Origin of the sequence: Leeuwenhoekiella sp. CH_XMU1409-2 (assembly GCF_037029365.1) — a bacterium.
Lineage (GTDB): Bacteria > Bacteroidota > Bacteroidia > Flavobacteriales > Flavobacteriaceae > Leeuwenhoekiella > Leeuwenhoekiella blandensis.
Genome location: NZ_JAYMEI010000019.1, coordinates 1 through 57,671 on the forward strand (window position 1 = coordinate 1; position 57,671 = coordinate 57,671).

The window sequence follows — 57,671 nt, forward strand, 5'->3', positions numbered from 1 at the left end:
GAAAGTTCACCCATCCTTTTCTTTTGGAAAATTAATTCAAAATCATTTTACAAACCTAAGAGCCGACAAAGGCAGGCCTCGGCATATTTAACCCTTAGGGGTGCCAATAAAAAGCCTTGAGACATCGTGCTCAAGGCTTTTTCATAAGTAGGATCAAGTATATACTATCCAGAGCTGATTTAATCGCTGAGTAATCCGCGAGAAATCACAATTTTTTGAATTTCTGAAGTTCCTTCATAAATCTGTGTGATCTTGGCATCACGCATAAGACGTTCTACGTGATACTCTTTTACAAAACCATTGCCGCCGTGAACCTGTACTGCTTCGACAGTGACATCCATTGCTACTTTTGAGGCGTGTAGCTTTGCCATGGCGCTCGAAATATCGTAGTTATTTCCTTGATCTTTATCCCAGGCTGCTTTCATCACCATATGACGGGCCGCTTCGATCTCAACCTGCATATCGGCCAACTTGAATGCGATAGCTTGGTGATTACAAATTTCGGTACCAAAAGCTTTACGCACTTTTGAATAGTCACGGGCAAGCTCAAAAGCGCCTGCTGCGATCCCAAGTGCCTGAGCCGCAATACCAATGCGTCCACCGCTTAGCGTTTTCATAGCAAATTTAAAACCGAAGCCATCTTCCCCAATTCTATTTTCTTTAGGTACTTTTACGTCGTTAAAGATGAGGGAATGTGTGTCGCTTCCACGAATTCCTAATTTTTGTTCTTTAGGTCCTATCTCAAAACCTTCCCAACCCTTTTCAACGATAAATGCGTTGATGCCGCGGTGTTTCTTTTCTTTATCGGTTTGTGCGATCACAAGATAATAATCTGCAGAGCCGCCATTGGTAATCCAGTTTTTGGTTCCGTTAAGAATATAATGATCGCCTTGATCTATGGCAGTGGTTTTTTGAGAAGTAGCATCACTACCGGCTTCGGGCTCACTCAAACAGAAAGCTCCTAGTTTTTCACCTGTAGTTAATTTGGAAAGGTATTTTTCTTTTTGAGCTTGAGAGCCATAAGTGGCTAAACCATAATTTACGAGACTGTTATTTACCGAAACGATTACCGATGCTGAGGCGTCTATCTTCGATAATTCTTCCATTACCAAAACATACGAGATCGTGTCCATGCCACCGCCGCCAAACTCGGTAGGAGCCATCATGCCTAAAAAGCCCATATCTCCCATCTTTTTGATCAATTCTTTTGGGAAATGTTGCTTCTCATCGCGCTCTATAACGCCCGGTAACAGTTCATTTTGAGCAAACTCACGAGCGGCGTCGCGTATCATTATATGCTCTTCGCTTAAACTAAAGTCCATATTAACTTGTGCTTTTAAATTGTACTATATCGTTTTCTTAACTTATCGGCTTTTTTGAATAAAATAAGATAGTAACAAGCAATTTACTATGCTTGCATAATATTTGGTAAAATAAACGAATTTATTTATAGAAAATTCAAAAAGTAATGATAAATATGCTGTAATTTAAATAATCTTTATAATTACAGCTAGTTTTTAAGGATAACCGCAATTAATTTTATGAATTCAACTACATATTTGATGCTCGGTGTTATGAGTGGGACCTCTCTCGACGGGGTTGATCTGGCTTATGTGCGTTTCACTAAAACGCAAAACTGGGAGTATGAGTTGCTTGCTTGTGAGACTGTGGCCTATGATGAGGATTGGGTAGCGCGTTTGCGGGATGCAGTAGCATTTTCTAAAGATGAGCTGGTTGATTTAGATAGGGAATACACCGCATATTTAGCGCAATTGATCCAAGACTTTAGCGCTAGAAATCCGTTAAAGCACATAGATGCGATCGCTTCTCACGGTCATACCATTCTGCATCAGCCGGCAAAGAGGCTTACCTATCAAATAGGTAATCGTTCGGAGCTGGCAAGGCTTTGCGAGAAACTTGTGGTTTGTGATTTTAGAGTAGAAGATGTTGCTTTAGGTGGTCAAGGTGCGCCCTTGGTACCTATTGGAGACCAACTTTTATTTCATAAATACGATGCGTGTTTAAATATTGGTGGTTTCGCTAATTTATCTTTTCAGAATGGGGAAGAGCGTATCGCTTTTGATATTTGTCCGGCGAATATTGTGCTCAATCAGTTAACGCGTGAACTCGGAGAACCTTTTGATCGTGATGGCGCTATTGCGCGTAAGGGAACCGTGAGTCCAGAACTGCTGGCTGCACTTAACGAACTACCTTTTTATAAAGAAGCCGCTCCAAAATCTTTAGGCCTAGAATGGGTTAAGGCCGAAATTTTTCCTATACTTCAAACCTATGAGATTTCGGTAGAAGATAAGATTGCGACGTTTACAGCGCATATAAGTGTGCAGCTGGCTGAAGCTTTTAAGCAGTTGACTTCCAAGAAAAATGGAATATTAGTTACCGGTGGCGGTGCCTACAATACCTATTTGATAGAAAGTACTCAAAAGTTGATGCAAAACACACTTTTTATTCCAAAAGCGAAGCTTATAGAATTTAAAGAAGCACTCATTTTTGCGTTTATGGGAGTCTTGCGCTTGCGCAATACTAATAATGTATTAAAGTGTGTGACAGGTGCTTCAAAAGATCATTGTGCAGGTTTACTGTATTCACCTTAAATTAATATGAAAACGATAGGGAAAACCACCTAAGTCGTTATATTTGCTAACCCTCTAGATTATTTGATGAAAGATTTACTAAAACGTTACGAGAATAAAGAGCCTGAAATTGTATTTCACTGGAACGATCCCGAGACCGAAGCCGAAGGCTGGACGGTGATTAATTCGCTTAGAGGCGGAGCAGCCGGTGGAGGAACGCGTATGCGTGTGGGACTTGATCGAAACGAAGTTTTATCACTTGCCAAAACGATGGAGGTGAAGTTTACCGTGTCTGGCCCGGCGATTGGCGGAGCTAAGAGCGGAATTAATTTCGATCCTTCAGACCCCAGAAAAAAAGGAGTGCTTGAGCGCTGGTATGCAGCTGTTTCTCCTTTGCTGAAAAGTTACTACGGAACCGGGGGAGATCTCAATGTAGATGAAATTCACGAAGTGATTCCGATTACCGAAGAAAGCGGAGTGTGGCATCCACAAGAAGGAGTCTTCAACGGGCATTTTAAACCTACCGAAGCCGATAAGATCAATCGCATAGGTCAGCTGCGTCAAGGCGTGATTAAGGTGCTTGAAAATTCAGCATTTTCTCCAGATGTTTCCAGAAAGTATACCGTTGCAGATATGATCACCGGTTATGGGGTTGCTGAAGCTGCACGTCATTTTTATGATATTTACGGAGGAAATTTAGAAGGGAAGCGTGCCGTAATCCAGGGTTTTGGTAATGTAGGTTCTGCAGCAGCGTACTATTTGGCGCAACAAGGAGCGAAGATCGTTGGGATCATTGATGCCGGTGGCGGACTTATAAATGAAGAAGGTTTTTCTTTTGAGGAAATAAAAGATTTGTTCTTGAATAAAAAGGGCAATAAATTGGTAGCCGAGAATCTCATTTCTTTTGAAGAGGTAAATAAGCGCATTTGGGAAATTAAAACAGAGATTTTTGCTCCCTGTGCAGCTTCAAGATTAGTGACTCAGGCACAAATCGATACGATGATCGAAGCAGGATTAGAAGTCATTTCTTGCGGAGCAAATGTACCCTTTGCAGATAAAGAGATTTTCTTTGGCCCCATAATGGAGCATACCGATTCAAAAGTTTCGGTGATTCCTGATTTTATATCAAACTGTGGGATGGCTCGCGTTTTTGCTTATTTTATGGAGCGTCGTGTACAAATGACCGATGAGGCTATTTTCAACGATACGTCCCTGACGATAAAGAATGCAATAGAAAAAACATATAAACACAACAGCAGTAAGCAAAATTTGAGTAAAACTGCTTTTGAGCTTGCGTTACAGCAGCTCGTTTAATTTTAATAGAAATAATTAACCAACAAACAAATACAAATGTTAAAGTACTTTTTGGGTAGTAGCCCACGCTGGTTTAAGATGGCAATGATTGCTTTCTTGATATTTAATGTCATCTCTTACTATGTTTTAGGACCTATGGTAACCGCTTGGCTTTTTATAGGTGAATTTATTTTTACCCTGGCAATGGCCTTAAAATGCTATCCTTTACAATCTGGAGGTATCTTAGCTTTAGAAGCCTTGATCCTTGGGCTTACCAGTCCTGAAGCAGCGTATGAAGAAGTAGATCAAAACCTAGAAGTGGTGTTATTACTGGTATTTATGGTTGCCGGTATCTACTTTATGAAGCCTATGCTGATGTACATCTTCTCCAAGGTGTTTACTAAAATTAAGTCTAAGGTAGTGTTATCTATGCTGTTTGTTTTTCTTGCAGCAGTGCTTTCAGCCTTTTTAGATGCATTAACCGTAACCGCAGTTTTGATTAGTGTTGCAGTTGGATTCTATGGTGTATATCATAAAATTCACTCAATGGAAAACGCCGACTATGACGCCGACAGCATACCTGATAGGGAAGCGCTGAGTGGGGAAACGCTCGAGCAGTTTAGAGGTTTCTTACGTAGTTTGATTATGCACGGTGTTGTAGGTACTGCTCTTGGTGGTGTGTGTACACTGGTAGGAGAACCGCAAAACTTATTGATCGGTGAAAAAATGGGCTGGGAATTCATTGAGTTTTTTGAGCGTATGGCGCCAATTACAATTCCTGTTTTAGTGTGTGGTTTGCTTACAACCTTTATTCTTGAAAAGACTAAACTATTTGGTTTTGGAGATAAGCTTCCTGATGTAGCCCGTACTATTATAGAAAACTATACCGCTGAAGTTGATGAGAAAAGAACACCAAAGGAATCCTTCGGTCTTTGGATTCAAGGTATTTCAGCAATTCTTTTAATTCTTAGTTTGGCATTACACTTAGCTCCGGTAGGATTTATCGGTTTATTCTTAATTGTAGTTCAAACGGCATTTATGGGTATTACAGACGAGCACAGTTTAGGTAAGGCTTTTGAAGAAGCGCTTCCGTTTACGGCACTTTTAGTAGTATTCTTTGTAGTGGTTGCGATGATTCACGACCAACATTTGTTTACTCCGATTATTGAGTATGTACTTGAGATGGATCCTGATAGCCAGCCTTCTATGTTCTACTTAGCAAACGGAATTTTATCTATGATCAGTGATAACGTATTTGTGGCTACCGTATATATCAATGAAGTTGAATTAGCCTTTGATGCGGGGAATATCACCCGTGAGCAATTCAATCACTTAGCGGTAGCGATCAATACAGGTACTAACCTTCCTAGTGTGGCAACGCCTAACGGTCAGGCAGCATTTTTATTCTTATTAACTTCCTCATTGGCTCCGTTAATCAATCTTTCTTACGGAAGAATGGTAAAAATGGCACTTCCGTATACTATTGTATTAGGAGGTGTAGGATTGCTTGGAGTGTATATGTTCTTATAGAATTTTATAAAACGAATATTCAGGCATATAATTTAAAACGCTTTTGCACGTTAACTTCATAACTAATTAAGAAAACTATGCTTACACTCTTGTTGCAAGAAGGTGCTGAAAACTTACCATCACTTGCTGCCGAAGAAGAACCGGTAGAAAAGACGTTATCGCTTTTTGATCTATTGATGAGCGGTGGATTACCGGGGCAGATTATTATACTCGTGCTTTTTGTGCTGCTTTTTGTAGCGATCTATATCTATTTTGAACGTTTATTTGCGATTAAAGCTGCATCCGGAATGGATAGCAACTTTATGAATCAAATTAAAGACAACGTCGCTAACGGTAAGATCGAAGCAGCAAAAGTGCTTTGTGCACAGCAAAACAGTCCGGTTTCAAGATTAACCGCAAAAGGCATCAGCCGAATCGGGAGTCCGTTAGAAGATATCAATACAGCAATCGAGAACTCAGGACGTCTTGAAGTCTATCGTCTGGAGAAAAACGTAAGTGTATTGGCTACAATTGCCGGTGCTGCGCCTATGATTGGATTTTTAGGAACGGTGATCGGGATGGTACTTGCTTTTCATCAATTGGCAACCAGCAGCGGTCAGGCAGAAATGGGTAACCTTGCAGAAGGTATTTATACAGCGATGACGACAACCGTTGCAGGTCTTATCGTAGGTATTATCGCCTATATTGGATACAATCACTTGGTCGTGCGCACAGACAAAGTGGTGCATCAGATGGAAGCTACAGCGGTTGATTTCTTAGATATGTTAAACGAACCGGTTTAGTATGAACCTACGCGGAAGAAATAAAGTAAGTCCGGAATTTAGTATGAGTTCCATGACAGATATTGTATTTCTGTTGTTGGTATTCTTTCTGCTAACTTCTCCTGCCATTACACCAGATGCGCTTGACCTTATTTTGCCAAAGGCGAAAGGAAAAACGAGTAACCAGCAAAATCTTTCAGTAAGTATTACTAAGGATCTGGATATTTATGTGAATAAAGAACGCGTTTTGCCTAACAACTTAGAATCGTTTATCAAAAGTGAACTTTCAGGGGTTGAAGAGCCTACCATTATTTTAAGAGCAGAAGAAGGTGTTCCTATTGAAGAAGCTGTTTCGGTAATGGATATTGCCAATCGCAATAAATATAAAATCGTTCTGGCTGTAAGGCCTAACTAATACAAAACCGAATCAAATACATCATTTGGTTCGGTTTTTGAATTTCAGTATTCCTAAAACTATGGCGTCTTGAGCTTTTTAGATACAAAACATAAACGCAAATCATTTACATTAACAAGCATCATCTATGCCTTGTTTTTGATTTTGTTGTTTTTTGCCGGACTCACTTATCTAGACCCACCGCCAGAAAGTGGAATTGCTATAAATTTTGGAACTTCAGATGTAGGTTCAGGTAATATTCAGCCGCAAGCTGCAGTTGAATCTGCTCCGCGAAACACCACGCCAGAACCACCTCAAGTAGAAAAAGCACCTGAAGTGAAAGAGGAGGTAGTGACGCAAGAAACCGAAGAAGCGCCGGTTATCAAAGAAGAGCCTAAAAAGGAAGAGAAAAAGCCGGTTGAAGAGCAGCCTAAGAAAACCGAAACCAAACCGGTTGAGGCAAAAAAACCTGACCCTAAACCAGATAAATCTACTACAGATGCTTTGTCTAGTATTTTAAACGGACCCAAAAGCTCGGGAACAGAACGAGGAGGTGAAGGTAATGACAATCAGGCCGGAGATAAAGGAGACCCTAACGGCGATCCTAATGCTTCAAGTTATTACGGTAACGGTAAAGGTCTTGATGGCGACGGAAACTATCAACTCGGCGGTCGTAAGGCTTTGAGTAAACCAAAACGCGTTCAAGATTGTAATGAAGCCGGAATCGTGGTCGTGAGTATTGAGGTAGATCGTAACGGAAATGTGATCAAAGCAACGCCAGGAGTGCGTGGAACAACCAACAACAGCCGGTGTTTGCTTGATCCTGCAAAAGCTGCTGCATTGGCTACCAAATTCAATCCGGACTCTGATGCACCTTCACGACAAATCGGTAAGATCGTATATAAGTTTAGTCTTTCAGAATAATGAACTATCAGCAGACGCTGCAGTATATGTTTGAGCGCTTGCCTATGTTTCAGCGACAGGGCGCTTCGGCATTCAAAAAAGATTTAGGTAACATTACCAAGCTATGCAATTATCTAAATAATCCACAAAACACCTTTAAATCAATTCACGTAGGCGGAACCAACGGTAAAGGCTCAACGAGTCATATGCTGGCTTCTGTGCTGCAAGAAGCAGGTTACAAGACGGGATTACATACGTCACCGCATTTAAAAGACTTTAGAGAGCGTATACGCGTCAACGGGAAGATGGCGGAGGAAAACTTCGTTGTTGAGTTTGTTGAAGCGCATAAGTCTTTTATAGAAGCCAATCAGCTTTCTTTTTTTGAACTTACCGTCGGGATGGCTTTTGAATACTTTAAAAGGCAACAAGTGGATGTAGCAATTATTGAAGTAGGCCTCGGCGGAAGGTTAGATTCAACAAATATCATCACGCCAGAATTATCGGTGATTACTAACATTGGTTTAGATCACACCGCTTTTCTAGGAGATACCTTAAATGCAATTGCAGGAGAAAAAGCCGGAATAATTAAACCGAATATTCCAGTGGTGATCGGTGAACGTCAAGAGGAAACTACAGCCGTTTTTGACACTGCTGCAGAGAAAAGCAATGCACCTATAGTTTATGCTTCAGATTATGAGTTTACTAACTTAGAAAGCGAACTCAAAGGCGCATATCAACAAAAAAATAAAGCAACTGTGCAACAGGCAGTGGCGGTTTTAAATGAAAGAACGGCGTTCACGGTTTGTAATCGAGCCTTGGTTGTCGGGATAAAGAATGTGGTAAGCAATACCGGTTTGTTGGGACGCTGGCAAATTATACAGGAATCCAATCCTAAGATAGTTTGCGATACCGGGCACAACAAAGAAGGCCTGACTTATGTGATGCGTCAACTGGAAGAAGAGCCTTATAAGCACTTGCATATCGTTTTAGGAGTGGTTTCAGATAAAGATTTAGGGAGCATTCTACCATTATTCCCAAAAGAAGCGACGTATTATTTCAGCAAACCGGATGTGCCGAGAGGACTTTCTGAAGAAGATTTGCAGCAAAAAGCAGCTGCATTTGATCTACACGGAAAAAATTTCAAAAAAATTTCAGAGGCTTTGGAAGCTGCTAAAAACGCGTCAAATACTGAGGATCTGGTGTTTGTGGGAGGGAGCACTTTTGTGGTTGCAGAAATAATTTAATTTTTTTCAAAAAAGGCTTTGCGAACTTAAAAATTGGTTTATATTTGCATCCGCTAACAGCAAGGGCGCGTAGCTCAGTTGGTTCAGAGCACTTGGTTTACACCCAAGGGGTCAGGGGTTCGAATCCCTTCGCGCCCACAAAGGCTTCCAGAAATGGAAGCCTTTTTTGGTTTTATACCTTTCCTGTAAACATTCTTGTTAAATGTTAAAATGATTAACATTTATACGATTTTCTCAAATCCCTAGTTACTAAATAAAGCTTCCTGTCCTAAGTTATGCGCAATGAGTGGGTTGAGACCTTTGGAGGCTGATAAATTTGTGTTTTTCTTAAAAAAATATTAAAATTGAATCCCTGAATTTCAAGACTCTGAATTTAAATGATCGTAAGAAAATCTCTCGTAGTAGGTACTTTTCTAGTTCTTATTGCTGTTTTTGCATTTACTAGACCGCAGTTCCATTCTCAAACAATCTCAGAAACATCAGAAGCTCACGCTTTGAGTCCGTTAGCCGTTCTTAAGCAAAAAGAAGAGGCGCATGCCTATAAACTGCGCAAGAAAGCTTTAGAAGAAGCGGTTGATTCTTATTTTAAAGATGCGATTAGAAAGCGTTTGATCATAGGCGCCGGAGTGAGTATTGTTAGTGGTGATTCGATTATTTTAGAATCTGGATTTGGTAAACGAAATGTTTATAAAAAAGATTCGGTAAACGCAGAAACCGTTTTTAGACTGGGCTCGCTTTCAAAAGGTTTTACAGGTGTTTTAGCCGGAATCGAAGTTCAGGAAGGGAATTTAAACTGGGATGACAAGCTTATAGATGCGGTGCCTAACTTCAGTTTAAAAGATAAAAACAACGCCCAAGCGATCACACTATCCAATGTGCTATCACATACGAGCGGTGTTCCGTATCATTGTTATACCAATCTGGTAGAAGATGGCTTGTCACTACAAAAAATCGCGGCGCGCTTTAATGTGATCAATACGTATACGAGACCTGGACTAGTATATAGTTATCAGAATGCGATGTTTGCGATGAGCGGTCAAATGATGCAAGCTGCCACAGGGCAAACCTTACAAGAATTACTTCAGAATAAAATTTTCACACCGCTGAATATGACTACCGCTTCAACCGACTATGAAGCGATGGTAGGGACAAATAATTTTGCATTTCCACATAAAAGCACGTGGAAGGGTTGGCGTCGTCTACCGGTGAACAAGAAGTATTTTAATGCCGTAGCCGCAGGTGGTGTAAACGCCAGTGCAGACGATATGGGTAAATGGATGCGTTTTTTGCTGGGACATAACAAGTATATCGCAGATTCTACAACATTGTCAGAAGTGTTTAAGCCGGAAATCGAAATTCCTGATGCCGGTAAATACTATCAGCGCTGGAAAGGACACTTGAGATCGTCATACGCTTATGGATGGCGTGTGCACGAGTTTATTGATGCTGAAACCGGTGCCGAATCTAAAATGATTCACCACGGAGGGAGTGTAAGTGACTTTAGAAATGAGATCGCTATCTTCCCTGAAGAAGATCTAGGTATTTGTGTATTGTTTAATAGTTTGACGCCTTTAGCAAGTTCAGTAATTCCTGAGCTTCATAAGATCGTTGAAGAAATTATGAATGCGCCAATTGAAGGACTTGAGACCGATAGATTGGCTGTAAATTTGTAATACGATACTGTTAAAATAGTTAAAATAAAAGCTACTCCCTAGAGTGGCTTTTTTTATGGATTTGACAATTAGTTTGAAGCTATTTTTTAAGAATTTAATTTATAGGCCGGTTTACTAAACTATTGCATCAAAAAAAGGACGATTCTTGGCGATTGTAGTCCGTTACTTTTAGGATCGTCCAGTATTAAATAACGTTAAGAGCAATTTACACTTCATCAGGTTGCAGTAACTTAGGTTTAAAATACTTTGTTTAATTTAAGGAACGATAAAACCAACCAAAATGCAAAAACCTAATGAACGACTCAAAAATCAAACAGCAATTGTCACCGGCTCAAGTACGGGTATAGGAGCGTCTGTAGCACTCGCTCTGGGAAGAGATGGAGCCAATGTTGTGGTGAACTATAATTCTTCTGAAAAGGAAGCGCAAGAGGTTGCAGATCAAATCAACGCTGACGACACCTGTGGTGAAGCAATCATATTTCAATGTGATGTAAGCAAAGAAGATGATGTGAAAGCGATGTTCAAAAAAACTATTGAAAAATTCGGGACTGTTGATATTCTGGTCGCCAATAGTGGTTTGCAAAAAGACGCTGCACTGCACGAGATGACCTTAAAGGACTGGCAACTGGTAATTGACGTAAATTTAACCGGACAGTTTTTATGCGCCAGAGAAGCTATTAAAGAGTTTATGCGTCGAGGAATGCGAGAGGGCGTTTCAAAGTCTTTGGGGAAAATCATTCATATGAGTTCTGTACACCAAATTGTGCCTTGGGCAGGTCACGCCAATTATGCGGCTTCCAAAGGAGCGATTAATATGTTGATGGAAAGTATCTGTCAAGAGTATGCGCCACTAAAAGTGCGCTGCAATAGCATTGCTCCGGGATTTATCAAAACAGACATCAACAAGGATGCTTGGGATAGTGAGAATGCGACAGATAAATTATTCAAGCTTATCCCGTATAAGCGATTAGGTGTGCCGGAGGATGTGGGGAGTACTGCAGCGTGGTTGGCTTCAGACGAATCAGAATATATTAATGGTACGACCCTTTTTGTAGATGGGGGGATGACGTGCTATCCAGGATTTACAACAAATGGATAAAAAAAATACAGAAGAACAGAAACGGCTTGATGCACATTATTCCAATCAGGAAGATTGGTTGCAATGGGGGCCTTATTTAAGTGAAAGACAGTGGGGTACGGTGCGCGAAGATTATAGTCCGCAAGGAGATGCTTGGGGCTATTTTCCGCACGATCACGCCCGTAGTCGCGTATATCGTTGGGGAGAAGATGGTTTAGCCGGTTTTACAGATAAGTATTGCAACGTATGCTTTGGATTAGCGCTATGGAATGGTAACGACGCGATTTTAAAAGAGCGCTTGTTTGGTCTTACCGGCCCTGAAGGGAATCACGGCGAAGATGTGAAGGAGCAGTATTACTATTTAGAAAATACGCCTACGCATTCGTACATGAAGCATCTGTATAAATATCCGCAGGCAAAGTTTCCTTACGGAGATTTAGTGCGTGAAAATCAAAAACGCGATCGCAAAGCAGAAGAATACGAACTTATAGACACGGGTGTCTTTGACAATAACGCGTATTTTGATGTAGTTACAGAATATGCAAAAGCCGGTCCTAAGGATATTTGTGTGAAGATCTCTGTGACGAACCGCAATACTAAAAAAGCAAAACTGCACGTACTTCCTCAGCTCTGGATACGCAATTTTTGGAGTTTTAGAGATATGCCGTTTAAACCTTCGATCACAAAGAATGAAGATGATAAAAATTCGATACATGTAAAGCATCCGTATACGGGGGATTACAATTTCTACTTTGAGACGCCAGATCATCTGTTATTTACAGAAAACGAAACCAATGACGAGCGACTTTATCTTCAGCCTAATGATCATCCTTATAAGAAAGATTTTTTCCATACGGCGGTCATCAATAAAGATTTTCGCCTTGCGAAAAAGAAACAGGAAGGAACCAAGTTTGCCCCGCATTATAAGCGTAAATTAAAAGGAGGAGAGACCGTAGTCTTTAAATTAAGGCTAACCACCGAAACCTTGACTAATGCTTTTTCAGCAGATTTTGATACGCTTTTTACGCAGCGTTATCAGGAATGTGTCGATTTTTATGAGGGCGTGAATCAAATTAAAGATGTGGAGGCAAAAGGGATCCAGCGCCAGGCTTTTGCCGGTCTTTTATGGTCAAAGCAATATTATAACTACGAAGTGGAGCAATGGCTTAAGGGTGATCCCAAAGTGTCTACCCCGCCTGAAGCACGCAAATCAGGTAGAAATAGTAACTGGAAAACGCTACGCAACCACGACATTCATCTTATGCCCGATAAGTGGGAATATCCTTGGTATGCTGCTTGGGATAGCGCTTTTCATTGCATCACTATGGCGTATGTAGATCCCGAGTTTGCAAAAAAGCAATTGTTGCTTTTTACAAAAGAGTGGTATATGGCGCCCAATGGGCAAATTCCGGCTTATGAATGGAATTTTAGCGATGTGAATCCGCCCACACAGGCATTTGCAGCGCTTCAGATTTATAAGATTGAGCGGGATACGATAGGCAAACAGGATATTGACTTCCTTAAACGTATCTTCAACAAGTTGTCACTCAATTTTACGTGGTGGGTGAATCAAGAAGATCGAAGACAAAATAATGTGTTTCAAGGTGGATTCTTGGGCCTTGATAATATCGGAGTGTTTGATCGCAGTAGCGGAATTCCCGGTAATGCACATTTAGAGCAAGTTGACGGTACCTCGTGGATGGCGTTGTATTGCCTGAATATGCTCGAGATAAGTATCAAAATTGCTTTTGAAGATCCTTCATATGAGGAGATGGCGACCAAATTTTTTGGCCATTTTATTTTTATTGCTGAAGCTTTAAATAAGCTGAATGAAGATTACGAAGGTACGTGGGATGAAGAGGAAGGCTTTTTCTATGATAAACTGGTTTTTGAAGACGGAAGTTTTCAGCCGATCAAAGTACGCTCTATCGTTGGGATTATGTCGCTTATCGCCGTGCTGCATATCAGTAAAGAAACGTTAGACCGCCTGCCCAATTTTAAATACAGTGTAAACTGGTTTAGAAAATACAGAAAGGCAAACCTAAAATATCAGGTTATTCAGGAGTTTTCAGAAGAATCTGATTTGCTTCTGGCGCTTGTGCCTAAAGAGCGCGTGGAGATTATGTTGAAGGCAGTTTTTGATAAAGACGAATTTTTAAGTGATCACGGGCTACGTTCCTTGTCAAAAATTCACGAGGAAACCTATAAAATAGACATCAACGGCACTAATTACGAGATTAAATACGAGCCGGCAGAGTCTGAGTCTTCTATGTTTGGAGGTAATTCCAATTGGCGTGGTCCTGTCTGGATGCCGTTTAATTACTTATTTGTAACAGCGATTAAAGAATTTAGAGATTACTACGGAAAAAATCTTGAAGTCGAGTACCCTACCGGCAGCGGCAACATCTTAGGCTTAAATGAGATTCGCAATGACTTGATGAAGCGCTTACTCACACTTTTTCAAACCGATGAAAACGGAGATCGTCCTGTAAATGCACAGCACAGCGAGATTTACAAGGATCCTCACTTTAAAGATTTAGTCATGTTTTATGAGTATTTTCACGGAGATACCGGTCGAGGTATTGGAGCATCTCATCAAACGGGATGGACTGCTTTGATCGCTAATATGATTAATGAAATTTATTAGTTTTATGTCTAAAGGTTTTTTGATAAAATCAACGATACTTCTCGTTCTAGCACTTGTTACAATGAATACTACAACCGCTCAAAATTTTAAGTTTACTAAAGATCACGATGCTTTGCTGGTTAAAGACCTTGATAAATCAGCAAAGTTTTATAGCAGCATTCTAGGGCTGCCTGAAATTTATAATGCTGGGCTGGGGCCTAAATTCAGATGGTTTGCGCTAGATAATAAAGTGCAAATTCATCTTATAGAAAGTGAGGAAGATTTTACGCCGCACAAAGGTGTGCATCTGGCATTGAATGTAGATGATCTGGATGCTTTTATGACTTTCTTGAAAGAACACAATGTTCCTTTTGAAAATTGGCCGGGCGAAGCAAATACGACCAATACCAGGCCAGACGGCGTAAGACAAATCTACTTAACAGATCCTGATGGGTATTGGATAGAAGTGAACACTAATAAATTATAACGTACAGGATGGATTTTTACCTCATAACCGCAATTTTGGTTGGTCTTGCTGCGGCATTTGGCTACATTAATTTACGCTTTCTAAAACTCCCTAACACCATAGGAATTATGCTCATTACCCTCTTGTTTACACTTGGGGTTTTAGGATTGAGTTATTATGATGATACCCTGTTAGAGGCAGAAAAGGAGATCATAAACAGTATAGATTTTGAAAAAGTACTGCTAGACGGAATGCTTAGTTTTCTGCTTTTTGCGGGAGCTTTACATACCAATTTTGAGCAACTCCGCTTACAGCGCTGGCCGGTTATGGTGTTTGCCACAGTTGGTGTTCTCACCTCGACCTTTTTGGTAGGAGGGGCGATGTATTATGTGTTGATGCTTTTAGGTTTTGAAGTCGCTTTCATCTATTGTTTACTCTTTGGTGCGTTAATTTCGCCTACCGATCCTATTGCAGTTTTAGGGATTTTGAAAAAAGCAGGAGCGCCCAAAAAGTTAGAAACAAAAATTGTTGGAGAGTCTCTCTTTAATGATGGTGTAGGCGTTGTTGTTTTTCTTACGCTTTTCAAAATAGCCGGTTCAACCGAAGCGGTGACTCCGGTAGATATTTTGGAGCTTTTTGGTTTGGAGGTTTTAGGAGGAATTGGTTTAGGACTTGCAATAGGCTGGATAGCATACAAACTTCTCAAATCTATAGATGATTATGATATTGAAGTGATCATCACACTTGCGGCGGTGATGGGAGGTACGGTGATCGCACAGCGATTGCATTTATCTGCGCCTCTGGCCATGGTCACTGCCGGTTTGGTGGTAGGTAATGATACAGTGCGTAAGACGACAATGTCTCAACTTACCGAAACCTATGTAGATAAATTTTGGGAGTTGGTAGATATACTTCTAAATACCATTCTCTTTGTACTCATCGGGATGGAACTCTTGGTGCTGAGTTTTGAATTAAGTGCGGTGATTGCTGGTTTAATAGCGATTCCTGTGGTGCTTTTGTGTAGATATATTTCTTTACTCTTACCTATAAATTTCTTTGAAAAACACCTCGATTTTGTACCGCGTACTGATGTTATCATGACTTGGGGAGGTTTGCGCGGAGGTATTTCTATAGCTTTAGCGCTTAGTCTTACACAAGAAATGCATCGGGATTTATTTCTAGTAATTACCTATGTTATAGTGGTGTTCTCTATTTTGGTTCAAGGGCTTTCTGTAGGTACGATCATTAAAAAGTTAGGGGTAAGTCAGGTTTCAGAATCTTCAAGTCACTAAATACTTCCTAGATTGTAAAAAATGCATCTTTTAAAAGTAAAAGATGCATTTTTTATTTCCGTAGATATTAAAAATCATTTTTAGCAGATTTAAAATAATTTTTAATAATAATTATTTTATTTTTGTACAAGTACTTAAGGTGCTAGCCCCTGAATATGATTTTGCCAGATTGGGTTTAGGGACTCGTTCATATTGAACATTTGATCTGGTATTGGCCTCCGCAAGGAGGCTTTTTCTTTTTTAAGAGCCTCAGTTAGGTCGTTTACTCTGCACGCTCTAAACCTTCGTCAATGCGCTCTTCAACTTCTTGTTCTACTTCCTGTTCCACTTCTGGAGTTTCAATAGGTTTCCCGTTTTCTAACCAGAAGGTAAAAAACATCGGGTAATGGTCAGAACCAATATTTGGAAGGCGCTGCATCGTGTCTACCGTAACATTGGTAGAATGAAATAAATGATCTATTGGGAATCTGAGATACCAATAATCGGCGTGAAACGTAGGAAATAATCCCCGCCCAATACGTGGGTCTATGAGTCCGGTTACTTTAGCAAAAAGCCTACTTACTCTAGACCAAACCACATCGTTCAAATCCCCGCAAACAATAATAGGATGGTTATCTTCTAGAACACGCACAGCTTTGCCCACGATCAATAATTCTGCATCGCGTTCTTCTGAAGTTTCATTTTCAGTTGGACTCGGAGGTGCAGGATGTACGCAGATCAATTCTACGGGAGTCGCGCCGCCATGATGCACTTTGGTAAAAATTGACGGTACATCTTTTTCAACCAAATAATTTACTTGGGTTTCAGAGAGTTCATACTTGCTGTACAAATGCATTCCGTAGAAATTATCAAGAGGAACACGCACTACATTAGGATAATCTTCTTCAAGTTCTTTTAAGCCATTTTCCCAGCCTTTGTCAGTTTCCATAACCAGTAAAAGGTCGGGTTGGTGTAGGTTAACCTGCTCGATAAGTTTATGGTATTCCCGGTTTGTTTGTAAAACGTTAGCGCTTAACAGACTTATCTTATTAAGCATTTCGGCATTATCTGGCTTTTTATGCTTCCGCGGAAAAAAGCTGGTATACGGAAAAACTACATACAGCTGAAAACCGAGCGTAATGATCAGACTGATGAACACAACATACTGCCAAGGGCTCTGTGGAAATTCCAGTCCTAGGATCAAGCCAAGGATCACAATTTGTAAGACCGATGTTTGTACGCGAATAAAATCCCAGCCTCTAATGATCCAATGCGTACCCTGCGTTAAGGGAAGAAGGGCAATGACAATTAAAAAGAGGGCAAAGGCATATAAAACCATGGGGAGTTAGTTTGTGAGTTGCTGAAAAAGCTGTTCAAGCGAAGTATTCTTTTTATTAAGCTGGAGAATTTTTAAGCCGTTATCGTGAGCAAAATCAAAAATAGCCGGGCGCATATCTTGCGAGGTATCAAAGGTCATTTCGTATACAAAACCAATGGTATTGGTTACTTCTGCTACACGATCTAGTTGCTGCAATAATTCGATCTCTATGCGGTAATCAAATTCTACGACAATGATTTGCTCTGTACTGGTATTGAGTTCTTCCAGTTTTTTATCTGCTACGATTTTTCCTTTATTGATGATTATTACACGATCACACACGGCTTCTACTTCTTGCATGATATGCGTAGAAAGTAAGACCGTTTTTGATTTGCCTACAGTTCTTATGAGCGCGCGTATTTCCCGCAGCTGATTAGGGTCTAGTCCGGTTGTGGGTTCGTCTAAAATAAGTACTTCAGGATCGTGGATCAATGCTGCGGCCAAACCTACGCGTTGTTTATATCCTTTACTTAGCTGTTTTATTCTCTTAGAAATCTCGGGTTGTAATCCGGTGAGTTCGATTACAGTTTCAATACGCTCCTTAGGCGCTTTGTTCAAGTCAGCGTGTAATTTTAAATACTCTCTGATGTACATTTCAGGATACAGCGGATTATTTTCAGCTAAATATCCCACACTGCGTCTCACGGCTAAAGCTTCTTCCTGGGTTGAAAAGTTATTTACGCTGGTCGTTCCTGATGAAGCTTTGAGATACGTGGTCAAGATTTTCATCATCGTACTCTTTCCTGCGCCGTTTGGTCCCAAGAAACCGGTGACTTCGCCTTTGTTTACAGTAAAAGAGACTTCATCCAGTGCCTTTTGGTCGTTGTAAAATTTAGATACCTGAGATACCTTAATAGACATAGTATGTAGAATTGGAGCAGGTTTAAAGTCTAAAATTACACATTTAGCCTTCAGCCTACTGTTTTTAAAACCTTAAAATTACTTATGTCGTAGTATGCGCAGCGCAAGATGAATGTCTTTGTAGAAAATCTTCTAATAAAGAACCTTAATCTTTGGGTTATATTCTGTTTTATTTAATCATTGGGCGATAATGATTGGATATCTGTAAAAATAGAAGGCTTTTAAAGCTGTTCTTAATTAATTAGTTACTTTAGCAGCATAATAAAAGAAACACATGTCTAACGTACTTTATTTTTATAACCGCTATTACTTCTTTTTCTTCTGGAAAGAGATGGGGCCGCTATAGAGTAACGTATAGTATTACAATATCATATAGGGTCCCGATTTAAAAAATCGGGATTTTTTTTGTTATAAACCGAAGCTAAACAGTTGAAACACAAAGTAGCCATACAAGGAATTAAAGGGTCTTTTCACCATAAAGTCGCTCAGGATTTTTTTAGTGAAGATGTTGAAGTGATTGATTGCAATAGCTTTCAAGAGTTGGTGAATAGACTTATAAGGGGAGAGGCGACCGATGCGGTAATGGCGATTGAAAATTCTATTGCAGGAAGCATTATCCCCAATTATGCTTTACTCGATCATCATAATTTAAATATTGAAGGAGAGCGCTACTTAGCCATAAGTCAAAATTTAATGGTGATGCCGGGCCAGAAGCTTGAAGATATTCACGAAGTGTGGTCGCATCCTATGGCGCTTTTGCAGTGTAAAGAATTCTTTAAGGATAAAGAACACATTAGGCTGGTAGAAGATGATGATACTGCAGGTGCTGCAAAGCGAATTGCTGATGGAAACTTGAAAGGAATAGGGGCTATTGCCGGAACTACAGCGGCCTCAATTTATGGGTTAGATGTCATCGCTCACGATATTCAGACCATTAAAGACAATTCAACACGCTTTTTTGTGCTGAATACTAACGGACGTACAGAGGCAGATGTTCCCGATAAAGCTTCGGTTAAATTTTTGACCGATCACAAACGCGGAAGCCTCGCTGCGGTTTTAAATGTAATGAGTGATTGCAGGCTCAATCTGACCAAGATTCAGTCGCTCCCAGTCATTGAAACGCCTTGGAAATATTCGTTTTTCGTAGATGTAACCTTTGAGGATTATGCAGATTTTGAAAAGGCTAAAAAACTATTAGATATTATGGCTCAGGAATTTAAAATTCTTGGTGAATATAAAAACAGAAAATCATGATTATAGCATCGGCTAACAGGCTTAACCAAACTTCTGAGTACTACTTTTCGCGTAAGCTAAAAGAAGTGCGTGCTCTTGCAGCTGCCGGGAAACCTATAATCAATATGGGTATTGGTAGTCCCGATCTGGCTCCGCCGCCACACGTCATTAAAGCTTTGACAAGTTCGCTGGTAGATGGGCCTGCACATCAATACCAGAGTTACAAAGGACTTCCTCAGCTTACTGAGGCTATGGCAGATTTTTATCAAAAGCGATATGCGGTAACGCTAAATCCTGAAGACGAAATTTTACCCTTGATGGGATCAAAGGAAGGCATAATGCACATCAGCATGGCTTTCCTGAATCCGGGAGACGAGGTGTTGATTCCGAATCCAGGGTATCCAACCTATACTTCGGTAACGCGTTTGGTTGAAGCTGAGCCGGTTTATTACAATCTGGACGCTTCAAATAATTGGATGCCTGATTATTCAGCTCTGGAAAAAAGAGATTTGAGTAAGGTGAAATTGATGTGGGTAAACTATCCGCATATGCCTACAGGAGCAAAAGCGACTACTGCCGACTTTGAGAAGCTTGTGGCGTTTGCAAAAGCAAATGAGATTCTTTTAGTAAACGACAATCCATACAGTTTCATTCTTAATGAAAATCCGCAGAGCATTTTAAGCGTTTCGGGAGCAAAAGAAGTAGCTATTGAGTTGAACTCTTTGAGTAAGTCTTTCAATATGAGCGGATGGCGTGTTGGGATGTTGCTTGGTGCTGCAGACTATGTAAGCACGGTGCTTACTGTAAAAAGTAATATGGATAGCGGAATGTTCTACGGAATTCAAAAAGGAGCCGCTGCCGTACTGACTGAAGGAGAAGCCTGGTTCAACGGCTTGAATGAAATTTATGAAAAACGCCGCGAGCAAGTTTGGAAGCTGGCTGATTTGCTGGGATGCACTTATGATAAAAATGCAGCCGGAATGTTTGTTTGGGCAAAACTGCCCGAAGGAGCAGGAGATGCCGAAGCCTTTATCGATGATATTTTGATCAATAAAAGCGTGTTTATCACGCCGGGAAGTATTTTTGGTTCGCAAGGAGCCGGGTACATTCGCTTTTCACTTTGTGTAACCGAAGATAAAATTAAAGAAGCCATTGGAAGATTTTAAAAACATATTCGTTCTGGGTATCGGACTCATAGGTGGTTCGTTGGCGCGTGATTTAAAACGGGTGTTGCCGGGGAGTACGATCTATGGTGTTGATAGCAACGACGATCATCTGGATGAAGCCGTTGGTCTGGGCGTGATTGATCATTCGGCGCGCTTTGAAGCGATAAACCAAGCCGATTTAGTGATCTTGGCGATTCCGGTAGATCAGGCCAATTTGTTTTTACCACCGGTTTTAGATGCGATTGCACCTAACGCTTTGGTGATGGACGTAGGTTCAACTAAAGGCAGTGTGTGTGATGCGGTTCAAAATCATCCTAAGCGCGATCAGTTTTTGGCAGCGCACCCGATTGCAGGAACCGAATTTTCAGGACCATCGGCAGCGATCGAAAATTTGTATAAAAACAAGACTATGATTCTATGCGAGGTTGAAAAAACCCGTGAAGATCTATTGGCAAAAGCTATGCAGATTTTTGAGGCATTGCCTATGCAAATTCGGTATATGAATCCGCATTCGCATGATAAGCATATTGCTTACGTGTCGCATTTATCGCACATCAGCAGCTTTATGCTGGGGAAAACCGTAATCGAAAAAGAGAAAAACGAAAAGGATATTTTTGATATGGCAGGCAGTGGATTTGCTTCTACAGTACGTCTGGCAAAAAGTAATCCGGCAACCTGGACGCCTATTTTTAAAGAAAATAAGGCTAACGTGCTGGAAAGCTTAACCGAATACATCAATAATTTAACGCATTTCAAAAATGTTCTAGAAGCCGAAAATTATGAAGAGGTTTTTAATGAAATGCACAATACAAACCACATAAAATCAATACTTAAAGGATTATCGTAATCAGCTAAAAGCTGTAAATTTGTTGAATATGGAAAATAAGAAAGAACTTAGAAACTGGTTAGACGCTTTCAATCTGGATCATCCGCTTGTAATCGCAGGTCCTTGTAGCGCAGAAACTGAAGAGCAAGTATTAAAAATTGCTCACGAGCTAAAAGACACAGATGCTACTGTTTTTAGAGCAGGAATCTGGAAACCACGTACCCGCCCGGGAATGTTTGAAGGTGTGGGAGCGCTAGGTTTAAAATGGCTTCAGAAAGCTAAAGAGGAAACCGGGATGCTTACGACTACCGAGGTTGCAAATCCTAATCACGTAGAGCTTGCGTTAAAACACGATGTAGATATTCTATGGATTGGTGCGCGTACCACCGTTTCTCCTTTCAATATTCAAGAAATTGCAGAAGCGCTTAAAGGAACAGATAAAACAGTTCTTATCAAAAACCCGGTGAATCCTGATCTGGCTTTATGGTTAGGGGCTGTGGAGCGTTTTTATACGCAAGATGTTAAAAATCTTGGTGTGATTCACAGAGGTTTTTCAACGTATGAGAAAACCCGTTACCGAAATAATCCAGAATGGCAAGTTGCTGTAGACTTACAAAACCAGTTTCCGGACCTTCCATTAATTTTAGATCCATCACATATCGCCGGGCGTCGTGATATTATTTTTGATCTATGCCAGACTGGTCTTGATCTTAATTACGACGGAATTATGGTGGAGACCCACTACGATCCAGACAATGCGTGGAGTGATGCTAAACAGCAAATCACACCGTCTACTTTGGTACAGATTATGAAAGATCTAAAAATTCGTAAAGAAGAAGGTACCGCTGCAGAATTTAATAATAAATTGAATACGCTGCGTACACAGATCGATGTAGTTGATCATCAATTGATAGAAAGCTTAGGAAAGCGTATGAAAATCGCTGATGCTATAGGTGAACTTAAAACTGAAAATAACGTTGCGATCCTTCAGTCTAAACGTTGGAATGAAATTTTAGGCGCAATGATCTTAGAAGGTGAAAAGCACAACTTGAGCGAAGAGTTTATTCTACGTGTTTTTAAAGCGATTCACCAAGAGTCTATCAATCACCAGAAGAAAATTTCTAGAATGGAAGAAGCTTAGGCTCTTGCATAAATTTTAAATAGAAACGGCGCTCATTGAGCGCCGTTTTTTTTTGAACCGCCTACAGGTGAAATACTCCCGATTCTTACATTTCGGTGTTTTTCTTATCCCTGCTTAGGTCTTTTAAAAATATAGCGGGTTACATAAATCCCGTTTTCATCATCTTTTCCACCATAACTTTCAACACCGCTGTTGACGAAAGCAAGTTCCCAGCCTTCTTCGGCCATAGCGTTGATTTTTGACGTCACTACTGCATCATTTGCAGCAATATTTTGAAACCGTATTCCGCCTAAATTAAAAAAGTTGAGCAGTTTAGTTTCCTCAAAATTCTTTACGCGAATGTCACCACGATCAGCTTTATTCCGGGAATTATCTTCTTCAGAGCGTTCACTGGTAAATTCTTTGTAATCGCGTTCAGCTTCGGTTGAGATCATTCTTGAACGGCCAATTCCGTTAGGGATGATAGATTCAATAACGGTTACGGTTTGGTATTCCATCACTTGCGCGCACAGCGGAATGCTCAACAAGCCAAAGAAAAGGAGCAGCGTAGTTTTAAATTTCATAATGTAGGATTTTAAGCGTTAACGATTTTAGTTACTTTAAAATAAAGTAGTTTTACATGTTGAAATTAGTAAAAAGATTTGTTGAAAGGAATAGTTTATAAATCGACCGGAAGCTGGTACAGTGTAAAAGATGATTCGGGCAATTTTTACGATTGCCGCATCAAAGGTCGTTTTAGGATTCAGGGTATCAAAAGCACCAATCCTGTTGCGGTAGGTGACCGCGTTGTTTTTGAACTTGAAGAAACCGGCGATGCAGTTACCGGAGTGATCAAGGCGATTGAGGATCGTGATAATTACATCATTAGAAAATCGGTTAACCTTTCAAAACAAACGCATATTATTGCGGCTAATATAGATCGCTGTTTTTTAATTATCACACTAAACAATCCGCCTACTTTTACAGCTTTTATTGATCGGTTTTTGGTGACCTGTGAAGCTTATGGCATTGAAGCGGTTTTGCTTTTCAATAAAGTAGATACACTTTCGGCAGAAGAATTTGGCGAAGTAAAATACCTTGCAGAAATGTATCGAGAAATCGGTTATACCTGCATTGGAATTTCGGCAAAAACGGGTAAAAATGTAGATCAGGTTAAAGCCTTAATGACCGGAACTACGAGTATGTTCTCGGGACATAGCGGTGTGGGAAAATCTACCTTGGTCAACGCTATTGAGCCGGCGCTTGATTTAAAAACTAAGGCTATTAGTGATCAACATATGCAAGGTCAGCATACCACTACTTTTGCTGAAATGTTCGACTTAAGTTTTGATGCTAGAATTATAGATACACCGGGTATTAAGGGCTTTGGAGTGGTTGACATTGAAAAGGAAGAATTAGGAGATTATTTTCCGGAATTCTTTGCGCTAAAAGAGCATTGTAAGTTTAATAATTGCTTGCATCTAGAAGAGCCTAAATGTGCTGTGAAAGAAGCTCTGGGGCGGGATGAGCTGCACTGGTCACGATATGAAAGTTATAAGCAGATCATTGAAGGTGATGAGGAGAATTACCGCCGTAATATTTATGATCAAAACCCCTAAAAACTATTAAATGCGAGTAGTTATACAACGCGTGAGCGAAGCTTCGGTCACTATCGAAAATGTCATTAAAAGCAAAATAGGAATTGGTTTTGTAGTGCTTTTAGGGATCACTTCAGAGGATACTGAAGAGGATATAGAATGGTTGACTTCAAAGATTTGTGGATTACGTGTTTTTGGCGATGCCGAAGGTTTAATGAATGAAAGCATTCTTGATAAAAACGGAGAGATTTTATTGATTAGTCAGTTTACTTTGTATGCCTCTACCAGAAAAGGAAACCGCCCTTCTTTTATAAAAGCCGCGAAGCCTGATCAGGCGATTCCTTTATATGAAAAATTCATTGGGGAACTTTCAAAAAAGTTACAGCGTCAAGTACAAACTGGTGAGTTTGGTGCAGATATGAAAGTAGCTTTGGTTAACGATGGCCCTGTAACCATCAGTATTGATTCCAAGAATAAAGAATAATTTAAGATTATATTAAGATTTTACTATATTGCCGTACAATCTATTGAATGGCAAAAAAACTACTTCTATTACTATTTGTTGCATCTTCTGTAGCTTTTAGTCAAGACTTAAAACTTTCTGCGCTTACTGTAAACCCCGAACTTTCTGAGGGTGCAGATAGTGTGTTTCGCAACGAAGAAATTACGTTAGATCTTTCTCGGGAAGGTAAATTAAAGACGCTTATTTCTCGAGTAGTAACCGTTTATAATAAAGCTGGTTTAGGTGATGTTGCGGCATACGTGGGTTACGACAACAACACCAAGGTGAATAGCATCGAGGCGTATATTTACGATCTTTCAGGTAAAGAGCGCGAGCATTTTAAAGAACGTGATTTTAAAGATGTAAGCGCAGTTGATGGTGGTACGCTGTATGCTGATAGCAGGGTGCTTTACTTAGATTATACGCCAACAACTTATCCATTTACGGTACATTTTATATCAGAAACCACTTCAGAAACTACCGCCTTCTTAAGACCTTGGATGCCCTTATCGCGCTATAAAAGCGGCACCGAATTTTCAAAATTTACAGTTATTTATCCGCCGAAGCAAACGCTTCACGTCAAAGAAACGCATCTTGATGGATATACTATTGAAAAGGAAGAATTAGCAGACAGAACAATTTGGACGGCCAAGGACCTTGCACCGGTTACTTGGGAGTATAGTGCCCCTGATCTTGATCAACGAGTGCCTCGAGTGAAATGCTTTTTTGACACCTTTTATTTATCAGGCGTTCCGGGTATTGCTAAAACCTGGAAAGACTTTGGCCGTTGGATGTATACTGATTTAGTGAAAGACACGCAAGATCTGGATCAAGCCACAATCACCGAAGCGCAAGCCTTAGTTGCCGGTTTAGAAACTGACGAGGAAAAAGCCCGCGCCATATATCAATATGTGCAAGATAAAGTGCGCTATATCAGCGTGCAGGTAGAGATTGGCGGCTGGAAACCTATGAACGCTTCAGATGTGCATCGTTTGGGATACGGTGATTGTAAAGCCTTGAGCAATTATACCCAGAGTTTGTTAAAAGCTGTGGGGGTTAAATCGTATTACACGGTATTGTATGGGAAATCTGATAAGGAATCTCTAGATACAGATGTGGTCGCTATGCAAGGAAATCACGCGATTTTGGGTGTGCAATTGGGAGATGAAATCCAATTTTTAGAGTGTACCAGTCAGGAAACACCTTTTGGGTACATGGGTTCGTTTACTGATGATCGCGAGGTTTTACTCTTAACTGAGGACGGCGGTAAACTTGCAAGAACAACAAAATATGAGCAGGATGAAAACCGGGTAGCGCTTGAAGCCGCTTTTAAATTTGATGCTTCAGGTGGTCTTGAAGGCACGATAACTCGAGCATCTTCGGGGATTTTTTATGCTAACCGTATGTCTTTAGCACGCTTAGATCAGAAAGATTTGTCTGATTATTATTATAAAGCCTTTGATGCTATAAACGGACTTTCAGTAAGTAATATTCAGCTGAATAATGATCGGATGAATGTGGTGTATACGGAGTCGCTTGATGCACGTGCCACAAATTACGGTAGTAAAGTAGGCGCTAATTTTCTCTTGCGTCTTAATGCTTTTGCTTTAGGAAGAGATGCTATTCCACCTAAATATGCTCATCGAAAATCTGAGCTAATCATCCTGCGCGGCACAACTCAAGAAGATAAAATTGCGATAATTCTTCCCGAAGGTTATGAGGTAGGAGCTTTGCCTGAAGATGTGGTTATTGAAGAGCAATTTGGTAGTTATCACACTACTTTTCGCAGAGAGGGAATACAACTTTACTACACCCGAACCCTTAAATTCAATGAAGGAAATTATCCTGTAGCTCAGTATGAAAACTATCGGGATTTTTATAAAGCTGTCGTGCGCAACGACAGTCAGAAAGTATTAATACAAAAAATATAATATGCGTAAAATTACTTGGTTTGCTTTTTTACTAGTGACTTCATTTGGGGTTGCTCAGGCCCAAAAAATAAAACTAGATAAAGTAACTAAAGACGAGTTGGAGCTAAAGGTGTATGCTGAAGATTCGACCGCTGCGGCTATCTACCTTGGCAAGGTGAGAGAGACCTACTTTGATTACAAAACCTCAAGCGGCTTTTTGATCATCAACGAATTTAAAGAGCGTATAAAAATCTTATCAAAGGAGGGTCTGGACTACGCAACAAAAAAGATTTTAAGCTATAAAAATGATAGTGATAAAGAACGCGTAGATGACATAGAGGGAGTGACGTATAATCTTGTTGATGGTAAAATTGAAGAAATCGAACTCAAAAAAGATGGGATTTTTGAAAATGAGCGCTCTGAGCATTGGGACGAAACCTCGATTACGATGCCGGCAGTACAGGTTGGGAGTATCGTAGAATGGAGTTACACCACCATATCGCCGTTTTACAAAATCGATGATTTGATCTTGCAAGAAGACCTTCCTATTGTTGAATACTATGCAAAGATCAGAACTCCGGGAATGTTTACTTTCCGGAGATTAAAAAAAGGATATTTTGATATTACTCCTAAAGAGTCTATCGCTGATGGTGGGGTGAATTTTGAGAATGCTTATGGTCAATCTAATTATGCTAGTTATAAGGAGTTGGTTGCAGAATATACGCAAAACGACGTTCCGGCATTAAAGGAAGAAGTGTTTTTGATAAATCCTGATAATTACCGAAGAAGCATCGTATATGAGTTGATATCTACTGAATTTACTGAAGGAAATAAAAAAGAATATGCAACGACTTGGGAAGAAGTTGCTAAGACAATTTTTAAGCAAAGAGAATTTGGCGGACAGATGAGTCCGTCTCTACCCTTAAAAAAAGTTGCTGCTCGTATGGTAGCTGATCATAAAACCCAAGCCGAGAAAATTGAAGCCGCTTTGCGCTATGTCAAGTCTAAAATAAAGTGGAATGGCAACTACGGGAAATATACAGAGGACGGCATAGATGAGGCGCTAAAGCGTGGCTCTGGTGATGTGGCAGAAATAAACCTTTTGCTTACGGTTTTGCTGAGGGAGTGTGGAGTTCAAGCAAATCCTGTGTTGATAGGCACCAAGCAACACGGTATTCCGTCTTTTCCAACGCTAGAAGGTTATAACTATGTGGTTGTTGGTGTGAGAGACGGTCTTAAAACCATTCTTCTTGATGCTACTGATAAGTTTAGCGCGCCTAATATTTTGCCTACACGCGTCTATAATTGGTATGGTAGAATGGTAAATAAAGAAGGTGTTTCTCAGGAGATCGATTTGTATGAAACCATTAGTCCGCAGAAAGATCGTTACGTGATGGCAGACTTAAATGAGGATGGAAGCATCAATGGTGTGCTCAAGCAACGCTATAAAAGTCTTGAAGCTTTTGAGCTTAGGCATAAGGTTGATGAGGAAAGCTTAGAAACATATACTCAAGAACGAGCAGTTGATCTGGGAGTTGATGAAGTTACTAATCTCAAATTAGAAGGTATTGAAGAATTAAGCGCACCAATAACAGAATCCTTAGAATTCAAAATTATTCAAGGAGTAGATCAGGTTCCCGGCCAGATTTATCTCAACCCACTATTGTTTTTTACAATGGGCGATAATCCTTTTAAGTCTGATGTGCGTAATTCGCCAGTTGAATTTAATTATCCATTTTTTCATAACACCAATGTCACTCTAAAGCTGCCGGAAGGTTACGAAGTGCAACAATTGCCAGAACCTATAAAGATCGCGCTACCCGGCGAATTGGGTAGCTTTGTTTATTCAATTACGCATATGGGGCAGACCTTGCAGGTGATGACTAAGTTTAATCTAACCGGAACATTTGTTCCTTATGATTATTATCAAAGCCTTAAAGAGTTTTTTAATCGCAGGGTGGCAAAAGAGACCGAGAAGGTGATTCTTCAGAAAAGTATTTAATAAGACGTGTGAGTTTGCACTCATTTTTTTGCTTTACCTTAATTTAGCATCTTCATAAAGATTATATACCTATGAAAATTGATGATGCTCAAAAAGCAGTTGATGAATGGATCAATAATCACGGCGTTCGCTACTTTAACGAATTGACCAATATGGCGCAACTTACCGAAGAAGTAGGTGAGGTTGCGCGCATTATCGCACGCCGCTACGGGGAGCAAAGCGAGAAGGAAAGCGACAAAAATAAAGATCTGGGAGAAGAACTTGCCGATGTTCTTTTTGTGGTGTTGTGTTTAGCCAATCAAACCGGAATTGACCTTCAAGATGCTTTTGATAAAAAGCTTGACCTTAAAACCAAAAGGGATCACGATAGGCATCACAATAATCAAAAGTTGCAGTAATCCACAACGAACAATCAACCAAAAACCACGCATTTTGAAACTGAAACTCCACCAAAAAGAACCGTATTTAGACGGAGACATAGCAATTACAGGATCTAAAAGTGAGAGCAACAGATTGCTTTTGCTTCAGGCTTTATTCGGGAATTTTAAGATCAAGAATCTGTCTAACAGCCACGACAGTCAGGTGATGCAAAAAGCATTAGCTTCAAAAGAAAAGACGGTTGATATACATCACGCAGGTACTGCTATGCGTTTTTTAACGGCGTATTTTGCAGCTTTTGAAGATAGAGAAACCATCCTCACGGGAAGTTCTCGTATGCAAGAGCGTCCTATAGGTTTGCTGGTTGATGCCCTGAGAGAATTAGGAGCAGACATTACCTATAAAAATAATGAGGGTTACGCACCGCTTTTGATCAAAGGGAAAAAGCTTACTAAGAGTACGGTTTCACTCGCTGCAAATGTGAGCAGTCAGTATATTTCTGCGTTGATGATGATGGGCGCTTCGTTACCAGACGGAATTGAAATTAATCTCATAGGTCAGATCACTTCAGTGCCTTATATAGAAATGACTCGCTCGCTCCTTACGCAGTTAGGAATCGAAAGTAGTTTTGAAGGACAGCAAATAAAAATTAAACCAGCCGGTGCGATCAACGTTTCAGAAATGGTCGTAGAATCAGACTGGAGTAGCGCATCGTATTACTACAGTCTGGCAGCGCTTTGTGATAAAGCAAAGCTGAAAATTTCAAGCTATAAAGAAAACAGCTTACAGGGAGATTCTGTATTGGCAGAATTGTATCAGAAATTGGGTGTTGAAACTACTTTTGAAGCAAACGCTGTAACGCTTGAGAAAGTTGAAAAACCAAAACCCAGACGTGTAGAGTTTGATCTGGCAAACAGTCCAGATATTGCACAGACGATCGCAGTGACCTGTTACGGCTTGGGCGTTGGTTGTGATCTTTATGGCCTACACACGTTAAAAATAAAAGAGACCGACAGGCTTGAAGCGCTTAAAGCCGAATTGACAAAATTAGGCGCGCATATTTCAGTGACTGATAAATCCTTGCATTTAGAAGGAGAAACCAATTTTCAGTCAGACGTGACCATAAAAACCTATCAGGATCATCGTATGGCTATGGCGTTTGCGCCTTTCGCTTTGCGAGCTCCAATTCTTTTTGAAGATGCCGAAGTGGTCAATAAATCGTATCCTGATTTCTGGGAAGACCTACACGCTTTAGGCTTTAAGATTTCAGAAGTTTAGCACATCTTTTCGCTTGTAAATTCAGGCAGTCCGCGAGGTGATCAAATTAATCATCGATTTACTTGACAACCCCTACCTTGAGGTTGTATATTTGCACGCTATTTTAAATACCTAAAAAACAGAGGTCCCATGGGAATGAAACTTTCACATTTTAACTTTGATTTGCCTAAAGAACTACTTGCTGAGTATCCTGCAGAAAACAGAGATGAGGCACGTTTAATGGTTCTTAACCGCAAGACACAAACTATAGAGCACAAGTTGTTCAAAGATTTGATCGACTATTTTGAGCCAAATGATGTGATGGTATTGAACAATACCAAAGTATTCCCTGCGCGTCTTTATGGTAATAAAGAAAAAACCGGAGCGCGTATTGAGGTGTTTTTACTACGTGAATTAAATTCAGAAACACGCCTTTGGGATGTGCTTGTAGATCCTGCACGTAAAATACGTATTGGTAACAAACTTTATTTTGGTGATGATGAAAGTCTAGTTGCTGAAGTAATTGACAATACTACCTCTAGAGGAAGAACCTTACGTTTCTTATATGACGGTTCGTATCAAGAATTCAGAAATAAATTGACTGAACTTGGTGAAACGCCACTTCCTAAATACATCAAGCGTGATGTTGAACCGGAAGATGCAGAACGTTACCAGACGATTTTTGCTAAAAATGAAGGTGCGGTTGCTGCTCCTACTGCTGGTTTGCACTTTAGTAAGCACTTGTTGAAGCGTTTAGAGATCAAAGGATTGAACTTTGCAGAAGTAACACTTCACGTAGGTTTAGGGACGTTTAGCCCGGTTGAGGTTGAAGATCTTTCTAAGCATAAGATGGACAGCGAGGAAGCGTATATCGACAGTACTGCGACTTCTACCATTAATAAAGCTATTGGGGAGAATCGTAAAGTTTGTGCGGTAGGAACAACTGTGATGCGTGCTTTAGAAAGTTCGGTAAGCTCTAACAGAACTCTTAACGAATTCAGCGGGTGGACCAATAAATTTATTTTCCCTCCATACGATTTCAGTATTGCAAACTGTATGATTACAAACTTCCATACGCCAAAATCAACCTTGATGATGATGGTTTCTGCATTTGCAGGACACGACTTTATGAAAGAGGCTTATGAGCAAGCAGTAAAAGAAAAATATAAGTTTTACAGCTACGGTGATGCGATGTTGATCATCTAATCACTTTTATATTCAGTACAAAAATCCCCGCGCAAACGGGGATTTTTTTATAATCAAAATTCCGGTCTTAGAGAGCGACTTAATTGATAACTTTGCAAGGTGAAAAATACACAGAAAGACATACGAGCACTATCGCGAGAAGAACTGCGTGATTTCTTCGTTTCACAAGGCGAAAAAGCCTTCCGTGGAAATCAGGTGTATGAGTGGCTTTGGGTAAAAGGTGCCCATTCTTTTGATGATATGACCAATATTTCAAAAGAAACTCGTGCTTTTCTCGATGAGCATTTTGTGATCAATCATATCAAAGTTGATCAAATGCAGCGCAGTTCAGACGGTACGATCAAAAATGCGGTAAAACTTCACGACAATCTTACGGTAGAATCGGTTTTGATACCTACGGCGTCGCGCACTACGGCTTGTGTTTCTTCTCAAGTGGGTTGTAGTTTAAATTGTAAGTTTTGTGCAACTGCCCGGTTGAAACGTATGCGCAATCTTAACCCGGACGAAATTTTTGATCAGGTGGTGGCGATCGATCAGCAAAGTAGGTTGTATCACAACAGGCCGTTGTCTAACATTGTTTTTATGGGAATGGGCGAGCCGCTTATGAACTATAAAAACGTGGTAAAGTCTATTGAAAAAATTACAGATCCTGAAGGTTTAGGCATGTCTCCGAAGCGTATTACGGTTTCAACTTCCGGCGTGCCAAAGATCATCAAGAAGATGGCAGATGATGAGGTGAAATTCAATCTTGCGGTTTCACTCCACTCGGCGTTAGATGATGTGCGAACCGATATTATGCCATTCAATGAGCAAATGCCGCTTCAGGAATTGAAAGAAGCTTTACAGTATTGGTATGTGAAGACCAAAAAACGCATCACCTATGAATATGTAGTTTGGCGCGGTATAAACGACCAGGATAAAGATATTGAGGCTTTGATAGATTTCTGTCTGGCAGTTCCTAGTAAAGTCAATTTGATAGAGTACAATCCTATCGATGACGGACAGTTTCAACAGGCAGATCCGTTAGCGATCGATCGCTATGTGGCTAAACTCGAGGATCGCGGAATCACAGTAACCGTACGTCGCTCGCGCGGAAAAGATATCGATGCGGCTTGCGGGCAACTTGCAAACAAAAATGCATAGCGTATAAGCGCTATTTTTGCTAATATTGAATAGGTTTTAAATCAACATAACTGCACTAAAACGAGAACTTGAAAGTAGTCGAACAAATTAAGCAGCCTATTGCTCACGAAATGGAACTTTTTGAGCAGAAGTTCTCGCTTTCGATGAAATCTAAAGTTCCGCTCCTCAACCGAATCACACATTATATCGTAAACCGCAAGGGAAAGCAAATGCGACCGATGTTTGTGTTTCTTGTGGCCAAAATGTTAGGAGACGAGCGCCTTAACGATCGTACCTATCGTGGTGCTTCGGTTATAGAGCTTATACATACCGCAACTTTAGTGCACGATGACGTGGTTGATGACAGCTACCGTCGTCGCGGTTTCTTCAGCTTAAATGCACTATGGAAAAATAAAATTGCCGTCCTCGTGGGTGATTTTTTACTCTCAAAAGGACTTCTACTTTCTATTGATAACGAAGATTTTGATTTACTGCAGATCATTTCGGTAGCCGTTAGAGAGATGAGTGAGGGTGAATTACTTCAAATTGAAAAAGCCCGAGATCTCGATATTACCGAAGAAGTCTATTTTGAGATCATTCGGCAAAAGACAGCAACGCTTATCGCTGCCTGTTGTGCGATGGGTGCCTGCGCCATTCACGCCAGCAAAAAGGATGTGGAGGCGATGCGTAAGTTTGGCGAACTCATAGGTCTTGCCTTTCAGATTAAGGATGACCTTTTTGATTACGGTTCGCAGAAAATCGGAAAGCCTACCGGGATAGATATCAAAGAGCAAAAGATGACGCTTCCGCTTATATATGCAGTGAACAACAGCGACGACAAGCAACGCAAGTGGCTCATCAATTCCGTCAAAAATCACAATAAAGATAAGAAGCGGGTGAATGAGGTGATTGCTTACGTGAAAGAATCTGGCGGACTAGATTACGCAGTGGCAAAAATGAAAGCATTACAGCAAGAGGCATTAAAAATTCTCGATAAATATCCTGAATCTAAGTACAAAGAGGCACTTGTGCTTATGGTGAATTACGTAATTGAGCGAAAAAAATAAATTTTTAAAGTACTGACATTCATTGTTTTAAAAACTTATTTCAAATTATTTTATCTTCCGGGCAACCATTTTAAACTTTTCTGCGTCTTTATTAATGAAGACAGTTTTAAACAGGATTTGTGAAAGTCATTACATTCTTTAACAGCGAGAAACAACTCATAAAGAAAGCCGCGCAGGGCAATCGTGAAGCGCAGCGCAAGCTTTATGATACGCACGCACCTAAAATGCTGGGAGTTTGTCGCCGTTATTTAAATGATGTGATGCAAGCTGAAGAAGCGATGTGTAACGGGTTTTTAAAGGTGTTTAAAAATCTGGATCGCTTTAGAGATGAAGGTAGTTTTGAAGGTTGGGTGCGACGCATTATGGTTAATGAGTCGATCTCTTACTTAAGAAAGGAGCAGAAAATCACGTTTACAGATTATGAGCATCAGGCGGACGATGCAACCTATAATCCTGTGGATAGCGAACTCGATGCTGAAGAAATTCAATTGTTGATAGATCAGCTTCCGGAAGGTTATCGCGCCGTGTTTGTGATGTATGCGGTAGAAGGCTATAAGCATCAGGAGATCGCAAAAATGCTTGATATTTCTGAAAATACTTCTAAATCTCAGCTTTTTAAAGCGCGTAAACTGCTTCAGCAAAAGTTAAACGAACTCAATACCTATCAGTATGGCACCGATAAAGTTTGAAGATAATATTAGAGCGCGCCTGGAGCAACGGGAGATCAAACCTTCTGCTGAAGCTTGGGAGAAGCTAGAGGCTGCGCTTGATCAAGAAGCTAAACCTGCAAAAAGCAGAAAAGGCTACGGTTGGGTTTTGATCGCAGCTAGTTTTATCGGAATTCTAATTCTAGCTGGGCGTTATGTTTTTCAAGATGAGATGGATAAAAACCCTGTAAATCAATTGGTGGAAATTCCGGTTGAAAATAAAGAAGAGCAAAAAACTGAACCTGTAGAAACTCTTCAGCAAAAGCAACAAGAGATCGTACCACAAGAAGAAACAACTGTGGCAGTTCAAGAAGAAAAGCAAGTTGCTGAACCAGAAAAACAATCTTTAGCGCTTCCGGTTCTTAAAAAGTATGAAAATGCAGTAGCTGTAGAGGAATCGCAAGAGCAACCTACTGACGAGAAATTAGATAAAACGACGCAAAGTCAAATAGATGCCGAAGTAAATGATTTGATCAGTAAAGTGCAGGAGCAGCAAAATACTGGAGTTGCCTATTCTGATGCTGAGATTGATAAACTTTTACGAGACGCACAGCGGGATATTATTTCAGAAAAAATGTTTGACCGCGAGCGTAATACGATAAGTGCAGAAGCTTTGCTTTATGAGGTTGAAGAAGAACTGGATCCTTCTTTTAGAGACCGCATTTTTGAAGCGCTTAAAGACGGCTTTATGAAAGCCCGCGAAGCCATTGTTTCTCGCAATAATTAAATAAACTAGCTTGGGGTTACTCTATCCTTTGCCGGTACTAATAAAAATTCATTCATCAATCTAAAGGAAGTTGGTCTTCCCGTCTCGGCGGGACGGGAAGCTGCAACCTTTACTTAAATCAAAAATTATGAGATTCTTACTATTACTTTTAATCACGTTATTAAGTGTTTTGCCGCAAGAAACTTTTGCGCAGCAGACCGAAAAAGAAGAGACGATCGCTACTTTAAACGCTAAAAAAGAAGAAGTGGTACGCGCAGAAAAAGAAGCACTAGAAATCGAAGTGCTTGCCATAAACAAGCGTTTTGAAAATGGAGAATTAACCGAAGAAGAAGCTACTATTTTAAAGAAGGAAGCTGCAAAAAAACACGCTAGAAATATTGAAGATAAACTCGCCATTTTAGAAAGTAAAATAGATTTACTAGAGCGCAACGAGACCGATCTTGATGATGATTCTATCTTTGGGATTTTTATTGGTAGAGATAAATTAACGCTAGGTAAAACCGATGAAAGAGAGGTGGTGTACGACCGCCGTACAACTTCTGATCTCGTGCTGGGAATAGGTTTTAATAATGCGATCATTGATGGCCAATCGCTTAATGACTCGCCTTATAAAATAGGAGGAAGCCGCTTTTTTGAATTGGGAGTCGCCTGGAAAACCCGCGTGTTTACAAATACCAATTTTTTACGCCTGAAGTACGGGTTTAGCTTTCAGTTTAATGGGTTGAAAATGGATAACAATCAATATTTGGTAGACCAAGGTGATCAGACCGTATTAGAAACTTATCCGCTAGATCTGGATAAATCAAAATTTAGAATGGATCATCTGGTATTTCCTGTACATTTTGAAATAGGTCCTTCAACAAAAAAAGTACACGATGATTACTTTAGATATTCTACGCACAATCAGTTTAAGTTAGGATTTGGTGGGTATGCGGGATTCAATTTGCTCACGATTCAGAAATTAAAATATGAAGAAAATGGCGATGATCGCAAGGATAAATTCAAGCAGAATTATAATACAAACAATTTTATTTACGGCTTGAGCGGCTATATCGCTTTTGGAGATACTGCGCTGTATGTGAAGTATGATCTAAACCCAATATTTAAGAATAATCCGGTAGAACAACGCAACTTTTCAGTAGGTCTGCGCTTTGATATGGACTAGGCGTTGGCGGCCCTAGTAAAGTATTTAGAATACCTGTACGATTAAATCTGTACAGGTATTTTTTATTAGTAAATTTGCGACCACCTTTTCATATTGTTAACTGAAGAAATTCTCATTTTTTGATTTCAAAAACTACCATAGATGCCGTATTTGAGACTGCTCGCGTTGAGGAGGTGATTGGTGATTTTGTTCAGCTGAAGAAGTCAGGATCCAATTTTAAAGGTTTGAGTCCGTTCTCAGATGAGCGCACACCCAGTTTTATGGTGTCACCGGTTAAACAAATTTGGAAAGATTTCTCTAGTGGAAAAGGAGGTAATGCGGTTGCTTTCCTGATGGAACACGAGCATTTTACCTATCCCGAAGCGATCAAATATCTCGCAAAAAAGTACAACATTGAGGTTGAAGAAACAGAGCAAACCGATGAGCAAAAGGAGCAGGCCAACGAGCGCGAGAGTATGTATGTGGTTTCAGAGTTTGCAAAAGACTACTTTCATAAAACCCTTATCAATTCTGAACAGGGAAAAGCGATTGGGCTTTCTTATTTTAAAGAACGCGGATTTACCGAAGAAACGATTGAAAAGTTTCAGTTGGGATATTCTCCAGATGTTTGGGACGCTTTTACTTCAGAAGCCATTCGCAAAGGCTACAAGCTGGAATTCTTAGAAAAAACCGGACTTACCATTGTCAAGGAAGAGAAGCAGTTTGACCGCTTTAAAGGCCGGGTGATGTTTCCTATTCATTCATTGAGCGGACGTGTTTTAGGTTTTGGAGGCCGAATTCTTACTAACGAGAAAAAAGCGGCAAAGTATCTAAATAGTCCGGAAAGTGAGATTTACCACAAATCAAAAGTGCTTTATGGTATTTATTATGCCAAGCAAGCGATCGCCAAAGAAGATAATTGCTACTTGGTTGAAGGGTATACCGATGTGATTCAATTGCATCAGTTGGGGGTCGAAAATGTGGTTTCTTCTTCTGGGACTGCTTTGACTCCAGAGCAAATACGTTTGATCAACAGGCTTACGCCAAATATTACCGTGCTTTTTGATGGAGATGCGGCTGGACAGCGTGCTTCGTTACGCGGAATCGATTTGATCCTGGAGCAAGGCATGAACGTGAAGGTGTGTAGTTTTCCTGAAGGAGAAGATCCTGATAGTTTTTCAAAAGCGCATACGCTCACCGAAGTTGAAGATTTTTTAAAGGAAAATGCTAAGGATTTTATTCAGTATAAAGCTTCGTTGTTAGTAAAGGAAGCTCAGGGTGATCCGATCAAGAAGGCAGGTTTGGTGCGTGATATGGTAGAGAGTATTGCTAAAATACCTGATGTCATCAAGCGGGAAATCTATGTGCAAGAATGTGCACGCATTATGGATATCAAGGAGGATGTACTTTTTAATACGCTTGCTCAAATACGCAATAAAGGGAAGAAAGAAGTAGCAAAGCCCGCGGAAAAAAGACCTTCTGGAGGCGAGATGGTACCGCTTAAGAATGAAGAGAAAATCAAGTTTGAGCGGCAGTACGAGTTGGAGCAGAACATTATAAAATTACTCATCACCTTTGCTAAAGAGCCCGTAGAATTTGTAGATCTTGTTTATGATGAAGACGAAGAAGGCAAACTCATTGAGCGCGAAGAAAAGCGCGAGCTAATCATCTACGAGAAAATTTATCTCGATCTACAGGAAGATGAAGTCGAGTTTGCAAATGATGATTTTAAAAAGATCTATCCATTACTTATAGAGCACTTAACGCAGGAAGAGGGTGAGATCAAACTCGATAAGTTGGGCGAATTACTCGAGGCTGCCCAAATGGAAAAAATTTCATCGATCGCTTTTGAGCCTGAAAAACATGAGCTGCACGCCTGGGATCGCCACGAGATTTATGTAAAGACTTTAAAAGACAATGCAGGGTTAGAAACCGTACAAACCTTACTGAATCTAAGACACTTCCTCATTCAGCGTAAAATGGCTGAATTTGGTGAGCAGCTAAAAACCGGAGAATTACCGGAAAATGCTCAAGAGTTTATGGAAGACTTTAAGGACTATAAAACCTTAGAGGTGCTCATCGCAAAAAAACGCAATCTGGTGATTATGCCTTTTATGCGTTAAAGGTCTGAAGTTTGAAGCAAACGTGCTTGCTGTATCAATTCTGCAAGGCTGCCTGCATCAAGTTTCTTAAGAAGTCTGGTCTTGTAGGTGCTTACGGTTTTCTCGTTAATATCTAGTGACTCAGCGATATCTTTATTCCTTTTTCCTGAAGAAAGCATATTCAAAACTTCGGTCTCCCGAGTAGATAATTTCTTATAGCGGTATGCTAATGAGTTGTTTTGCGCCGAATCAGTATTTGAAAGCATTTCAACCAAATTATTGTTGAGGTAAATACCGCCTCGAGCAACTTGTACAACCGCTTTATGCACGGTTTGCGTTTCGGCTATTTTGCCAATATATCCCATCGCTCCTGCTTTAATTGCACTTAATGCATACATGCCTTCAGGATGCGTACTAAACACCATGATTTTAATTCCGGGAAAGAGCTTACGCAATTCTTTGATCGCAGATAATCCTTGAAGGTTAGGCATATCAATTTCCATAATGACAAGGTCAGGAACTTGCTCTTCAAGCGATGGAATTAGATCTTTTCCGTCAGAAACCACATCGATAATTTCGTGTGGCGTGTCTTTAAGAATATGAGTTAATCCATCTACAATTATAGGGTGATGATCTGCAACGGTTATGGTAATCATGTTGGAATTTAAGGTTTATGCCAACTAAATTATAACCATTATTTGTAAATGAAAATGCTTTTCGCTGTAAGAATTAATTTACAGGATGAACGAATGCTTTATTTTAATTCGTTAGGAATTTCACACACAGGAATAGGTTCCATCTTATGTTTGTTGGCATTATTAAAGCCTTTATAGATCGAAAAGACTTTTTGCTCTCTACCTTCAAAATCATCAACGGTTTTACCTTTTTCATCTTGGTACATCGCCCATTCAAGTTCGTCGTAGGTAGCGCCAATTTGATCTTCATCACTGCGATCATCTCCCCAGAGTCCGTCTGTAGGTTTTGCCACCTGAATGCTTTCAGGAACACCAAGTTCTTTGGCTAGCGCATAAACTTCACTTTTCATAAGATCAGCAATCGGGCTTAAATCAACACCGCCATCACCGTATTTCGTATAGAAACCTACTCCAAAATCCTCCACTTTATTGCCGGTGCCGGCAACAAGATAACCGTGTAAACCAGCAAAATAATAAAGCGTACTCATACGTAATCGTGCACGTGTATTTGCCAAGCTAAGCTCTAACCCCGGGTTGGTCTCCGTTTCAGCGGCGGGTAAAGCAGTTTTAAAAGTTTCAAAAGTTTGGGTAAGATCAACACGCACATCAGATACATTTGCAAAGCGTTTTTTGAGTTGTGCGATATGCTCTTGAGCACGCGTCACGTGACTTTCAGGCTGATGAATAGGCATTTCTACACAAAGCACGCGTAATCCTGTTTTTGCACAAAGACTAGAGGTGGTGGCACTGTCAATTCCACCGCTAATGCCTACAACAAAGCCTTGTATGTTTGCGTTTGTAGCGTAGGTTTTTAGCCAATTAACAATATGATCGATTACTTTTTCGGTTTGCATAAGAAACAGGATTTATAGTTTGTAAATACTACCTTTGCGCAGCAATTTATGATGGTGAATTTACTAAAATTTCAAATGTTTAAAAGGGTGTCGCGCTTGTTAAGTGTACGATTTAGCTTTTTTTTAGGGCTTCTTGTGTTTTTGGTCGTGGGATGTGGTGATGACGTAAAAATCCCTGATGAAATTTCGCAGATTCCAATCGAATTGGAGTTGGATCGATTTGATCAAAAATTCGCAAAAACCGATTCTTCAGGATTAAAAGATTTGATGCGTTCTTATCCTTATTTGTTTCCTGAACAATATACCTATGATTTTTGGGTGACCAAAGTGCAAGACACAATTCAGCTGGAGTTGAATAAGGAAGTTACCGCTGCATTTCCTGATTTTAATGAGGAGTTGGTTGCGCTCGACAATCTTTTTAAGCATATAAAATATTACTACCCTAAAACACCTGTACCTAAGGTGGTGACCATAACTTCTGACGTAGCTTATAGAACTCCGGTGATTTTGACAGATAGTTTACTGGTAATAGGCTTAGATAACTACCTGGGCGAGGAGCATCATTTCTATAACGGGATTCAGCGTTTTTACACGCAAAATTTTAGAAAAGAGCAGATCGATGTTGATGTGGCTGATGCTTTTGTGCAAAAGCGTGTACGTAAAATGGGAAACCGACGCTTTTTAGATGAAATGATTTATCACGGGAAGCGACTGTATATGATGCAGCAACTCTTAACGCTGGAAGCTGAAAATGAAATTATAGGCTATACGCCAGAACAACTCGATTGGGCTGAAGCAAATGAGGTAGACATCTGGACCTATTTTATAGAAAATGAGGTGTTGTTTGATACCGATAGTAAGCTCCTCAGCCGCTTTATCAATCCGGCGCCATTCTCAAAGTTTTACTTGGAGTTCGATAATGAGAGTCCGCCGCGATTAGGGCGTTATATCGGCTGGCAAATGGTCAAGGCCTATATGCAACGCAATAACATACCTTTGCAATTATTGCCAGAAAAGAGCAGTGAAGAGATTTTTAAACAAGCAAATTACAAACCCCGCAAATAAACGGTTGATGAAAACAGAAATAAAACTAAGTGTAGAATTAGACGAAAACAGAGTGCCAGAAAAAATCTCTTGGAATGCGCCTGATGGTGGTGTTTCGCACGAGCCGGCAAAGGCGTTAATGCTTTCACTTTGGGATCATAATAAACAAGAAGCTGCGCGTATAGATTTATGGACCAAAGATATGCCTGTAGATGAGATGAAAGTGTTTTTTCATCAAACTTTGGTGAGTATGGCTAATACCTTTAAGCGTGCTACAGATGATGATAAGATGTCTGCTACGATGATGGATTTCTGTGATTATTTTGCTGAAAAGTTAGAGTTGAAAAAGTAATTGAATTTTTCCGGAAGGTGATGCAGCTCTTGTTTGTCTATAATGCACGTTCCGGAAAATTGAATGCGTTTTTTGATAGTGTTCATAAAATTATGAGTCCGTCTACGTATTCCTGTAGGTTGTGCACGCTTACGCACGACGCATTTCAAGAGCGAAGTCTTTGGAAAGATTTTAGAGAAAATAGCGGTATTGAAATGCTTTTTTTTCACCGAGACGAGTTTCTTCAGAAATACGGTGAAGTTTTAGAAGCGAAATTCAGCTATCCGGTGATCTTGAGGAAAACCGAAGAAAGGCTTGAGGTTTTTATGACTAAGGAAGAATTAAATGCGCTTTCTTCTGAAACTGAACTTATAAAGCGAATAAACGCTAGAATTAAGACTCTTTGAGCTGCGCGTTTATAGCATCAATATAATCGAGAATTTCATCTTTGCCGGTGCTGTTTGTAGCGCTACTTATAAAATAATTGGGCATTTCGGCCCAGGCCCCGGCTAGTAATTCCTGTTTGTAATTTTCGATATTGCGTTCTAAGGCTTTTGGTTTCAGTTTATCTGCTTTGGTGAAAATTATAGAAAACGGAATCTGTTTTTCGCCTAAATATTGCATAAACTCCCGGTCAATAGGTTGCGGCTCGTGTCTACAGTCAATAAGCACAAAAGCAGAAACCAGCTGTTCACGCTCCTCAAAATACTGCGTGATGAATTTTTGAAATTCTTTCTTTACCTTTTTAGAAACACGCGCATAACCATATCCCGGTAAATCAACAAGATACCATGTTTGGTTGATCACAAAGTGATTGATGAGCTGTGTTTTTCCCGGGCGTCCTGATGTTTTAGCCAGATTTTTACGATCGGTAAGCATATTGATCAAGCTCGACTTTCCCACATTAGATCGACCTATAAATGCATATTCCGGCATCTTATTTTTAGGGCACTTGGCAACATTAGAATTACTTACGAGAAATTCTGCAGATTTAATATGCATGGGAAAAAGGTTTTAGATGTTTCGGTCTTTAAGCCATCCTGAAAGAATCTCATTAAATTCTTCAGGGCGTTCCATCATAGCTGCATGTCCACATTTATCAATCCAGAAAAGATCAGAATCGGGTAACAGCTTGTTGAAGTCTTCAGCAACTTCTGGAGGAGTGACATTGTCATTGCGGCCCCAGATGATGCATGTAGAGGTTTTCATGTGAGGTAGGTCCTGAGCCATGTTGTGGCGTATGGCACTTTTGGCAATCGCTAAAGTCTTGATAAGCTTGTTGCGATCGTTTACGGTCTCGTATACTTCGTCTACAATCTCTTTGGTAGCAACCGCGGGATCATAAAAGACGTCTTCTGCTTTTTTCTTGATATACTCATAATCCCCGCGCTTTGGATAGCTTTCGCCCATCGCGCTTTCATAAAGACCAGAGCTTCCGGTAATCACTAATGCTTTCATCACATCCGGATATAATTTGGTGTGATAAAGTGCGATATGTCCGCCAAGAGAGTTGCCTAATAAAATCACTTCCTTAAACCCTTTCATAACTATAAAGTCATTAAGGTATTTAGCAAAGGTTTTTACCCCTGTTTTAATAAGAGGCATAGAATATAATGGTAACTCGGGGATTACAATTTTGTATCCGCTTTCAGAAAAATGATCGGTTACTGCGTCAAAATTACTCAGGCCGCCCATCAGTCCGTGAAGAATTACTATAGGAGTTCCTTCACCAACTTCTAAGTAGGTGAATTTTCCCTCGGTTTTTAATTGGTGCTTCATAATTAATTAGGTCGGCAAGCGGCTTTGCCACAAATATAGACATTTAGACCAAATTGAAAATCTAAAAATACAGTTGTCTGCAAAGCTACAGCCAGTCTGCGATAACAAGAGGTTTTGACACAGGCTACTAGCTTAATGTTAAGGTTTTCAGAATAATTAACAAGTGGGAGAATTTATCAACAAAGTGGTAGAATGTGGGAGAATGTGGTATAAAATTCTATATATTTGAATTTATTATACCTAAAACCTACTGTATTCTTGCTCAGCCTTATAGGAACATATGAGTGTAAAGTTGACGCAAAAGGAAGGCTCATGATGCCGTCTGCGTTGAAAAAACAACTTGCAAAAGAGTTGCAGGAGGGCTTTGTGGTGAAGCGATCGGTTTTTAATTCTTGTCTTGAATTGTGGCCGATGTCTGAGTGGGAGGTGATGATGAAAAAATTAAACGGACTCAATCGCTTTGTTAAAAAGAATGTTGATTTCATTAGGAAGTTTACGGCAGGTGTAAAGTTAGTTGAAGCTGATGCTTCCGGGAGGCTTTTGATACCTAAAGATTTGATCGCGTTCGCGTCAATCACTAAAGATATCGTACTGACTTCCGGGGGGAATATCATTGAGATTTGGGATGCTGTAGGTTATGAAGAAGCGGTAAGCAATGAGGATGGAGATTTTGCTGCGTTAGCAGAAGAAGTAATGGGAGATCAAAACGACGTGCCAGATGGATTATCATAACCCAGTTTTATTGAAAGAGACTGTTGATGGTTTGGCGATCAAACCTGAAGGCGTTTACGTAGATGTGACTTTTGGAGGTGGTGGTCATTCCCGGGAGATCTTAAAACGTCTTGGCGATCAGGGTAAACTGTTTGCTTTTGATCAGGATAAGGATGCGCTCGATAATGCGCTTGAGGACCCACGATTTACGTTGATCAATGAGAATTTTCGCTTTGCGAAACGCTTTTTGAGATTTTACGGGGCGGCAAAAGTTGATGGTATTTTAGGAGATTTTGGGGTTTCGTCGCATCAGTTTGATGTTGCAGAACGTGGATTCTCGACACGTTTTGATGCGAAACTTGATATGCGCATGAATCAAGATGATAAGCTTTCTGCATATCACGTGGTGAATGAATATTCTGAAGAAGATCTGGGGCGTGTGCTTTTGCAATATGGAGAATTGAGAAGTGCTCCTAAGTTGGCGAGAACTTTAGTTTCTGTGCGAAAGGATAAAGCTATAGAGACTACCGAAGACTTAAAGCAAGCGCTTCAGTCGTATCTGCCAAAGGGGCGCGAGCATAAATTGTTGGCGCAGATCTATCAGGCGATTCGTATAGAAGTGAATCAAGAGTTAGAGGTGTTGAAGGAGTTTCTTCAGCAAACCGAAGAAATGTTGAAACCGGGCGGGCGCTTGAGCTTGATCTCATATCACTCGCTTGAAGATAGATTGGTAAAGCGTTATATGCGTAATGGTCTTTTTGAGGGAGAGCCTGAGAAAGACATTTTTGGAAATTTCACCGTGCCTTTTAAAAAGGTTGGCGGTTTGATTGTTCCATCTAAAGAAGAGATAAAACAAAACAATAGAGCGCGCAGTGCAAAATTGCGTGTTGCTGAAAAGTTATAACGGAGTTGAAAGAAGGAGTTTATAACATACTCAAAGGAAGATTCCTGTTTAGCGATGATGCGGTCAAAAACTGGCGTATGATCATCTTTTTGTCGGTTTTGGCAATAGTGATGATCGGGAGTTCGCATCGCGCAGATAAAAAAGTGCACCTGATCTCGCAGTTAAATGCTGAAGTGAAAGAGTTGCATAGTGAATTTGTAGATACCCGGCTTGAAGCACGCCGGTTAAAAATGGAAACCGTAGTAACGCGGCAAGTGGCAGAACAAGGTTTGGCGCCTTCGTTAACCCCGCCCAAAAAAATTAAAGTAACAAAAACACCTTAAGTTCAAAATGGCTACCAGCGAAAAGAACATATTGAACCGGATGTATTTAGTGGCAGGAGGTATGTTTCTCTTCGCCCTTTTTGTTGCGTTTAAACTTTGCAACATTCAGTTGGCTGAAGGTGATAAATACAAAGAGCTTGCAGAAGCGCGTACCGAGCGTATGTTTACGATTCCGGCGAATCGCGGTAATCTCTATGCGGGTGACGGTAGCTTGCTGGCTACTTCAGTGCCTAAGTATGATATTCGTTTTGATGCTTTGGCTCCAAAGCAAGCTGATTTTGAAGAAAATATTCAAGGGCTTTCAAAGGGACTTTCAGAGCAATTAGGTAAATCGCAGTCTTATTATATAGATCTACTGCGCAAGGCTCGTGTAAATAAAAACCGCTATTTGTTGCTAGCGCGCAACTTGGGGTATTCAAAATATTTAGCGATCAAAAGTCTTCCGCTATTCAACAAAGGTCCTTATAAAGGTGGGATCATCACCGAGCAGCGTACGGTGCGTGAGCATCCACTGGATAAAATTGCAGAGCGAACCATTGGTTACGATCGCCTTACTGAGTATGGTCGTTACAGTGAAGCAGGTTTGGAAGGTGCATTTGGTCCTTATTTAAGAGGTAAGGAAGGACGACGTCTTAAGCAGCGCATTGCAAAAGGACAATGGAAGCCCATTGGCGATGATAATATTGTAGAGCCTCAAGATGGCTATGATGTGATCTCGACCATCGATGTGAATATTCAGGACATTGCACATCACGCATTGTTAGCTTCGTTAGAAAAGTTTGAAGCAGACCACGGTTGTGTGGTGGTGATGGAAACGAAAACCGGTGAGATCAAAGCGATCTCAAATTTAGGTCGTACCGAAGATGGTGATGGTTATTATGAAGATCGAAATTATGCCGTTTATGAGTCGGCTGAACCGGGTTCTACCTTTAAGTTGATGGCTATGGTCGCAGCGCTTGAAGACCGGGTCATCGATACGAGTGATGTAGTAGATACCGAAAACGGTCGTGTGCGTTTTTACAACAGAACAGTGTACGACTCGCATTGGGGTGGTTACGGTAAAATTTCGGCGGCGCGTGCATTCGAACTTTCATCAAACACGGCTTTTGCAAAAATCATAAATGAAGGGTATAAAGATGATCCTAAGCGTTTTTTAAAACGCCTTTATAATATGGGGCTTAACGACAAGTTAGGGCTCGAGATCAAAGGAGAAGGAAGTCCTAAGTTTCCGTATCCCGGAGATTCTAATTGGTACGGAACTACTTTGCCATGGATGGCTTTTGGTTATGGAGTTTCGCTTACACCATTACAAACCTTGACATTTTATAATGCTATCGCAAATGATGGGGAAATGGTAAAGCCGCGTTTCATTAAAGAGGTGAAAAAGTGGGATGTCTCCATTGAAAAATTTGATAAAGAAGTGATCAATCCGGCGATTTGTTCGCAAGCGACCATAGACAAAGCGCAGGAGATGATGAAAAACGTGGTAGAACGCGGAACAGGAAAAGATATTTATTCCAAAAACTTTTCAATGGCCGGTAAAACAGGAACCTGTCAGACCGAATATTGGAAGGAAGAGGGTAAGTATATCGCTTCTTTTGCGGGGTATTTTCCGGCAGACAATCCGGAGTATTCGTGCATTGTCGTGATTCATAAACCGAATAAAAAGATTGGTTATTACGGAGGTGTTGTGGCGGCTCCAGTCTTTAGAAAAATCGCACAAAAGATATATAGTGACACGCCTATAATTGATGAGGTTAAACTTGCCGAAGCCAATACTGCTTCGGTTGAGAAGGACTTTGAGAATTATTTTGAAAAGGCACAGAAGGCCTCAGCGACCATTCCTAATGTAAGAGGAATGAGCGGGATGGATGCGGTTTCCTTATTAGAGAATTTAGGCTTGAAAGTAGAATTTTCAGGAAGCGGAAAAGTTAAAAGTCAGTCGCTTAAAGCGGGACAAAAACTGAGTAAAAATCAAAAAATCATTTTGCAACTGTCGTGATTCTTTTAAAAGACATATTGTATAAAGTGACGTTAGAGTCTGTTACCGGCAATCCCAATGTGCCGGTAAACGCGATTCACTTTGATTCGCGTAAAGTAGGACTTAATGATGTTTTTGTCGCGATAAGCGGTACGCAAAGTGACGGCCATAATTTTATAAAAAAGGCTGAAGAGCAAGGGGCGATCGCGATCATTTGTGAGCAAATGCCTGAGAATTTTGTAAACGGGATCACCTACGTACAAACTTCAGATACGGCACAGGCGCTGGCGATGATGGCTTCTAATTATTATGAGAATCCTTCAGAGAATCTAAAATTGGTGGGTATTACCGGTACCAACGGTAAAACAACCATTGCAACCTTATTGCATCAGTTGTTTACTAAAGCTGGTTTTAAAGCCGGATTGCTTTCTACGGTTAAAGTTTTGGTGGGAGATGAAGAATTTCCGGCGACACATACCACGCCAGATTCACTTACGATCAATAAATACCTGGCGATGATGAATGAAGCCGGTGTTGAATATTGCTTTATGGAAGTAAGCTCGCACGGGATTCATCAAAAACGTACCGAAGGCTTACACTTTGAAGGTGGAATTTTTACTAATCTAAGCCACGATCACTTGGATTATCACAAAACCTTTGCAGAGTACCGCGATGTGAAGAAATCTTTCTTTGATAACCTGCCGAAGACGGCATTTGCATTATCAAATATTGATGATAAAAACGGCCAGGTAATGTTGCAAAATACACGGGCTAAAAAAGTGACCTATGCGTTAAAGTCTTTTGCCGATTATCGCGCGCAGATCTTAGAAAATCAATTCACCGGCTTGTTGCTTAAAGTGAACGATCAGGAAGTTTGGGTGAAGTTGATAGGTTCTTTTAACGCCTACAATGTTTTGGCGATTTATGCTGCTGCAGAATTGCTAGGCTTGAGTCAGCTTGAAGCGCTTCAGTATTTGTCAGAATTAACGAGTGTAAGCGGCAGATTTCAGTATATGATTTCGGCTAAAAAGATCACGGCGATTGTGGATTATGCACATACTCCTGATGCACTTAAAAATGTACTGGAAACCATAAATGACATCCGTACTAAAAACGAAGAATTGATCACGGTGGTAGGATGTGGTGGTGATCGGGATCGAACCAAAAGACCAAAAATGGGGAAAATCGCTGCGGCGCTAAGTACCAAAGTGGTTTTTACGAGTGACAATCCGCGTAGCGAAGACCCGGATACGATTATTGAAGAGATAGAAGCGGGTGTGGAGCCTGTAGATTATAAAAAGACTGTAGCAATTACTTCTCGTAAGCAAGCGATCAAAGCAGCCTGCCAAATGGCAGAAGAAAATGACATCATTTTAATCGCAGGAAAAGGACACGAAACCTACCAAGAGGTAAAGGGAGAGCGTACCGATTTTGATGATTTTAAAATTGTAAAAGAACTATTAACCGAGCTGAATAAATAAGCAAAAGCCAAAGGCGAAAAAGAATTTTAAATGCTGTATTACCTTTTTGAATATTTAGAGCGTGCATACAACTTCCCCGGGGCAAGTTTATTTGGCTTTATCACGTTTCGCGCGGCAATAGCGATCATCATGTCGCTGGCGATTTCTACCATTTGGGGAAAGCGCATCATCTTGTATTTACAGAAAAAACAATTGGGCGAATCTATACGTGACTTAGGGTTAGAAGGTCAGGTAGAGAAAGCAGGAACCCCAACAATGGGTGGATTAATCATCATTTTGGCCACATTGATTCCGGTGTTTTTGTTAGCTAAGCTCGAAAATATTTATGTCATCCTTCTTATTGTGACCACGTTGTGGATGGGTGCCATAGGTTTTATGGATGATTTCTTGAAAATCAGAAAGAAGAACAAAGAAGGACTTCAGGGCAAGTTTAAGATATTTGGTCAGGTTGGTTTAGGAATTATTGTGGGTGCAACCATTTTCTTCCATCCGGGTGTGACTGTAAAAGACGAGATCGCAAATAAACCGGCGCAACAAGAAGAATTGGTTGACAGTTCTACGACCGAATTTTCTTCGGAAGAAAAAGCTTTGACGACCACCATTCCTTTTGTGAAAAATAATGAGATCGATTATAGCATTCTAGTGAGTTGGTTGGGCGAGGACTATGTAAAATATGCTTGGTTATTATTTATTCCTATTGTCATATTTATTGTTACTGCAGTGTCTAATGGGGCCAACCTTACGGACGGAATTGACGGCTTGGCTGCCGGCTCTTCAGCGATCATCGTGCTCACTTTGGGGATTTTTGCGTGGGTGTCTGGTAACATCATCTTTAGTGATTATCTCGATGTGATGTATATCCCGCGTTCGGGAGAGATGGTAATTTTTATTACTGCATTTGTGGGAGCTCTAGTAGGGTTTTTATGGTACAACACGTATCCCGCCCAAATTTTTATGGGAGATACGGGGAGTTTAACCATAGGCGGAATCATCGCCGTGATCGCCATCGCTATTCGTAAAGAATTACTCATTCCATTACTATGCGGGATTTTCTTTATGGAAACCCTTTCGGTAATGCTGCAAGTAAGTTGGTTTAAATACACCAAGAAAAAAACAGGTGAAGGCCGTCGCATTTTTTTAATGTCGCCGTTGCATCACCATTACCAGAAAAAGGGCCTTCACGAGAGTAAGATCGTGACGCGCTTTTGGATTATAGGCATTTTACTCGCGATCATCACCATTGTCACTTTAAAAGTTAGATAGATGAAGCGGCTAGTGATCTTGGGTGGTGGTGAAAGCGGAATTGGCACAGCCATTTTGGGTAAAAAAGAAGGTTTTGAAGTTTTTGTCTCAGACTTTGGGAAGATTAAACCAAAATACCTTGACGTTCTTAAAAACAATGAAATTGAATGGGAAGACGGTGGTCACACCGAAGCAAAAATTCTCAATGCAGACCTCGTGATGAAGAGTCCGGGAATTCCTGATAAAGCACCACTCATTAAAAAGTTGGTTGAAGCAGGTATTTCTGTGATCTCAGAAATTGAGTTTGCAGCACGCTATACTAAGGCAACTTTGGTGGGGATTACCGGTAGTAACGGTAAAACCACCACCACTATGCTTATGGCGCACCTGCTTAAGCAAGCCGGATTGAAAAGTGTGGCTGCGGGAAATATTGGTGACAGTTTTGCAAAATGGGTGGCGCTTGATGATCAGGATTTTTATGCTTTAGAAATTAGCAGTTTCCAGCTGGATGGTATTGAAGATTTTGCGCCTCATATCGCGATTTTGACCAGCATCACACCAGACCATTTGGATCGCTACGAGTATAAGTTTGAAAATTATATCAAGTCTAAATTCCGCATAGCGGAAAACCAGACCGAAAAGGATTACTTGATTTATGATGCAGACGATCCTGTGATTACAGACTGGTTAGCAAAACATCCCGTGCGATCACAGTGTGTACCTTTTTCAATTTCAAAACAACTAAAAAAAGGAGCGTATTACGCTCAAGAAGAAATAAACATTTTAATTGACGATACAACAATGACTATGTCAACAAAAAACTTAACTATTAAAGGGGCGCATAACACTAAGAATGCGATGGCTGCGGCAACTGCTGCACGTTTATTAAGCATTCGTAAAGCGACCATTAGAGAATCTTTAGAGGGTTTTCAAGGGGTTGAACATCGCTTAGAGCAGGTGCTTAAGATCAATCACGTGTCTTACATCAATGATTCAAAAGCGACCAATGTGAACGCTACATTTTATGCCTTAGATAGTATGAGTGCTCCAACGGTTTGGATTGTTGGCGGTGTAGATAAAGGAAATGACTATACTGATTTGTTTCCTTTGGTGAATGAAAAAGTAAAAGGAATCATCTGCCTAGGTGTTGATAATGCAAAGCTTTTGAATACGTTTTCAGGAATGGTAGAAACCATTATTGAAACCCAATCTATTACCGAAGCGGTAAAGATCGCTTATAAATTGAGCGATAAAGGCGATAATGTGTTGTTGTCTCCTGCGTGTGCAAGTTTCGATTTGTTTGAGAATTATGAAGATCGCGGGCGTCAATTTAAAGAAGCAGTACGAAATCTATAAATAAGATTGAGAGTTGAGTAAAACCAAAAACATATTTTCAACCTTAAAAGGAGATCGGGCGATCTGGGCAATCACTGCCTTTTTAGCGCTGTTTTCTTTTTTGCCGGTGTTTAGTGCGAGCAGCAACCTTGCCTATTTATACGGTAATGGGGAAACCTTGCCGTTTTTGGTGCGGCATTTTATGCATTTGGTTCTAGGTTTTGCGATCATTTATGGGGTGCACAAAGTACCTGCGCATTATTTTAAAGGCTTGTCGATCATTGGAGTTCCAATAGTGATCATTCTTTTGTTGATCACGATGGCACAAGGAACCACCATAGATGGTGCCAACGCCAGTAGATGGATTAAAGTGCCTTTTGTTGGGATCACGTTTCAAACCTCGACTTTGGCTTCGGTGGTGTTGATGATCTATATCGCGCGCTACCTTTCAAAAATTAAAGATCAGCAAATCACTTTTAAAGAAAGCATTTTGCCGCTTTGGGTACCAGTGGCTTTGATCTTAGGATTGATTCTTCCGGCCAACTTTTCAACTACAGCGATCATTTTTGCGATGGTGCTCACCTTGGTTTTTATGGGAGGCTATCCCTTTAAATATTTAGCGATAATCGTTGCGACCGGTTTGCTGGCCCTTACGATGTTTATTTTGGCAGCCAAGGCTTTTCCGGGAGTGTTTCCTAACCGTGTGGATACCTGGATGAGTCGTATAGACAGCTTTGCAGATGATGAAGATAGTGAAGGGGATTATCAGATAGAGAAAGCAAAAATTGCGATTGCGACCGGCGGTCTAACCGGTTTAGGGCCGGGGAAAAGTGTTCAGAAAAACTTTTTGCCCCAATCCTCATCAGATTTTATTTATGCGATCATCGTAGAAGAATTTGGTTTGGTAGGTGGTTTAATGTTGTTGCTAATGTATTTGCTCTTGCTGTTTAGAATTTTAGTAGTAGCGCATAAAGCCGATACAGTTTTTGGAAAACTCGCTGTAATGGGAGTAGGCTTGCCTATTGTGTTTCAGGCATTGATTAATATGGCGGTTGCGGTAGAATTATTTCCGGTGACCGGGCAAACCTTGCCACTTGTAAGTAGTGGTGGGACCTCGATCTGGATGACCTGCTTGGCGATAGGGATTATTTTAAGCGTAAGTGCAAAGCGCGAAGAAGTGCGTGTGAAGGAAGAAGAGGAAATGAATCCGCTTGATGTATTAAGCGAAGCGATGTAAACGAAGATAAAGATTTGAAGAACTATAAATTTATACTATCAGGAGGCGGAACCGGGGGGCATATTTATCCGGCGATTGCGATTGCTGATGCTTTGAAAGCAAAGTATCCGCAAGCGGAATTCCTTTTTGTGGGGTCTCAAGATCGTATGGAAATGGAAAAAGTGCCTAAAGCAGGTTACGAGATCAAAGGACTTTGGATAGCCGGAATTCAACGAAAGTTGACCTGGTCAAATTTGATGTTTCCATTTAAACTGATCAGTAGTTTATTCAAGTCGGCAGGAATTATCAGAAGATTCAAACCCGATGCAGTAATTGGTACCGGTGGTTTTGCAAGTGGTCCTTTGCTTGAGATGGCAACACGATACAACGTACCGGCATTGATTCAAGAGCAAAATAGTTTTGCGGGAATTACCAATAAGCTTTTGGCAAAAAAAGTACAGAAGATCTGTGTCGCCTACGATGGGATGCAGCAGTTTTTTCCGCAGGAAAAAATTGTAAAAACAGGAAATCCGGTGCGACAGGATTTGTTGGCTATTGAAACGATGCGCGAACAGGGCATAGAAAAATTCGGTCTAAAAAAGGATAAAAAAACCTTGTTGATTTTAGGCGGAAGTCTTGGTGCTAGAGCGATTAATAAATTGATCGATAGCGAGCTGCAGTTTATTCTTGATCAAGAGGTGCAAATCATCTGGCAAAGTGGGCAGTTGTACTATGAAGAATATAAAAAGCATAATGTCGTTGAGGATGTGCAGGTGTTGCCATACATTGACACGATGAATCTGGCTTATGCAGCTGCTGATATCATTATAAGCAGAGCAGGTGCGGGATCGGTATCAGAGTTGGCGTTGGTAGGAAAACCGGTAATTTTTATACCGTCTCCCAATGTGGCTGAAGATCATCAGACCAAAAATGCAGAGGCGATTGTGTCTAAGGATGCAGCGATCCTGCTCAAAGAAAAAGATGTAAAAGCAGATTTTGAACCTGTTTTTAAAGCGCTTGTGCACGATGAAGCTAAGCAACAGCTTTTGGGTGAAAACATTAAAAAGATCGCATTGCCACAGGCAACGCAACATATTGTAAACGAAGTAGAAAAATTATTAAAGCAGTAGGTGAAAACGCTTGATCACATATCGCATATTTATTTCATCGGCATAGGCGGAATTGGGATGAGCGCGCTCGCGCGATATTTTCAAGCTGCCGGGAAGAAAGTGGCGGGCTATGATAAAACACCTTCGCAGATCACAAAATCGCTTGAAGAGCTTGGAATCGTCATAAGTTATCAAGATGCTGCTGAAGCGATTCCTACGGAATTTAAAACCTCAGAAAAAACGCTGGTGGTATATACGCCTGCGGTTCCTAAAGCACATAAAGCCTATCAGTTTTATTTGGCTGAAGGATTTCAAATTAAAAAGCGCGCTGAAGTTTTAGGCTGGTTGACTCAGGAGAAATTCTGCTTAGCAGTCGCAGGAACTCATGGCAAAACCACAACCAGTGCGATGCTTGGTCATTTGATGGCATTTTGTAAGCTGCCGGTTACCGCTTTTTTAGGCGGAATTGCAGAAAATTATCAAAGTAATTTGATTCAGCACGGTGAGGAAATCGTGGTGGTAGAAGCAGATGAGTTTGATCGCTCGTTTATGCAACTGTACCCTAATATCGCAGCAATCACTTCGATGGATGCAGATCATTTGGATATTTACGGCGATGCCGAAGCCTTGCACAAAAGCTTCAGAGATTTTGCAGCTCAAGTCAAAGAAGATGGTGTGCTGTTTGTAAAAAACGGACTACCACTAGACGGAATTACCGTAGGTATAGAAGACGATTCCGTCTATGCGGCTTTAAATATAAAAATAGAAAACGGGGCCTATCATTTTGATTTAAAACATCCCGATGGGCTTATTGAAGATTTAGTGCTTAACCTGCCTGGTAGACATAATTTGTCTAATGCGACAACCGCTTTGGCGATGGCTTTACATTACGGCTGCCCTGCCGATAAGCTCGCCAAAGCTCTGTTTGCATTCAAAGGTGTTAATCGCAGGTTTACGTATCGTATTAAAAAGGCAAATGAGGTGCTTATTGATGATTATGCGCATCACCCTGCCGAAATAAATGCAGTGCATAGCGCTGTACGAGAGATGTACCCAAACAAGCGGGTTTTGGCAGTTTTTCAGCCGCATTTATTCAGTCGTACGCGTGATTTTATGGAAGATTTTGCAGCAAGTTTAGCACAGTTTGATGAGTTGCTGCTTTTAGATATCTATCCGGCTCGGGAAGAACCTATAGAAGGGATTACTTCTGAAAAGTTACTGGAGTTAATTCCGCTTACGCGAAAAGAAGTGATTTTAAAAGCACAACTGGAAGAGAAGTTGCAGGCGTCAAAAGCGACTGTAAAAGTGATGATGGGAGCTGGAGATATAGGTGAGGAAATTTTAAAACTGACTAAAACATTAGCGGTATGAAAATCAATTGGTTTTACATAAGGATGTTGGTTTTGGTCGCGGTTACCTTGGGTTTGGTTGCCTTTACGCACAAACGCAATGCAAACCGAAAAGTAAAAGAAGTTAAAGTAAATTTTGAAGCAGGTGCAAACCTCTTTGTTACAGCCGAATCGGTTGATAAATTGTTGATACAAAACGGGAAACCTATTGAGGGACAGTACAAAGAAATTTTAGATTTGAAAGACCTCGAAGATAAACTCGATGCGCATGCTATGATCGCCGATGCAGATGTTTATATGACATTAGATGGTGTGGTGGGAGCGACTGTAAAGCAGAGAAAACCATTAGCTCGAGTTCAGACAAAGACCCCATTTTATATTGATGAAGAAGGTAAAACCATGCCTTTGTCAACTAATTATTCTGCCCGTGTGCCTTTGGTGACCGGTGTTTCAAAAGAGCAGGTGAATGAGATTTATCCGCTTTTAAACTATTTACAGGAAGATAATGTACTGGCAACTCAGGTTGTGGGTATTTCTAGAGATAAAACCGGCGATTATAGCCTAACACTTCGCGTGTTGAATTATAAAGTTATCGTAGGCAAGATAGAGCAGTTGTCGAGTAAGTTTTCAAATTACAAGGCATTCTATCAAAAGGCGATTAAAGACAATAGTCTTGAAGTTTATAAAAGTATTGATTTGCGTTTTAAAGGGCAGGTCGTAGGGACAAAAAAGTAAGTTATGGAGCATAAGGACATAGCAGTAGGACTGGATATAGGTACCACTAAGATTGTGGCGATGATAGGCAGGTACAACGAGTATCAGAAGCTTGAGATCTTGGGTATTGGTAAATCCAAGAGTTTGGGTGTGCATCGTGGGGTAGTGAATAATATTACTCAGACGATTCAATCTATCCAACAAGCTGTGCAGGAAGCTGAGAGTGTTTCTGGGATGAAAATTGAAGATGTGGTTGTAGGTATCGCAGGTCAACACATACGCAGCTTGCAACATAGCGATTACATCACTCGGGCAGATGCAGATCAAGTTATTGGTCCTAAGGATATCGATATGCTTTGTAACCAGGTGCATAAACTGGTGATGCTTCCGGGAGAAGAGATTATTCACGTGCTTCCGCAGGAATATAAAGTGGATGGTCAAGCTGAAATCACACAACCTATCGGGATGTATGGTGGGAGGTTAGAGGCCAATTTCCACGTGGTTGTAGGTCAGGTGAGCAGCATACGCAACATTGGTCGTTGTGTAAAAAGTGCGGGGCTTAACCTTGATAAAATTACACTAGAGCCGTTAGCGTCAGCAAATGCAGTGTTGAGTCAGGAAGAAAAAGAAGCGGGAGTCGCACTTATTGATATAGGAGGTGGTACCACAGATCTTGCCATTTTTAAGGATGGAATCATTCGGCATACAGCGGTAATTCCTTTTGGTGGTAATGTGATTACTGAAGATATTAAAGAGGGTTGCAGCATTATAGAAAAGCAGGCAGAGCTTCTTAAAATAAAATTTGGTTCAGCGTGGCCGGGTGAAAATAAAGATAACGAGATCGTTTCTATCCCTGGATTACGTGGTAGAGAGCCTAAAGAAATTACGCTTAAAAACCTCTCTAAGATCATTCACGCACGCGTGGTAGAGATCGTTGAGCAAGTGTATCTCGAGATTAAGAATTATGGTCACGAGGAACAAAAGAAAAAACTTATTGCAGGGATTGTACTTACCGGTGGGGGTTCACAACTGAAGCATTTAAAGCAACTGGTAGAGTACATCACCGGGATGGATACGCGTATTGGCTATCCTAACGAACACTTGGCAGGCGATAGCGATTCTGAAACTACGAGTCCGTTGTACGCGACGGCAGTTGGTTTGGTAATGAATAGCTTAGAGCATCAGCATAATAGCGATGATGACGAGCCTCAGGATACGGCAGTTGTAGAAGAAGAGCCTGTGATCGAGCCCCTTTTGGAAGATGAAACTAACGAGGAAGAAGAAAAACCTCAAGAGCCTAAGAAACAGCGTAAAAGCATTTTTGATACTTGGGCAGAGAAGTTTAAAGACTTCTTAGATAACGCAGAATAGAAAAAAAGAGATAAGCGAAATACGTTTATTAAAGCCAATAGAAAAAGAGAAAACACAAGAAACAACCGGTAAAACGACATATTATGAGCAACACAGATTTTGAAAACATTTCGTTTGATTTACCAAAAAATCAGAGCAACGTCATCAAAGTGATTGGCGTAGGTGGTGGTGGTAGTAATGCCATCAACCATATGTTTAGCCAAGGAATTAAAGGAGTAGACTTTGTAGTTTGTAACACAGATGCGCAAGCTTTAGAAAATAGCCCGGTGCCTATTAAAATTCAGTTGGGTGTAAGCCTTACCGAAGGTTTAGGTGCAGGTGCTAATCCAGAAGTTGGTGAGAAAGCTGCTATCGAGAGCTCTGAAGATGTAAAACAGATGCTTGGGACCAATACCAAAATGGTGTTTATCACTGCCGGAATGGGCGGTGGTACCGGAACCGGAGCAGCTCCTGTGATTGCAAAAATGTCAAAAGAGATGGATGTACTTACCGTAGGTATTGTGACGATTCCGTTTCAGTTTGAAGGTAAAATGCGTAATGAACAAGCTCAGCTAGGGGTCGAAAAATTACGTTCTCACGTTGATTCGCTTATCGTGATCAACAACAATAAATTGCGAGAGGTATATGGTAATCTTGGTTTTAAGGCGGGATTCAGCAAAGCAGACGAAGTTCTTGCTACAGCTTCAAGAGGTATTGCCGAAGTGATCACGCATCACTACACGCAAAACATTGACCTTCGTGATGCAAAAACCGTATTGAGTAATAGCGGAACCGCTATTATGGGTAGTGCTAATGCCAGTGGTGCGAGTCGTGCTCAGGACGCCATCAGAAAAGCATTAGACTCACCATTGTTGAACGACAATAAAATTACCGGTGCCAAGAACGTACTGTTGCTTATCGTTTCAGGAACCGAAGAGATCACTATTGATGAGATCGGTGAGATCAACGATCACATTCAAGATGAGGCTGGTCATAGCGCAAATATCATTATGGGTGTTGGAGAAGAAGAAAGCCTTGGTGATGCGATTTCGGTAACAATTATCGCAACGGGGTTTAATGTAGAACAGCAAAATGATATCGTTAATACCGAAACGAA

At 40.6% G+C, this 57,671-nt stretch carries 53 protein-coding genes and 1 tRNA gene (1 of these 54 running past the window's edge); 46 read left to right on the forward strand and 8 right to left on the reverse strand.

Going from position 1 to position 57,671, the window contains the following annotated elements; all coding sequences use genetic code 11:
• Positions 1-179 precede the first annotated feature (179 nt).
• Positions 180-1,322 (reverse strand): acyl-CoA dehydrogenase, encoded by a 1,143-nt coding sequence (locus WA338_RS16415; protein ID WP_009781542.1) that lies wholly within the window; start codon positions 1,320-1,322, stop codon positions 180-182.
• A gap of 219 nt (positions 1,323-1,541) precedes the next feature.
• Between WA338_RS16415 and WA338_RS16420 the strand changes: the two genes are divergently transcribed.
• The 13 genes from WA338_RS16420 to WA338_RS16480 all read left to right on the forward strand — a co-directional run bounded on the left by WA338_RS16420 (position 1,542) and on the right by WA338_RS16480 (position 15,851).
• On the forward strand, positions 1,542-2,612 hold the full coding sequence (locus tag WA338_RS16420) for an anhydro-N-acetylmuramic acid kinase (protein WP_009781541.1): 1,071 nt from the start codon (positions 1,542-1,544) through the stop codon (positions 2,610-2,612).
• A gap of 66 nt (positions 2,613-2,678) precedes the next feature.
• On the forward strand, positions 2,679-3,905 hold the full coding sequence (locus tag WA338_RS16425) for a Glu/Leu/Phe/Val dehydrogenase dimerization domain-containing protein (RefSeq protein ID WP_009781540.1): 1,227 nt from the start codon (positions 2,679-2,681) through the stop codon (positions 3,903-3,905).
• 36 nt (positions 3,906-3,941) lie between these two features.
• Positions 3,942-5,414, forward strand: a complete 1,473-nt coding sequence (gene nhaB, locus WA338_RS16430; protein ID WP_009781539.1) for a sodium/proton antiporter NhaB — start codon at positions 3,942-3,944, stop codon at positions 5,412-5,414.
• Between the two features lie 77 nt (positions 5,415-5,491).
• Positions 5,492-6,196 (forward strand): MotA/TolQ/ExbB proton channel family protein, encoded by a 705-nt coding sequence (locus tag WA338_RS16435; protein ID WP_009781538.1) that lies wholly within the window; start codon positions 5,492-5,494, stop codon positions 6,194-6,196.
• 1 nt (position 6,197) lies between these two features.
• Entirely contained in the window at positions 6,198-6,590 is a 393-nt protein-coding gene (locus WA338_RS16440; RefSeq protein ID WP_009781537.1) for an ExbD/TolR family protein, read from the forward strand.
• A 69-nt stretch (positions 6,591-6,659) separates the two neighbouring features.
• Positions 6,660-7,493 (forward strand): hypothetical protein, encoded by an 834-nt coding sequence (locus WA338_RS16445; protein WP_009781536.1) that lies wholly within the window; start codon positions 6,660-6,662, stop codon positions 7,491-7,493.
• A complete protein-coding gene (locus WA338_RS16450; RefSeq protein WP_009781535.1) occupies positions 7,493-8,716 on the forward strand; it encodes a bifunctional folylpolyglutamate synthase/dihydrofolate synthase in 1,224 nt (407 codons plus the stop codon). The genes WA338_RS16445 and WA338_RS16450 overlap by 1 nt, the downstream gene beginning before the upstream one ends.
• A gap of 63 nt (positions 8,717-8,779) precedes the next feature.
• A tRNA-Val gene (locus WA338_RS16455) sits at positions 8,780-8,854 on the forward strand.
• Positions 8,855-9,093: 239 nt separating this feature from the next.
• Positions 9,094-10,389, forward strand: a complete 1,296-nt coding sequence (locus WA338_RS16460) for a serine hydrolase domain-containing protein (protein ID WP_009781534.1) — start codon at positions 9,094-9,096, stop codon at positions 10,387-10,389.
• A gap of 280 nt (positions 10,390-10,669) precedes the next feature.
• Positions 10,670-11,488 carry an SDR family oxidoreductase gene (locus WA338_RS16465; protein ID WP_009781533.1) on the forward strand — a complete coding sequence of 273 codons (819 nt, stop codon included), beginning with the start codon at positions 10,670-10,672 and terminating at the stop codon, positions 11,486-11,488.
• Positions 11,481-14,114, forward strand: a complete 2,634-nt coding sequence (locus WA338_RS16470; RefSeq protein ID WP_272985933.1) for an MGH1-like glycoside hydrolase domain-containing protein — start codon at positions 11,481-11,483, stop codon at positions 14,112-14,114. The genes WA338_RS16465 and WA338_RS16470 overlap by 8 nt, the downstream gene beginning before the upstream one ends.
• 61 nt (positions 14,115-14,175) lie before the next feature.
• Positions 14,176-14,580 carry a VOC family protein gene (locus tag WA338_RS16475; protein ID WP_154648963.1) on the forward strand — a complete coding sequence of 135 codons (405 nt, stop codon included), beginning with the start codon at positions 14,176-14,178 and terminating at the stop codon, positions 14,578-14,580.
• Between the two features lie 8 nt (positions 14,581-14,588).
• A complete protein-coding gene (locus tag WA338_RS16480; RefSeq protein ID WP_009781530.1) occupies positions 14,589-15,851 on the forward strand; it encodes a cation:proton antiporter in 1,263 nt (420 codons plus the stop codon).
• Positions 15,852-16,113: 262 nt separating this feature from the next.
• On the opposite strand, the gene WA338_RS16485 is transcribed toward WA338_RS16480, so the two are convergent.
• Together WA338_RS16485 and gldA are read right to left on the reverse strand one after the other, a co-directional pair.
• Positions 16,114-17,169 (reverse strand): endonuclease/exonuclease/phosphatase family protein, encoded by a 1,056-nt coding sequence (locus WA338_RS16485; RefSeq protein WP_009781529.1) that lies wholly within the window; start codon positions 17,167-17,169, stop codon positions 16,114-16,116.
• 6 nt (positions 17,170-17,175) lie between these two features.
• The gene (gene gldA / locus WA338_RS16490; RefSeq protein WP_009781528.1) at positions 17,176-18,069 is read right to left on the reverse strand and encodes a gliding motility-associated ABC transporter ATP-binding subunit GldA; all 894 of its coding nucleotides are present in this window, start codon (positions 18,067-18,069) and stop codon (positions 17,176-17,178) included.
• Between the two features lie 429 nt (positions 18,070-18,498).
• Here gldA and WA338_RS16495 point away from each other — a divergent pair, with 429 nt between their 5' ends.
• The 4 genes from WA338_RS16495 to WA338_RS16510 are packed head-to-tail and all read left to right on the forward strand — an operon-like array spanning position 18,499 to position 22,435.
• Positions 18,499-19,323, forward strand: coding sequence for a prephenate dehydratase (locus WA338_RS16495; RefSeq protein WP_009781527.1), 825 nt, complete (start codon positions 18,499-18,501; stop codon positions 19,321-19,323).
• On the forward strand, positions 19,320-20,468 hold the full coding sequence (locus WA338_RS16500; RefSeq protein WP_272985934.1) for a pyridoxal phosphate-dependent aminotransferase: 1,149 nt from the start codon (positions 19,320-19,322) through the stop codon (positions 20,466-20,468). Before WA338_RS16495 ends, WA338_RS16500 begins: the two co-directional genes overlap by 4 nt.
• Positions 20,455-21,315 (forward strand): prephenate dehydrogenase, encoded by an 861-nt coding sequence (locus WA338_RS16505; protein WP_272985935.1) that lies wholly within the window; start codon positions 20,455-20,457, stop codon positions 21,313-21,315. The genes WA338_RS16500 and WA338_RS16505 overlap by 14 nt, the downstream gene beginning before the upstream one ends.
• 28 nt (positions 21,316-21,343) lie before the next feature.
• Positions 21,344-22,435: a bifunctional 3-deoxy-7-phosphoheptulonate synthase/chorismate mutase type II gene (locus WA338_RS16510; RefSeq protein WP_167598083.1), complete on the forward strand. Its 1,092-nt coding sequence runs from the start codon at positions 21,344-21,346 to the stop codon at positions 22,433-22,435.
• Between the two features lie 104 nt (positions 22,436-22,539).
• Here the strand turns inward: WA338_RS16510 and WA338_RS16515 are convergent, their stop codons facing one another.
• Positions 22,540-22,998 (reverse strand): hypothetical protein, encoded by a 459-nt coding sequence (locus WA338_RS16515; protein WP_072983260.1) that lies wholly within the window; start codon positions 22,996-22,998, stop codon positions 22,540-22,542.
• 81 nt (positions 22,999-23,079) lie between these two features.
• Between WA338_RS16515 and rsgA the strand changes: the two genes are divergently transcribed.
• The 13 genes from rsgA (at position 23,080) to dnaG (ending at position 38,157) form a co-directional block, all read left to right on the forward strand.
• Positions 23,080-24,033, forward strand: coding sequence for a ribosome small subunit-dependent GTPase A (gene rsgA, locus WA338_RS16520; RefSeq protein WP_272985936.1), 954 nt, complete (start codon positions 23,080-23,082; stop codon positions 24,031-24,033).
• Positions 24,034-24,043: 10 nt separating this feature from the next.
• Positions 24,044-24,496, forward strand: a complete 453-nt coding sequence (gene dtd / locus WA338_RS16525) for a D-aminoacyl-tRNA deacylase (protein WP_167598080.1) — start codon at positions 24,044-24,046, stop codon at positions 24,494-24,496.
• A 47-nt stretch (positions 24,497-24,543) separates the two neighbouring features.
• On the forward strand, positions 24,544-26,445 hold the full coding sequence (locus WA338_RS16530; protein ID WP_272985937.1) for a DUF3857 domain-containing protein: 1,902 nt from the start codon (positions 24,544-24,546) through the stop codon (positions 26,443-26,445).
• Position 26,446: 1 nt separating this feature from the next.
• On the forward strand, positions 26,447-28,426 hold the full coding sequence (locus tag WA338_RS16535; RefSeq protein ID WP_272985938.1) for a DUF3857 domain-containing protein: 1,980 nt from the start codon (positions 26,447-26,449) through the stop codon (positions 28,424-28,426).
• Between the two features lie 71 nt (positions 28,427-28,497).
• On the forward strand, positions 28,498-28,824 hold the full coding sequence (locus WA338_RS16540) for a nucleotide pyrophosphohydrolase (RefSeq protein WP_167598076.1): 327 nt from the start codon (positions 28,498-28,500) through the stop codon (positions 28,822-28,824).
• A gap of 34 nt (positions 28,825-28,858) precedes the next feature.
• Entirely contained in the window at positions 28,859-30,082 is a 1,224-nt protein-coding gene (locus WA338_RS16545; RefSeq protein WP_336094204.1) for a 3-phosphoshikimate 1-carboxyvinyltransferase, read from the forward strand.
• A 135-nt stretch (positions 30,083-30,217) separates the two neighbouring features.
• A complete protein-coding gene (gene queA, locus WA338_RS16550; protein WP_336094247.1) occupies positions 30,218-31,267 on the forward strand; it encodes a tRNA preQ1(34) S-adenosylmethionine ribosyltransferase-isomerase QueA in 1,050 nt (349 codons plus the stop codon).
• Between the two features lie 99 nt (positions 31,268-31,366).
• Positions 31,367-32,410 (forward strand): 23S rRNA (adenine(2503)-C(2))-methyltransferase RlmN, encoded by a 1,044-nt coding sequence (rlmN, locus tag WA338_RS16555; protein WP_272985940.1) that lies wholly within the window; start codon positions 31,367-31,369, stop codon positions 32,408-32,410.
• A 68-nt stretch (positions 32,411-32,478) separates the two neighbouring features.
• Positions 32,479-33,456, forward strand: coding sequence for a polyprenyl synthetase family protein (locus WA338_RS16560; RefSeq protein ID WP_009781513.1), 978 nt, complete (start codon positions 32,479-32,481; stop codon positions 33,454-33,456).
• 119 nt (positions 33,457-33,575) lie between these two features.
• Positions 33,576-34,145, forward strand: coding sequence for an RNA polymerase sigma factor (locus WA338_RS16565; protein ID WP_009781512.1), 570 nt, complete (start codon positions 33,576-33,578; stop codon positions 34,143-34,145).
• Positions 34,126-34,890, forward strand: a complete 765-nt coding sequence (locus WA338_RS16570; RefSeq protein WP_009781511.1) for a hypothetical protein — start codon at positions 34,126-34,128, stop codon at positions 34,888-34,890. Before WA338_RS16565 ends, WA338_RS16570 begins: the two co-directional genes overlap by 20 nt.
• Before the next feature lie 127 nt (positions 34,891-35,017).
• Positions 35,018-36,055: a hypothetical protein gene (locus WA338_RS16575; protein WP_272985941.1), complete on the forward strand. Its 1,038-nt coding sequence runs from the start codon at positions 35,018-35,020 to the stop codon at positions 36,053-36,055.
• A 119-nt stretch (positions 36,056-36,174) separates the two neighbouring features.
• Positions 36,175-38,157: a DNA primase gene (gene dnaG / locus WA338_RS16580; protein WP_272985942.1), complete on the forward strand. Its 1,983-nt coding sequence runs from the start codon at positions 36,175-36,177 to the stop codon at positions 38,155-38,157.
• Here the strand turns inward: dnaG and WA338_RS16585 are convergent.
• Both WA338_RS16585 and nadE read right to left on the reverse strand, forming a co-directional pair.
• Entirely contained in the window at positions 38,154-38,792 is a 639-nt protein-coding gene (locus tag WA338_RS16585; protein ID WP_009781508.1) for a response regulator, read from the reverse strand. The two genes, dnaG and WA338_RS16585, sit on opposite strands and share 4 nt — an antisense overlap.
• A gap of 98 nt (positions 38,793-38,890) precedes the next feature.
• A complete protein-coding gene (gene nadE, locus WA338_RS16590; protein ID WP_009781507.1) occupies positions 38,891-39,685 on the reverse strand; it encodes an NAD(+) synthase in 795 nt (264 codons plus the stop codon).
• 75 nt (positions 39,686-39,760) lie between these two features.
• On the opposite strand from nadE, the gene gldB reads away from it, so the two are divergent.
• The 3 genes from gldB to WA338_RS16605 are packed head-to-tail and all read left to right on the forward strand — an operon-like array spanning position 39,761 to position 41,467.
• The gene (gene gldB, locus WA338_RS16595; RefSeq protein ID WP_154648962.1) at positions 39,761-40,750 is read left to right on the forward strand and encodes a gliding motility lipoprotein GldB; all 990 of its coding nucleotides are present in this window, start codon (positions 39,761-39,763) and stop codon (positions 40,748-40,750) included.
• Between the two features lie 7 nt (positions 40,751-40,757).
• Positions 40,758-41,081 (forward strand): gliding motility protein GldC, encoded by a 324-nt coding sequence (gene gldC, locus WA338_RS16600; protein WP_009781505.1) that lies wholly within the window; start codon positions 40,758-40,760, stop codon positions 41,079-41,081.
• Positions 41,082-41,101: 20 nt separating this feature from the next.
• On the forward strand, positions 41,102-41,467 hold the full coding sequence (locus WA338_RS16605) for a hypothetical protein (protein ID WP_009781504.1): 366 nt from the start codon (positions 41,102-41,104) through the stop codon (positions 41,465-41,467).
• Here WA338_RS16605 and yihA read toward each other — a convergent pair.
• Both yihA and WA338_RS16615 read right to left on the reverse strand, forming a co-directional pair.
• A complete protein-coding gene (yihA, locus tag WA338_RS16610; RefSeq protein WP_009781503.1) occupies positions 41,454-42,062 on the reverse strand; it encodes a ribosome biogenesis GTP-binding protein YihA/YsxC in 609 nt (202 codons plus the stop codon). The two genes, WA338_RS16605 and yihA, sit on opposite strands and share 14 nt — an antisense overlap.
• Positions 42,063-42,074: 12 nt before the next feature.
• Positions 42,075-42,839, reverse strand: a complete 765-nt coding sequence (locus WA338_RS16615; protein ID WP_009781502.1) for an alpha/beta fold hydrolase — start codon at positions 42,837-42,839, stop codon at positions 42,075-42,077.
• A 258-nt stretch (positions 42,840-43,097) separates the two neighbouring features.
• On the opposite strand from WA338_RS16615, the gene mraZ reads away from it, so the two are divergent.
• From mraZ to ftsZ, 13 genes are all read left to right on the forward strand, one after another.
• Positions 43,098-43,571 carry a division/cell wall cluster transcriptional repressor MraZ gene (gene mraZ, locus WA338_RS16620; protein ID WP_040532951.1) on the forward strand — a complete coding sequence of 158 codons (474 nt, stop codon included), beginning with the start codon at positions 43,098-43,100 and terminating at the stop codon, positions 43,569-43,571.
• Positions 43,558-44,454, forward strand: a complete 897-nt coding sequence (gene rsmH / locus WA338_RS16625) for a 16S rRNA (cytosine(1402)-N(4))-methyltransferase RsmH (protein WP_272985943.1) — start codon at positions 43,558-43,560, stop codon at positions 44,452-44,454. The genes mraZ and rsmH overlap by 14 nt, the downstream gene beginning before the upstream one ends.
• Positions 44,455-44,459: 5 nt before the next feature.
• The gene (locus WA338_RS16630; RefSeq protein ID WP_009781499.1) at positions 44,460-44,777 is read left to right on the forward strand and encodes an FtsL-like putative cell division protein; all 318 of its coding nucleotides are present in this window, start codon (positions 44,460-44,462) and stop codon (positions 44,775-44,777) included.
• 7 nt (positions 44,778-44,784) lie between these two features.
• On the forward strand, positions 44,785-46,779 hold the full coding sequence (locus WA338_RS16635) for a penicillin-binding protein (protein ID WP_273005269.1): 1,995 nt from the start codon (positions 44,785-44,787) through the stop codon (positions 46,777-46,779).
• Positions 46,776-48,239, forward strand: coding sequence for a UDP-N-acetylmuramoyl-L-alanyl-D-glutamate--2,6-diaminopimelate ligase (locus WA338_RS16640; RefSeq protein WP_272985946.1), 1,464 nt, complete (start codon positions 46,776-46,778; stop codon positions 48,237-48,239). Before WA338_RS16635 ends, WA338_RS16640 begins: the two co-directional genes overlap by 4 nt.
• A 30-nt stretch (positions 48,240-48,269) precedes the next feature.
• A complete protein-coding gene (mraY, locus tag WA338_RS16645; RefSeq protein WP_072983299.1) occupies positions 48,270-49,502 on the forward strand; it encodes a phospho-N-acetylmuramoyl-pentapeptide-transferase in 1,233 nt (410 codons plus the stop codon).
• Positions 49,503-50,837: a UDP-N-acetylmuramoyl-L-alanine--D-glutamate ligase gene (gene murD, locus WA338_RS16650; RefSeq protein WP_272985947.1), complete on the forward strand. Its 1,335-nt coding sequence runs from the start codon at positions 49,503-49,505 to the stop codon at positions 50,835-50,837.
• 13 nt (positions 50,838-50,850) lie between these two features.
• On the forward strand, positions 50,851-52,053 hold the full coding sequence (locus WA338_RS16655) for an FtsW/RodA/SpoVE family cell cycle protein (RefSeq protein WP_009781494.1): 1,203 nt from the start codon (positions 50,851-50,853) through the stop codon (positions 52,051-52,053).
• A gap of 14 nt (positions 52,054-52,067) precedes the next feature.
• A complete protein-coding gene (gene murG / locus WA338_RS16660; RefSeq protein WP_009781493.1) occupies positions 52,068-53,162 on the forward strand; it encodes an undecaprenyldiphospho-muramoylpentapeptide beta-N-acetylglucosaminyltransferase in 1,095 nt (364 codons plus the stop codon).
• Positions 53,163-54,512 carry a UDP-N-acetylmuramate--L-alanine ligase gene (gene murC / locus WA338_RS16665; RefSeq protein WP_336094217.1) on the forward strand — a complete coding sequence of 450 codons (1,350 nt, stop codon included), beginning with the start codon at positions 53,163-53,165 and terminating at the stop codon, positions 54,510-54,512. It begins immediately after the preceding gene.
• A complete protein-coding gene (locus WA338_RS16670; protein WP_336094219.1) occupies positions 54,509-55,225 on the forward strand; it encodes a cell division protein FtsQ/DivIB in 717 nt (238 codons plus the stop codon). The genes murC and WA338_RS16670 overlap by 4 nt, the downstream gene beginning before the upstream one ends.
• Before the next feature lie 3 nt (positions 55,226-55,228).
• Positions 55,229-56,575 carry a cell division protein FtsA gene (ftsA, locus tag WA338_RS16675; RefSeq protein ID WP_272985951.1) on the forward strand — a complete coding sequence of 449 codons (1,347 nt, stop codon included), beginning with the start codon at positions 55,229-55,231 and terminating at the stop codon, positions 56,573-56,575.
• A gap of 83 nt (positions 56,576-56,658) precedes the next feature.
• A protein-coding gene (gene ftsZ, locus WA338_RS16680; RefSeq protein WP_225599352.1) for a cell division protein FtsZ crosses the window boundary here: on the forward strand, positions 56,659-57,671 show its beginning. 1,015 nt of this gene lie beyond the right edge of the window; only the first 1,013 of its 2,028 coding nucleotides appear in the window; it begins with the start codon at positions 56,659-56,661; its stop codon lies off the right edge, out of view.

What these genes read in the sequence shown, in the direction of transcription:
- WA338_RS16415 (WP_009781542.1), bottom strand. Translation starts at nt 1,322, where the DNA reads ATGGACTTTAGTTTAAGCGAAGAGCATATAATGATACGCGACGCCGCT.
- WA338_RS16420 (WP_009781541.1), top strand. Translation starts at nt 1,542, where the DNA reads ATGAATTCAACTACATATTTGATGCTCGGTGTTATGAGTGGGACCTCT.
- WA338_RS16425 (WP_009781540.1), top strand. Translation starts at nt 2,679, where the DNA reads ATGAAAGATTTACTAAAACGTTACGAGAATAAAGAGCCTGAAATTGTA.
- nhaB (WP_009781539.1), top strand. Translation starts at nt 3,942, where the DNA reads ATGTTAAAGTACTTTTTGGGTAGTAGCCCACGCTGGTTTAAGATGGCA.
- WA338_RS16435 (WP_009781538.1), top strand. Translation starts at nt 5,492, where the DNA reads ATGCTTACACTCTTGTTGCAAGAAGGTGCTGAAAACTTACCATCACTT.
- WA338_RS16440 (WP_009781537.1), top strand. Translation starts at nt 6,198, where the DNA reads ATGAACCTACGCGGAAGAAATAAAGTAAGTCCGGAATTTAGTATGAGT.
- WA338_RS16450 (WP_009781535.1), top strand. Translation starts at nt 7,493, where the DNA reads ATGAACTATCAGCAGACGCTGCAGTATATGTTTGAGCGCTTGCCTATG.
- WA338_RS16460 (WP_009781534.1), top strand. Translation starts at nt 9,094, where the DNA reads ATGATCGTAAGAAAATCTCTCGTAGTAGGTACTTTTCTAGTTCTTATT.
- WA338_RS16465 (WP_009781533.1), top strand. Translation starts at nt 10,670, where the DNA reads ATGCAAAAACCTAATGAACGACTCAAAAATCAAACAGCAATTGTCACC.
- WA338_RS16470 (WP_272985933.1), top strand. Translation starts at nt 11,481, where the DNA reads ATGGATAAAAAAAATACAGAAGAACAGAAACGGCTTGATGCACATTAT.
- WA338_RS16475 (WP_154648963.1), top strand. Translation starts at nt 14,176, where the DNA reads ATGAATACTACAACCGCTCAAAATTTTAAGTTTACTAAAGATCACGAT.
- WA338_RS16480 (WP_009781530.1), top strand. Translation starts at nt 14,589, where the DNA reads ATGGATTTTTACCTCATAACCGCAATTTTGGTTGGTCTTGCTGCGGCA.
- WA338_RS16485 (WP_009781529.1), bottom strand. Translation starts at nt 17,169, where the DNA reads ATGGTTTTATATGCCTTTGCCCTCTTTTTAATTGTCATTGCCCTTCTT.
- gldA (WP_009781528.1), bottom strand. Translation starts at nt 18,069, where the DNA reads ATGTCTATTAAGGTATCTCAGGTATCTAAATTTTACAACGACCAAAAG.
- WA338_RS16500 (WP_272985934.1), top strand. Translation starts at nt 19,320, where the DNA reads ATGATTATAGCATCGGCTAACAGGCTTAACCAAACTTCTGAGTACTAC.
- WA338_RS16510 (WP_167598083.1), top strand. Translation starts at nt 21,344, where the DNA reads ATGGAAAATAAGAAAGAACTTAGAAACTGGTTAGACGCTTTCAATCTG.
- WA338_RS16515 (WP_072983260.1), bottom strand. Translation starts at nt 22,998, where the DNA reads ATGAAATTTAAAACTACGCTGCTCCTTTTCTTTGGCTTGTTGAGCATT.
- dtd (WP_167598080.1), top strand. Translation starts at nt 24,044, where the DNA reads ATGCGAGTAGTTATACAACGCGTGAGCGAAGCTTCGGTCACTATCGAA.
- WA338_RS16530 (WP_272985937.1), top strand. Translation starts at nt 24,544, where the DNA reads ATGGCAAAAAAACTACTTCTATTACTATTTGTTGCATCTTCTGTAGCT.
- WA338_RS16535 (WP_272985938.1), top strand. Translation starts at nt 26,447, where the DNA reads ATGCGTAAAATTACTTGGTTTGCTTTTTTACTAGTGACTTCATTTGGG.
- WA338_RS16540 (WP_167598076.1), top strand. Translation starts at nt 28,498, where the DNA reads ATGAAAATTGATGATGCTCAAAAAGCAGTTGATGAATGGATCAATAAT.
- queA (WP_336094247.1), top strand. Translation starts at nt 30,218, where the DNA reads ATGAAACTTTCACATTTTAACTTTGATTTGCCTAAAGAACTACTTGCT.
- WA338_RS16570 (WP_009781511.1), top strand. Translation starts at nt 34,126, where the DNA reads ATGGCACCGATAAAGTTTGAAGATAATATTAGAGCGCGCCTGGAGCAA.
- WA338_RS16575 (WP_272985941.1), top strand. Translation starts at nt 35,018, where the DNA reads ATGAGATTCTTACTATTACTTTTAATCACGTTATTAAGTGTTTTGCCG.
- WA338_RS16585 (WP_009781508.1), bottom strand. Translation starts at nt 38,792, where the DNA reads ATGATTACCATAACCGTTGCAGATCATCACCCTATAATTGTAGATGGA.
- nadE (WP_009781507.1), bottom strand. Translation starts at nt 39,685, where the DNA reads ATGCAAACCGAAAAAGTAATCGATCATATTGTTAATTGGCTAAAAACC.
- gldB (WP_154648962.1), top strand. Translation starts at nt 39,761, where the DNA reads ATGTTTAAAAGGGTGTCGCGCTTGTTAAGTGTACGATTTAGCTTTTTT.
- gldC (WP_009781505.1), top strand. Translation starts at nt 40,758, where the DNA reads ATGAAAACAGAAATAAAACTAAGTGTAGAATTAGACGAAAACAGAGTG.
- WA338_RS16605 (WP_009781504.1), top strand. Translation starts at nt 41,102, where the DNA reads ATGCAGCTCTTGTTTGTCTATAATGCACGTTCCGGAAAATTGAATGCG.
- yihA (WP_009781503.1), bottom strand. Translation starts at nt 42,062, where the DNA reads ATGCATATTAAATCTGCAGAATTTCTCGTAAGTAATTCTAATGTTGCC.
- WA338_RS16615 (WP_009781502.1), bottom strand. Translation starts at nt 42,839, where the DNA reads ATGAAGCACCAATTAAAAACCGAGGGAAAATTCACCTACTTAGAAGTT.
- rsmH (WP_272985943.1), top strand. Translation starts at nt 43,558, where the DNA reads ATGGATTATCATAACCCAGTTTTATTGAAAGAGACTGTTGATGGTTTG.
- WA338_RS16635 (WP_273005269.1), top strand. Translation starts at nt 44,785, where the DNA reads ATGGCTACCAGCGAAAAGAACATATTGAACCGGATGTATTTAGTGGCA.
- mraY (WP_072983299.1), top strand. Translation starts at nt 48,270, where the DNA reads ATGCTGTATTACCTTTTTGAATATTTAGAGCGTGCATACAACTTCCCC.
- murD (WP_272985947.1), top strand. Translation starts at nt 49,503, where the DNA reads ATGAAGCGGCTAGTGATCTTGGGTGGTGGTGAAAGCGGAATTGGCACA.
- WA338_RS16670 (WP_336094219.1), top strand. Translation starts at nt 54,509, where the DNA reads ATGAAAATCAATTGGTTTTACATAAGGATGTTGGTTTTGGTCGCGGTT.
- ftsA (WP_272985951.1), top strand. Translation starts at nt 55,229, where the DNA reads ATGGAGCATAAGGACATAGCAGTAGGACTGGATATAGGTACCACTAAG.